Source organism: Geodermatophilus sp. SYSU D01176 (assembly GCF_054050015.1).
The window spans coordinates 1-57,090 of sequence record NZ_JBJGYN010000027.1; the positions used below are offsets into that span (position 1 = coordinate 1).

The 57,090-nt window shown below is 76.3% G+C and carries 53 protein-coding genes (1 of these 53 only partly in view); 33 read left to right on the forward strand and 20 right to left on the reverse strand.

Features of this window, described 5'->3' with window-relative positions; all coding sequences use genetic code 11:
* Positions 1–136 precede the first annotated feature (136 nt).
* The 11 genes from ACI78Z_RS15130 (at position 137) to ACI78Z_RS15180 (ending at position 11,748) form a co-directional block, all read left to right on the forward strand.
* Complete coding sequence (locus ACI78Z_RS15130; RefSeq protein WP_457037358.1) at positions 137–1,477, forward strand: dihydroorotate oxidase; 1,341 nt, start codon at positions 137–139, stop codon at positions 1,475–1,477.
* Positions 1,474–2,310, forward strand: a complete 837-nt coding sequence (pyrF, locus tag ACI78Z_RS15135) for an orotidine-5'-phosphate decarboxylase (RefSeq protein ID WP_457037359.1) — start codon at positions 1,474–1,476, stop codon at positions 2,308–2,310. Before ACI78Z_RS15130 ends, pyrF begins: the two co-directional genes overlap by 4 nt.
* 332 nt (positions 2,311–2,642) lie before the next feature.
* A complete protein-coding gene (mihF, locus tag ACI78Z_RS15140; RefSeq protein ID WP_091217915.1) occupies positions 2,643–2,993 on the forward strand; it encodes an integration host factor, actinobacterial type in 351 nt (116 codons plus the stop codon).
* A gap of 38 nt (positions 2,994–3,031) precedes the next feature.
* Positions 3,032–3,643 carry a guanylate kinase gene (gene gmk / locus ACI78Z_RS15145; protein ID WP_457037360.1) on the forward strand — a complete coding sequence of 204 codons (612 nt, stop codon included), beginning with the start codon at positions 3,032–3,034 and terminating at the stop codon, positions 3,641–3,643.
* A 68-nt stretch (positions 3,644–3,711) separates the two neighbouring features.
* Positions 3,712–3,975 (forward strand): DNA-directed RNA polymerase subunit omega, encoded by a 264-nt coding sequence (rpoZ, locus tag ACI78Z_RS15150; RefSeq protein WP_012949163.1) that lies wholly within the window; start codon positions 3,712–3,714, stop codon positions 3,973–3,975.
* 204 nt (positions 3,976–4,179) lie between these two features.
* Positions 4,180–5,391 (forward strand): bifunctional phosphopantothenoylcysteine decarboxylase/phosphopantothenate--cysteine ligase CoaBC, encoded by a 1,212-nt coding sequence (gene coaBC / locus ACI78Z_RS15155; protein WP_457037361.1) that lies wholly within the window; start codon positions 4,180–4,182, stop codon positions 5,389–5,391.
* A 97-nt stretch (positions 5,392–5,488) separates the two neighbouring features.
* The gene (gene metK, locus ACI78Z_RS15160) at positions 5,489–6,685 is read left to right on the forward strand and encodes a methionine adenosyltransferase (RefSeq protein WP_457037362.1); all 1,197 of its coding nucleotides are present in this window, start codon (positions 5,489–5,491) and stop codon (positions 6,683–6,685) included.
* A 151-nt stretch (positions 6,686–6,836) separates the two neighbouring features.
* Complete coding sequence (locus ACI78Z_RS15165; protein WP_457037363.1) at positions 6,837–8,792, forward strand: primosomal protein N'; 1,956 nt, start codon at positions 6,837–6,839, stop codon at positions 8,790–8,792.
* A gap of 111 nt (positions 8,793–8,903) precedes the next feature.
* Entirely contained in the window at positions 8,904–9,437 is a 534-nt protein-coding gene (def, locus tag ACI78Z_RS15170) for a peptide deformylase (RefSeq protein ID WP_457037364.1), read from the forward strand.
* Complete coding sequence (fmt, locus tag ACI78Z_RS15175; RefSeq protein WP_457037365.1) at positions 9,386–10,369, forward strand: methionyl-tRNA formyltransferase; 984 nt, start codon at positions 9,386–9,388, stop codon at positions 10,367–10,369. Before def ends, fmt begins: the two co-directional genes overlap by 52 nt.
* Positions 10,366–11,748 (forward strand): RsmB/NOP family class I SAM-dependent RNA methyltransferase, encoded by a 1,383-nt coding sequence (locus ACI78Z_RS15180; protein WP_457037366.1) that lies wholly within the window; start codon positions 10,366–10,368, stop codon positions 11,746–11,748. Before fmt ends, ACI78Z_RS15180 begins: the two co-directional genes overlap by 4 nt.
* Before the next feature lie 16 nt (positions 11,749–11,764).
* Here ACI78Z_RS15180 and ACI78Z_RS15185 read toward each other — a convergent pair whose 3' ends face one another.
* From ACI78Z_RS15185 to ACI78Z_RS15195, 3 genes are read right to left on the reverse strand one after another with little or no spacing between them, the layout of a single operon-like run.
* Complete coding sequence (locus ACI78Z_RS15185) at positions 11,765–12,598, reverse strand: hypothetical protein (RefSeq protein ID WP_457037367.1); 834 nt, start codon at positions 12,596–12,598, stop codon at positions 11,765–11,767.
* Entirely contained in the window at positions 12,595–13,242 is a 648-nt protein-coding gene (locus tag ACI78Z_RS15190; RefSeq protein ID WP_457037368.1) for a response regulator, read from the reverse strand. The genes ACI78Z_RS15185 and ACI78Z_RS15190 overlap by 4 nt, the downstream gene beginning before the upstream one ends.
* The gene (locus ACI78Z_RS15195; RefSeq protein WP_457037369.1) at positions 13,239–14,609 is read right to left on the reverse strand and encodes a sensor histidine kinase; all 1,371 of its coding nucleotides are present in this window, start codon (positions 14,607–14,609) and stop codon (positions 13,239–13,241) included. The genes ACI78Z_RS15190 and ACI78Z_RS15195 overlap by 4 nt, the downstream gene beginning before the upstream one ends.
* A 233-nt stretch (positions 14,610–14,842) precedes the next feature.
* On the opposite strand from ACI78Z_RS15195, the gene ACI78Z_RS15200 reads away from it, so the two are divergent.
* Genes ACI78Z_RS15200 through hisG form a run of 8 tightly spaced genes read left to right on the forward strand, consistent with a single transcriptional unit; the run spans position 14,843 to position 20,852 of the window.
* Positions 14,843–15,490, forward strand: a complete 648-nt coding sequence (locus ACI78Z_RS15200; RefSeq protein ID WP_457037370.1) for a DUF1775 domain-containing protein — start codon at positions 14,843–14,845, stop codon at positions 15,488–15,490.
* Positions 15,491–15,515: 25 nt separating this feature from the next.
* Positions 15,516–16,190, forward strand: a complete 675-nt coding sequence (rpe, locus tag ACI78Z_RS15205) for a ribulose-phosphate 3-epimerase (RefSeq protein ID WP_457037371.1) — start codon at positions 15,516–15,518, stop codon at positions 16,188–16,190.
* Positions 16,187–17,263, forward strand: a complete 1,077-nt coding sequence (ribD, locus tag ACI78Z_RS15210; RefSeq protein ID WP_457037372.1) for a bifunctional diaminohydroxyphosphoribosylaminopyrimidine deaminase/5-amino-6-(5-phosphoribosylamino)uracil reductase RibD — start codon at positions 16,187–16,189, stop codon at positions 17,261–17,263. The genes rpe and ribD overlap by 4 nt, the downstream gene beginning before the upstream one ends.
* A 2-nt stretch (positions 17,264–17,265) precedes the next feature.
* A complete protein-coding gene (locus ACI78Z_RS15215) occupies positions 17,266–17,874 on the forward strand; it encodes a riboflavin synthase (RefSeq protein ID WP_457037373.1) in 609 nt (202 codons plus the stop codon).
* Positions 17,871–19,178, forward strand: a complete 1,308-nt coding sequence (locus ACI78Z_RS15220; protein WP_457037374.1) for a bifunctional 3,4-dihydroxy-2-butanone-4-phosphate synthase/GTP cyclohydrolase II — start codon at positions 17,871–17,873, stop codon at positions 19,176–19,178. Before ACI78Z_RS15215 ends, ACI78Z_RS15220 begins: the two co-directional genes overlap by 4 nt.
* Positions 19,175–19,699, forward strand: a complete 525-nt coding sequence (gene ribH / locus ACI78Z_RS15225) for a 6,7-dimethyl-8-ribityllumazine synthase (RefSeq protein WP_457037375.1) — start codon at positions 19,175–19,177, stop codon at positions 19,697–19,699. The genes ACI78Z_RS15220 and ribH overlap by 4 nt, the downstream gene beginning before the upstream one ends.
* Entirely contained in the window at positions 19,696–19,959 is a 264-nt protein-coding gene (locus ACI78Z_RS15230) for a phosphoribosyl-ATP diphosphatase (protein WP_457037376.1), read from the forward strand. Before ribH ends, ACI78Z_RS15230 begins: the two co-directional genes overlap by 4 nt.
* 26 nt (positions 19,960–19,985) lie before the next feature.
* Complete coding sequence (gene hisG, locus ACI78Z_RS15235) at positions 19,986–20,852, forward strand: ATP phosphoribosyltransferase (RefSeq protein WP_457037377.1); 867 nt, start codon at positions 19,986–19,988, stop codon at positions 20,850–20,852.
* A 456-nt stretch (positions 20,853–21,308) separates the two neighbouring features.
* On the opposite strand, the gene ACI78Z_RS15240 is transcribed toward hisG, so the two are convergent.
* Complete coding sequence (locus ACI78Z_RS15240) at positions 21,309–22,346, reverse strand: DUF2877 domain-containing protein (protein WP_457037378.1); 1,038 nt, start codon at positions 22,344–22,346, stop codon at positions 21,309–21,311.
* A 340-nt stretch (positions 22,347–22,686) separates the two neighbouring features.
* Between ACI78Z_RS15240 and ACI78Z_RS15245 the strand changes: the two genes are divergently transcribed.
* From ACI78Z_RS15245 to ACI78Z_RS15255, 3 genes are all read left to right on the forward strand, one after another.
* Positions 22,687–24,543, forward strand: coding sequence for a PucR family transcriptional regulator (locus ACI78Z_RS15245; protein ID WP_457037379.1), 1,857 nt, complete (start codon positions 22,687–22,689; stop codon positions 24,541–24,543).
* Between the two features lie 7 nt (positions 24,544–24,550).
* Positions 24,551–25,288 carry a DUF5995 family protein gene (locus tag ACI78Z_RS15250; protein WP_457037380.1) on the forward strand — a complete coding sequence of 246 codons (738 nt, stop codon included), beginning with the start codon at positions 24,551–24,553 and terminating at the stop codon, positions 25,286–25,288.
* 94 nt (positions 25,289–25,382) lie between these two features.
* Positions 25,383–26,141, forward strand: a complete 759-nt coding sequence (locus ACI78Z_RS15255) for an SDR family NAD(P)-dependent oxidoreductase (protein WP_457037381.1) — start codon at positions 25,383–25,385, stop codon at positions 26,139–26,141.
* 110 nt (positions 26,142–26,251) lie between these two features.
* Here the strand turns inward: ACI78Z_RS15255 and ACI78Z_RS15260 are convergent, their stop codons facing one another.
* Both ACI78Z_RS15260 and ACI78Z_RS15265 read right to left on the reverse strand, forming a co-directional pair.
* The gene (locus ACI78Z_RS15260) at positions 26,252–26,980 is read right to left on the reverse strand and encodes a GNAT family N-acetyltransferase (protein ID WP_457037382.1); all 729 of its coding nucleotides are present in this window, start codon (positions 26,978–26,980) and stop codon (positions 26,252–26,254) included.
* 9 nt (positions 26,981–26,989) lie between these two features.
* The gene (locus ACI78Z_RS15265; RefSeq protein ID WP_457037383.1) at positions 26,990–28,615 is read right to left on the reverse strand and encodes a helix-turn-helix domain-containing protein; all 1,626 of its coding nucleotides are present in this window, start codon (positions 28,613–28,615) and stop codon (positions 26,990–26,992) included.
* A 79-nt stretch (positions 28,616–28,694) separates the two neighbouring features.
* On the opposite strand from ACI78Z_RS15265, the gene ACI78Z_RS15270 reads away from it, so the two are divergent.
* Both ACI78Z_RS15270 and ACI78Z_RS15275 read left to right on the forward strand, forming a co-directional pair.
* Positions 28,695–29,441 (forward strand): SDR family oxidoreductase, encoded by a 747-nt coding sequence (locus ACI78Z_RS15270; RefSeq protein ID WP_457037384.1) that lies wholly within the window; start codon positions 28,695–28,697, stop codon positions 29,439–29,441.
* Between the two features lie 113 nt (positions 29,442–29,554).
* Positions 29,555–30,469 (forward strand): DMT family transporter, encoded by a 915-nt coding sequence (locus tag ACI78Z_RS15275; RefSeq protein ID WP_457037385.1) that lies wholly within the window; start codon positions 29,555–29,557, stop codon positions 30,467–30,469.
* Positions 30,470–30,532: 63 nt separating this feature from the next.
* Here ACI78Z_RS15275 and ACI78Z_RS15280 read toward each other — a convergent pair whose 3' ends face one another.
* Complete coding sequence (locus ACI78Z_RS15280; RefSeq protein WP_457037386.1) at positions 30,533–31,411, reverse strand: universal stress protein; 879 nt, start codon at positions 31,409–31,411, stop codon at positions 30,533–30,535.
* Positions 31,412–31,531: 120 nt separating this feature from the next.
* On the opposite strand from ACI78Z_RS15280, the gene ACI78Z_RS15285 reads away from it, so the two are divergent.
* Entirely contained in the window at positions 31,532–32,539 is a 1,008-nt protein-coding gene (locus ACI78Z_RS15285; protein WP_457037387.1) for an Acg family FMN-binding oxidoreductase, read from the forward strand.
* Between the two features lie 75 nt (positions 32,540–32,614).
* On the opposite strand, the gene ACI78Z_RS15290 is transcribed toward ACI78Z_RS15285, so the two are convergent.
* The 4 genes from ACI78Z_RS15290 to ACI78Z_RS15305 form a co-directional block, all read right to left on the reverse strand.
* Positions 32,615–33,412 carry a DUF998 domain-containing protein gene (locus ACI78Z_RS15290; RefSeq protein WP_457037388.1) on the reverse strand — a complete coding sequence of 266 codons (798 nt, stop codon included), beginning with the start codon at positions 33,410–33,412 and terminating at the stop codon, positions 32,615–32,617.
* On the reverse strand, positions 33,400–33,849 hold the full coding sequence (locus tag ACI78Z_RS15295) for a hypothetical protein (RefSeq protein ID WP_457037389.1): 450 nt from the start codon (positions 33,847–33,849) through the stop codon (positions 33,400–33,402). The genes ACI78Z_RS15290 and ACI78Z_RS15295 overlap by 13 nt, the downstream gene beginning before the upstream one ends.
* Before the next feature lie 212 nt (positions 33,850–34,061).
* Positions 34,062–34,262 carry a hypothetical protein gene (locus ACI78Z_RS15300; protein ID WP_457037390.1) on the reverse strand — a complete coding sequence of 67 codons (201 nt, stop codon included), beginning with the start codon at positions 34,260–34,262 and terminating at the stop codon, positions 34,062–34,064.
* 73 nt (positions 34,263–34,335) lie between these two features.
* Entirely contained in the window at positions 34,336–34,647 is a 312-nt protein-coding gene (locus ACI78Z_RS15305) for a hypothetical protein (RefSeq protein ID WP_457037391.1), read from the reverse strand.
* Positions 34,648–34,871: 224 nt separating this feature from the next.
* On the opposite strand from ACI78Z_RS15305, the gene ACI78Z_RS15310 reads away from it, so the two are divergent.
* Positions 34,872–37,481, forward strand: a complete 2,610-nt coding sequence (locus ACI78Z_RS15310; protein WP_457037392.1) for an ExeM/NucH family extracellular endonuclease — start codon at positions 34,872–34,874, stop codon at positions 37,479–37,481.
* 87 nt (positions 37,482–37,568) lie between these two features.
* Here ACI78Z_RS15310 and malQ read toward each other — a convergent pair whose 3' ends face one another.
* Entirely contained in the window at positions 37,569–39,398 is a 1,830-nt protein-coding gene (malQ, locus tag ACI78Z_RS15315) for a 4-alpha-glucanotransferase (protein WP_457037393.1), read from the reverse strand.
* A 129-nt stretch (positions 39,399–39,527) separates the two neighbouring features.
* Here malQ and ACI78Z_RS15320 point away from each other — a divergent pair, with 129 nt between their 5' ends.
* The 3 genes from ACI78Z_RS15320 (at position 39,528) to ACI78Z_RS15330 (ending at position 43,846) form a co-directional block, all read left to right on the forward strand.
* The gene (locus ACI78Z_RS15320) at positions 39,528–41,183 is read left to right on the forward strand and encodes a thiamine pyrophosphate-binding protein (RefSeq protein WP_457037394.1); all 1,656 of its coding nucleotides are present in this window, start codon (positions 39,528–39,530) and stop codon (positions 41,181–41,183) included.
* Positions 41,184–41,383: 200 nt separating this feature from the next.
* Positions 41,384–42,934 carry a putative bifunctional diguanylate cyclase/phosphodiesterase gene (locus ACI78Z_RS15325; RefSeq protein ID WP_457037395.1) on the forward strand — a complete coding sequence of 517 codons (1,551 nt, stop codon included), beginning with the start codon at positions 41,384–41,386 and terminating at the stop codon, positions 42,932–42,934.
* Positions 42,935–43,114: 180 nt separating this feature from the next.
* Positions 43,115–43,846, forward strand: coding sequence for an HNH endonuclease signature motif containing protein (locus ACI78Z_RS15330; RefSeq protein WP_457037396.1), 732 nt, complete (start codon positions 43,115–43,117; stop codon positions 43,844–43,846).
* A gap of 214 nt (positions 43,847–44,060) precedes the next feature.
* Here ACI78Z_RS15330 and ACI78Z_RS15335 read toward each other — a convergent pair whose 3' ends face one another.
* Entirely contained in the window at positions 44,061–44,801 is a 741-nt protein-coding gene (locus ACI78Z_RS15335; protein ID WP_457037397.1) for an ANTAR domain-containing protein, read from the reverse strand.
* Between the two features lie 446 nt (positions 44,802–45,247).
* Here ACI78Z_RS15335 and ACI78Z_RS15340 point away from each other — a divergent pair, with 446 nt between their 5' ends.
* Positions 45,248–46,297: a TIGR03885 family FMN-dependent LLM class oxidoreductase gene (locus ACI78Z_RS15340; protein ID WP_457037398.1), complete on the forward strand. Its 1,050-nt coding sequence runs from the start codon at positions 45,248–45,250 to the stop codon at positions 46,295–46,297.
* Positions 46,294–47,964: an alpha-amylase family protein gene (locus tag ACI78Z_RS15345; protein ID WP_457037399.1), complete on the forward strand. Its 1,671-nt coding sequence runs from the start codon at positions 46,294–46,296 to the stop codon at positions 47,962–47,964. Before ACI78Z_RS15340 ends, ACI78Z_RS15345 begins: the two co-directional genes overlap by 4 nt.
* Here the strand turns inward: ACI78Z_RS15345 and ACI78Z_RS15350 are convergent.
* Positions 47,910–48,593, reverse strand: coding sequence for a 4'-phosphopantetheinyl transferase family protein (locus ACI78Z_RS15350; protein WP_457037400.1), 684 nt, complete (start codon positions 48,591–48,593; stop codon positions 47,910–47,912). The two genes, ACI78Z_RS15345 and ACI78Z_RS15350, sit on opposite strands and share 55 nt — an antisense overlap.
* 78 nt (positions 48,594–48,671) lie before the next feature.
* A complete protein-coding gene (locus ACI78Z_RS15355) occupies positions 48,672–49,397 on the reverse strand; it encodes a hypothetical protein (protein ID WP_457037401.1) in 726 nt (241 codons plus the stop codon).
* 310 nt (positions 49,398–49,707) lie between these two features.
* On the opposite strand from ACI78Z_RS15355, the gene ACI78Z_RS15360 reads away from it, so the two are divergent.
* Complete coding sequence (locus ACI78Z_RS15360) at positions 49,708–50,355, forward strand: hypothetical protein (protein ID WP_457037402.1); 648 nt, start codon at positions 49,708–49,710, stop codon at positions 50,353–50,355.
* A gap of 43 nt (positions 50,356–50,398) precedes the next feature.
* Here ACI78Z_RS15360 and ACI78Z_RS15365 read toward each other — a convergent pair whose 3' ends face one another.
* The 4 genes from ACI78Z_RS15365 to ACI78Z_RS15380 form a co-directional block, all read right to left on the reverse strand.
* Positions 50,399–51,166: a sulfite exporter TauE/SafE family protein gene (locus ACI78Z_RS15365; protein ID WP_457037403.1), complete on the reverse strand. Its 768-nt coding sequence runs from the start codon at positions 51,164–51,166 to the stop codon at positions 50,399–50,401.
* Positions 51,163–51,903: a hypothetical protein gene (locus ACI78Z_RS15370; RefSeq protein ID WP_457037404.1), complete on the reverse strand. Its 741-nt coding sequence runs from the start codon at positions 51,901–51,903 to the stop codon at positions 51,163–51,165. The genes ACI78Z_RS15365 and ACI78Z_RS15370 overlap by 4 nt, the downstream gene beginning before the upstream one ends.
* A gap of 55 nt (positions 51,904–51,958) precedes the next feature.
* A complete protein-coding gene (locus ACI78Z_RS15375) occupies positions 51,959–52,738 on the reverse strand; it encodes a sulfite exporter TauE/SafE family protein (protein WP_457037405.1) in 780 nt (259 codons plus the stop codon).
* Between the two features lie 174 nt (positions 52,739–52,912).
* Positions 52,913–55,477 (reverse strand): DEAD/DEAH box helicase, encoded by a 2,565-nt coding sequence (locus ACI78Z_RS15380; protein ID WP_457037406.1) that lies wholly within the window; start codon positions 55,475–55,477, stop codon positions 52,913–52,915.
* A gap of 115 nt (positions 55,478–55,592) precedes the next feature.
* Here ACI78Z_RS15380 and ACI78Z_RS15385 point away from each other — a divergent pair, with 115 nt between their 5' ends.
* Positions 55,593–56,450, forward strand: coding sequence for a glucose 1-dehydrogenase (locus ACI78Z_RS15385; protein WP_457037407.1), 858 nt, complete (start codon positions 55,593–55,595; stop codon positions 56,448–56,450).
* Between the two features lie 81 nt (positions 56,451–56,531).
* On the opposite strand, the gene mmuM is transcribed toward ACI78Z_RS15385, so the two are convergent.
* Positions 56,532–57,090, reverse strand: the 3' portion of a protein-coding gene (mmuM, locus tag ACI78Z_RS15390) for a homocysteine S-methyltransferase (RefSeq protein ID WP_457037408.1). It continues 362 nt past the right edge of the window; 559 of the gene's 921 nt are visible here — the last part of the coding sequence; its start codon lies beyond the right edge, outside the window; the stop codon is at positions 56,532–56,534.

The window sequence follows — 57,090 nt, forward strand, 5'->3', positions numbered from 1 at the left end:
CCCCCCCCCCCGCCCGCCCCCCCCCCCCCCCCCCCCCCCCCCCCCCCCCCCCCCCCCCCCCCCCCCCCCCCCCCCCCCCCCCCCCCCCCCCCCCCCCCCCCCCCCCCCCCCCCCCGCCGGTGGCGCCGTCGCCCGGGTGGGGGACGACCTGGTCGCCCGCGGGCTGGTCGACGGCCTGCCCGAGGCGTTCCTCGCCGGGGTGACCCGCTTCGCGCGGCCGCCGCAGCCGGAGCTCGACGCGCTGGCCGCGGCGGCCCGGGGGCTGGCGGACCGGATCGCGGCCGGGGACGCCGGCGAGGACGACCTGCCACTGGTCACCCGTGTGCTGTTCTTCGCCGGGCACGGCGGGGTGCTGGCCGCCCACGGGGTCCGGACGCCGGCGTACGACGTCCTGGGCTCCTACCGCGACAACCTCACCACCCCGGTCGGGCCGCGGCTGCCCGGGCGCCCGCGCGTGCGGGACCGCCGCTGGCGGGTGCTGGGCCGGGAGGTGGGCTTCCCGATCGGTGTGCCGGCCTGCGTGCTGAACGGCGGCGAGGACTGGGTCCGGCACTTCGCGGCCAACGGCTACAGCGTGCTGACCTACAAGACCGTCCGCAGTCGCGCCCACGAGCCGAACCCCCAGCCCAACTGGGTGTTCGCGGCGCGGCAGGCGCGCAGCCTGCCCCCGGGCGCGGCCGCCGAGGTCACCGCCGACCCGTGGGACTGGGTGGCACCCGGTTCGCCGGACGTCAGCACGGTCAACTCCTTCGGCGTCCCGTCGTTGACGCCGCAGGAGTGGATGGCCGACCTCGAGCGGTCGCTGGCCGCCGTCGACGACGACCAGCTGCTGCTGGTCAGCGTGATGGGGGAGGGCGAGGGGACCGGGCTGGCCGACGACTTCGCCCGCACCGCCGTGCTGGCCCAGGAGGCCGGGGCTCCCGTCGTCGAGCTGAACCTGTCCTGCCCGAACACGCTCAGCCCGTCCGCCGCCGGCGTGAAGCCGCCGCTGTGCCTGGACGCCGACGCGACCGTCGCCGTCGTCGAGGGCGTGCGCCGCGTGCTGGACGACCGCACCGGCCTGGTCGCCAAGCTCTCCTGGCTCGACGGGCCGCGGCTGTCGGCGCTGGTGCCCCGGCTGGCGCCGCTGGTCGACGGCGTCGCGGGCATCAACACGCTGCAGAGCCGGGTGCGCCGCAGCGACGGGGCGCCGACCTTCCCCGGCCGCGAGCTCGCCGGGCTGTCGGGGGCCGCGGTGCGCGACTCCGCGCTGGACTTCACCCGCCGCCTGGTCGCCCTGCGCGAGGCCGGCGGCCGGCACTTCGACGTGCTGGCCATGGGCGGGGTCACCGACCCGGCCTCCTTCGAGGCGCTGTTCGCCCTCGGCGCCGACGCGGTGCAGTCGGCCTCCGGGGCGTTCGCGGACCCGTACCTGGCCCGCGACTGCGTCGCCGCGCTGGGGGAGACGCTGCCCCGCGCGCTGGAGCCCGCTCGGTGACGGCGCCCTTCGGGCAGCGGCTCGCCGACGCCGTGGCCGCCCGCGGCCCGCTGTGCGTCGGCATCGACCCGCACGTGCCGCTGCTGGAGCGCTGGGGGCTGCCGGACAGCCCGGAGGGGCTGGCCCGCTTCACCGACGCCGTCGTCGACGCCCTCGCCGGCACCGTGGCCGTCCTCAAGCCGCAGCTGGCGTTCTACGAGCGGCACGGCTCCCGGGGCCTGGCCGTGCTGGAGGACGGCGTCGCCCGCGCCCGCGCGGCCGGCGCCCTGGTGCTGCTGGACGCCAAGCGGGGCGACATCGGGTCGACGATGGACGGCTACGCCGGCTACCTCCGCCCGGACCACCCGATGGCCGCCGACGCCCTGACCGTGAGCCCCTACCTCGGTCCGGGCTCGTTGCAGCCGGCCGTCGACACCGCCCGGCAGCACGGCGGCGGGCTGTTCGTGCTGGCCCGCACCTCCAACCCGGACGCCGGGACGCTGCAGCACGCGGTCGTGGACGGGCGGTCGGTCGCGCAGGTCGTCGTCGACACCGTGCGCGGCTGGAACGCCGCCGACGGGTCCGGCTCCTTCGGCGTCGTCGTCGGGGCCACGCTCCGCGAGCTGGACGTCGACCTCACCGGCCTCGGCGGCCCGGTGCTCGCCCCCGGGCTCGGCGCACAGGGCGGGTCGCCGGCCGACCTGCGCCGGCTGTTCGGTGCCGGCACCGTCGTCGTCCCGACCGTGTCCCGGGACGTGCTGGCCGCCGGGCCGGACCCGGTCGGCCTGCGCGCGGCGGCCGAGCGCTGGGCCGCGGAGCTCGCGGGCCGGCGGGGCAGCGCAGCCCCCTCCTGACCCGGCCGGCCCGCCTCCCACCAGCGCGTTCACCGGATCCACCGGCGTGTCGGTCGCGGCGTGTCGGCACGCGCCGGGCCACGGCGCTGCGGTACCGGCGAGGGCCGCAACTGGCATTGACCTGGGGCGATGACGGTCGGTGACCGCATCCGGCGACGTAGTGTCACTACCGGTTCACGGATTGCTGGGAACCCAGGGTTCAGACCCTCGTGACCTGCGCATATAGGTGGAGCTAGGTTGGCCGACAGGCTCAGCAGTGAGTCCTGTCCCCGACACAGCACGAGCCCCCGCCGGCCGAACCGATGGCCGGCGACGACAGATTGGGTCGCACCATGCCCCTCCCTGACCTGTCCCCCGAACAGCGTGCCGCGGCCCTCGAGAAGGCGGCGGCCGCCCGCAAGGCCCGAGCCGAGCTGCGTGAGCGGCTCAAGAGCAAGGGCGCCACGGTCGGTGACGTCCTCCGCCAGGGCGAGACCGACGAGGTGATCGGCAAGATGCGCGTCTCCGCGGTCCTCGAGTCCCTGCCCGGCGTGGGCAAGGCCCGGGCTGCGAAGATCATGGAGCGGCTCGAGATCTCCCCGACCCGCCGGGTGCGCGGTCTGGGTGCCAACCAGCGCCGGGCCCTCGAGACGGAGTTCGGTGGCGAGAAGGTCGCCGCCGAGCAAGTCCCCGTCGAGGGCTGACCCGCTCGGACCAGGCACCCGGAGGTCGAGGACGACGCGTGGCACCTGCTGCCGTGGAGCATCCCCCGGCACGGCTGACCGTGCTCTCCGGCCCCTCGGGGGTCGGCAAGGGCACGGTCGTGGCGGAGGTCCGGCGCCGGCACCCCGAGGTGTGGGTGTCGGTGTCGGCCACCACCCGCCGGCCCCGTCCCGGTGAGGTCGACGGGGTGCACTACCACTTCGTCACCGACGCCGAGTTCGACCGGTTGATCGCCGAGGACGGCCTGCTCGAGTGGGCCGAGTACGCCGGCAACCGCTACGGCACGCCGGCCACCCCGGTGCGCGAGCGTCTCGCCACCGGGGCGCCGGCCCTGCTGGAGATCGAGCTGCAGGGGGCCCGCCAGGTCCGCGCGCGGGACGCCGACGCCCAGCTGGTGTTCCTCGCCCCGCCGTCCTGGGCCGAGCTGGTCAGCCGGCTGGCCGGCCGGGGCTCCGAGCCGCCCGCCGTGCAGGAGCGCCGGCTGGCGATCGCGCAGGCCGAGCTGGACGCGGCGGGGGAGTTCGACGTGGTGGTGGTCAACGACGACGTGGCCCGCGCTGCCGACGAGTTGGTAGGATTGCTGACTGCGCCGTCGCCCGGGCCCCTCCGGAGCAGTGGCGCCCACGAGTAGCGGGTGGCTCGTCCCTGGGTCAGGGCCACGCCGCCCCCGCTGAACCGATCTGAGGAGCACGCCCGCCCGTGTCCGGAGTCGCACCCGCCCCCGAGGGCATCACCAACCCGCCGATCGACGAGCTGCTCGAGCGCACCAGCAGCAAGTACGGCCTGGTGATCTTCGCCGCCAAGCGCGCGCGCCAGATCAACGCCTACTACAGCCAGCTCTCCGAGGGCCTGCTGGAGTACGTCGGCCCGCTGGTCGACACCGCGCCCCAGGAGAAGCCGCTCTCCATCGCGCTGCGCGAGATCAACGAGGGCCTGCTGACCCACACCGCCGGCGAGAACTGAGGCCCCGTCCCGGGTCCCGCCCTGAGCGTGCGAAGGGTGGGGAGGACGGGGTCCTTCTGCTCGCCCCCCACCGCTCGCGAGCTCGCGGTGGGGCCCTGCGAGGGGGCCGTTCCAGCCGCCTGCGGTGGCCGTCCCGCCCGTGGTGGTGACGACGCCCCCGGCCGGTGCCGGGGGCGTCGTCGTGTCTGGGGGAGGATCGAGCGCATGAGCCGCATCGTGCTGGGCGTCGCCGGGGGCGTGGCCGCGTACAAGGCAGCCCTGCTGGTGCGCGCGTTCACCGAGTCCGGGCACGACGTCCGCGTGGTCCCCACGCCGGCCGCGCTGCAGTTCGTCGGCGCGGCCACGTTCGAGGCGCTGTCGGGCCACCCAGTGACCACCGACGTCTGGTCCGACGTCGACGAGGTCGCGCACGTCCGCATCGGCCAGACCGCCGACCTCGTCGTCGTCGCGCCGGCCACGGCCGACCTGCTGGCCCGCGCCGCCGCCGGCCGGGCCGACGACCTGCTCACCGCGAGCCTGCTGACCGCCCACTGTCCGGTGGTCTTCGCCCCGGCCATGCACACCGAGATGTGGCTGCACCCGGCCACCCAGGACAACGTCGCCACGCTGCGCCGCCGCGGCGCGATCGTGCTGCCGCCCGCCGTCGGGCGGCTCACCGGCCCGGACTCCGGCCCCGGCCGGCTGCCCGAGCCCGCCGACATCGCCGCGCTCGCCTCGGTCGTGCTCGCCGCCGGCCCGGCCGCGCTCGCCCCCGACCTGACCGGCCGACGCGTCGTCGTCAGCGCCGGGGGGACCCGCGAGCCGCTGGACCCGGTCCGCTACCTCGGCAACCGCTCCTCCGGGAAGCAGGGCTGGGCGCTGGCCCGGGTCGCCGCCGCCCGCGGCGCCGAGGTGGTGCTCGTCGCGGCCAACGTGGAGCTGCCGGCGCCCTTCGGCGTCCGCGTCGTCCCGGTGGGCACGGCCGAGGAGCTGCGCACGGCCGTCCTGGCGGAGGCCGTGGACGCCGACGTCGTGGTCATGGCCGCCGCGGTCGCCGACTTCCGCCCGGCGGCCGTCGCGGCCACCAAGCTGAAGAAGGGCACCGCCGCCGAGCCCGGCGCCGTCCCGCTGGTGCGCAACCCCGACGTCCTCGCCGAGCTGGTGACCAAGCGGGCGCCCGGGCAGCTGGTCGTCGGCTTCGCCGCCGAGACCGGGGACGACGACGCCGACGTCCTCACCCATGCCCGCGCCAAACTCACCCGCAAGGGCTGCGACCTGCTCGTGGTCAACGACGTCTCCGGCGGCCGGGTGTTCGGCCGGGCCGACAACGCCGCGGTCGTCCTGGCCGCCGACGGCGCCGTCACCGAGCTGCCCGAGGGCAGCAAGGACGCCGTGGCCGCCGGGATCTGGGGCGTCGTCGGCCCCCGCCTGGCCTGAGCCGACACCGGCGCCGACGCACGCCGGTAACGTGCACTCGACGAGACGCCCTCCCCGGGGCGCCCACCCCACCGTTCCCGACCCCAGGGAGTACCGCGTGTCACGCCGCCTCTTCACGTCCGAGTCGGTGACCGAGGGCCACCCGGACAAGATCGCCGACCAGATCAGCGACTCGATCCTCGACGCGATGCTCGAGCAGGACCCGCGCAGCCGGGTCGCGGTCGAGACGATGATCACCACGGGCCAGGTCCACATCGCCGGTGAGGTCACCACCGCGGGCTACGTCGACATCGCCGACATCGTCCGGAAGACCGTCCTCGCCATCGGCTACGACTCCTCCCGCAAGGGCTTCGACGGCGCCTCCTGCGGGGTCAGCGTCTCCATCGGCGCGCAGTCGCCGGACATCGCCCAGGGCGTCGACACCGGCTACGAGGCGCGCACCGCCGGCACCGCCGAGGACGAGATCGAACGCCAGGGCGCCGGCGACCAGGGCCTGATGTTCGGGTACGCCACCGACGAGACCCCCGAGCTCATGCCGCTGCCGATCGCGCTGGCCCACCGCCTGTCCCGCCGGCTCTCGGCGGTGCGCAAGGACGGCTCGGTGCCCTACCTGCGACCCGACGGCAAGACCCAGGTCACCGTCGTCTACGAGGACGACCGCCCGGTCGGGGTCGACACCGTCGTGGTCTCCTCGCAGCACGCCGAGGACATCTCCATCGAGCAGCTGCTCACCCCGGACGTGCAGGAGCTGGTGGTCGAGCCGGAGCTCGCCGCCCTGGGCCTGCCGACCGAGGGCTACCGGCTGCTGGTCAACCCGACCGGCAAGTTCGTCATCGGCGGTCCGATGGGCGACGCCGGGCTGACCGGCCGCAAGATCATCGTCGACACGTACGGCGGCATGGCCCGCCATGGCGGCGGCGCGTTCTCGGGCAAGGACCCGTCGAAGGTCGACCGCTCCGGCGCGTACGCCATGCGCTGGGTGGCCAAGAACGTCGTCGCCGCGGGCCTCGCCCGCCGGTGCGAGGTGCAGGTGGCCTACGCCATCGGCGCCGCGCACCCGGTCGGCCTGTTCGTCGAGACCTTCGGCACCGGCTCGGTCGCCGACGAGGTGCTGGAGAAGGCGATCAGCTCGGTCTTCGACCTGCGCCCCGGCGCGATCGTGCGCGACCTGGACCTGCTGCGCCCGATCTACGCACCGACCGCCGCCTACGGCCACTTCGGCCGCACGGACGTCGACCTGCCCTGGGAGCGGCTCGACCGGGTCGAGGCGCTGCGCTCGGCGACCGGAGTCTGAACGAGGACGGGGTCCTCCTGCTGTCGGACCCGGCGGCGACACTGGCGGCTGCCCCCGCCACCCCTGCCGAACGGAGACCCCGCTGTCGAAGGACCCCGCCCCCCTCACCCCTCGGGAGCTCGGGGCGAGCCTCCGGGCGGGGCCGAAGCGGGTGGCCCGGGTCATCGTCGACGTGCCCTTGGCGCACCTGGACCGGCCCTTCGACTACGCCGTTCCGGACGCCATGGCCGACGAGGTGCGCGCCGGCTGCCGGGTGCGGGTCCGCTTCGCCGGGCAGCTGGTCGACGGCTTCGTCCTCGAGCTGGCCGAGACCACCGAGCACGGCGGGAAGCTCGCCCCGCTGGCCAAGCTGGTCTCCCCGGAGCCGGTGCTCACCCCGCAGGTCGCCACCCTGGCCCGCGCGGTCGCCGAGCGCTGGGCGGGCACGGTCACCGACGTCCTGCGGCTGGCCGTGCCCCCTCGGCGGGCCGCGGCGGAGAAGCGCCCGCGCGCCGAGCCGCCCCCGCCGCCCGAGCCCCCGGACCCGGCCGGCTTCGCCCGGTACCCGACGGGGGCGGCGCTGCTGACCGCCGTCGCCGAGGGCCGGCCGGCCCGCGCGGTGTGGACCGCCCTGCCCGGTGAGGACTGGCCGGCCCGGCTGGTCGAGCTGTGCCAGGCCGCGTTCTCCGGCGGTCGCGGCGCCCTGGTCGTGACCCCCGACGGCCGCGACCTGGACCGGCTGGCCGCCGCCGCCGAGGCCCGGCTGCCGCAGGGGTCGGTCGTCGTGCTGCGCGCCGACGCCGCCCCCGACGCTCGGTACCGCCGCTTCCTCGACGCCGTCCGCGGCACTGCCACGGTGGTCCTCGGCACCCGCGCCGCGGTCTACGCGCCGGTCGCCGACCTCGGGCTGGTCGCCATCTGGGACGACGGCGACGACCTGCACGCCGAGCCCCGCGCGCCCTACGCGCACGCCCGCGACGTGCTGGTGCACCGCGCCCACCTCGCCTCGTGCGCGGCCGTCCTCGCCGCGACCGCGCGCACCGCGGAGGCGCAGCTGCTCGTGGAGAGCGGCTGGGTGCACGAGCTGGCCGCCGACCGCGCCACCCTGCGCGCCGCCGCCCCGCGGGTGCAGGCCCTGGGCGCCGACGCCGAGCTGGCCCGTGACCCCGCGGCCCGCACCGCCCGGCTGCCCAGCCTGGCCCACCGCGTCGCCCGGCAGGCCCTCGCCGACGGCGCCCCGGTGCTCGTGCAGGTCCCGCGAGCCGGCTACGCCCCCGGGCTGGCGTGCGACCGCTGCCGGGCGCCGGCGCGCTGCGTGGCCTGCTCCGGTCCGCTGGGCATCGCCCCGACCCCGGGCCCGGGCGGGTCGCGGGTGCCGGCCTGCCGCTGGTGCGCCCGCCCGGCGGCCACCTTCAACTGCCCGTACTGCCACGGCACGAAGCTGCGCGCCTCGGTCGTGGGGGCCGCCCGCACCGCCGAGGAGCTGGGGCGCGCCTTCCCCGGCGCAGCGGTGCGGGTCTCCGGCCGCGGGTCCGGCGTGCTGGCCTCGGTGCCGGGCGGGCCGGCGCTGGTGGTCGCCACACCGGGGGCCGAGCCGGTCGCCGAGGGCGGGTACGGCGCCGCGCTGCTGCTGGACTCCTGGGCGCTGCTCGGCCGGGCCGACCTGCGGGCGGGGGAGGAGACGCTGCGCCGGTGGGCCAACGCCGCGGCCCTGGTCCGCCCGGCGTCGGCCGGTGGTCAGGTGGTCGTGGCCGCCGACGCCGCTCACCCCGTCGTCCAGGCGCTGGTGCGCTGGGACCCGGGCTGGCTCGCCGCCCGGGAGCTGGCCGACCGCCGCGAGCTGGGCTTCCCCCCGGCGACCCGGATGGCGGCGCTGTCCGGGACGGCGGAGGCGCTCGCGGAGTTCCTCGCCGCGGCCCGGCTGCCCGCCGACGCCGACCTGCTCGGCCCGGTGCCGGAGCCGCCCCGGCCGGGCCAGGAGGGGGAGCGGGAGCGCTTCCTGGTGCGGGTGCCGCGCACGGAGGGCGTGGCGCTGGCGCACGCGCTGGCCCAGGTGCAGGGCGTGCGCAGCGCGAAGAAGGCGCTCGAGCACGTCCGCGTGCAGATGGACCCCCTCGACCTGGTCTGAGCTGAGGTCCACCCGGGCCGCGGGGACGCCGCGGGCCGTCATGGTGGCTCCAGGCGAGGCCGGCATCCGAGCGACGGGGGGCCCGAGGTGTCCTTCTCCTACGATCGACCGGTGAGCGTGACCCCCATCCGGCTGCTGGGCGACCCGGTGCTGCGCACCCCCGCCGCCCCGGTCGTGGACTTCGACCAGGACCTGCGCCGGCTGGTCGCCGACCTCACCGACACCATGTTCGCCGCCGGCGGCGCCGGGCTCGCCGCCCCGCAGATCGGCGTCGGGCTGCGGGTGTTCACCTGGTACGTCGACGGCGAGGTCGGCCACCTGGTGAACCCGCAGGTGACCCCGGTGGGGGAGGAGACCGAGGAGGGCCCGGAGGGCTGCCTGTCCATCCCCGGCTTCACCTTCGACTGCCGCCGCCACCTCTACGTCGCCGCCACCGGCTTCGACCTGCACGGCGAGCCGGTGCGCGTGGAGGGCTCGCACCTGCTCGCCCGCGCCGTGCAGCACGAGGTCGACCACCTCGACGGCGTGCTGTTCGTCGACCGGCTGGACGCCGAGGCCCGCGCCGCGGCGCTCGCCGCCATCGGCGAGGCCGAGTGGGCCGGTGCCGGCGCCTGGGTGCCGCGGGTCGAGGTGAGTCCCCACTGAGACTCCTCTTCGCCGGGACGCCGGACGTCGCCGTCCCCTCGCTGGAGCTGCTGCTCGCCTCCGACCACGAGGTCGTCGCCGTCCTCACCCGGCCCGACGCCCGCTCCGGGCGCGGCCGGAGGGTCAGCCGCTCCCCGGTTGCCGAGCGGGCCGACGCCGCCGGCGTGCCGGTGCTCACACCCCGTTCCCCGCGCGAGCCGGAGTTCCTCGACCGGCTCACCGCGCTCGCCGTCGACAGCGCGCCGGTCGTGGCCTACGGCGCGCTGGTGCCGCAGGCGGCGCTGGACCTGCCGCGGCACGGCTGGGTCAACCTGCACTTCTCGTTGCTGCCGGCCTGGCGGGGCGCCGCCCCGGTGCAGCACGCGGTCATGGCCGGCGACGAGGTCACCGGCGCCTCGACCTTCCGGCTGGAGGCGGGCCTGGACACCGGGCCGGTCTACGGCGTGGTCACCGAGCCGATCGCGCCGCGGGACACCGCCGGGGACCTGCTGGGCCGGCTCGCCATCAGCGGCGCCCGGCTGCTGCTGGCCACCCTCGACGGCATCGCGGCCGGCACGCTCGTGCCCGAGCCCCAGCCGGCCGAGGGGGTCAGCCTCGCGCCGCGGATCGAGCCGGCCGACGCCCGCGTCGACTGGGCGCTGCCGGCGCACGTCGTCGACCGGCGGGTCCGCGGGGTCACCCCGGCGCCCGGCGCGTGGACGACGTGGCGGGGCGACCGGCTGCGGTTGGGCCCGGTCGAGCCGCTGCCGACGTCCCTGGGCCTGGCGCCCGGCGAGCTGTCGGTGGGCGCCACCGGCGTGCTGGTCGGCACCGGCCGCGGTGCGGTCCGGCTGGGTGAGGTGCAGCCGGCGGGCAAGCGGATGCTGCCGGCGCCCGACTGGGCCCGGGGCGCGCGGCCGGCGCCGGGCGAGCGGCTGGGCGACGACTCGTGAGTGCTCCCCGGCGCGGTGACAGGCGTCCCCCTGCCCGCCGCTCCCGGCCGGTCCTCGACGGTGCGCGCCTCACCGCCTTCGACGTCCTCGACGGGGTCACCGGCCGCGACGCCTACGCCAACCTGCTGCTGCCCCAGCTGCTCCGCGAGCGCGCCGCCGACCTGGGCGAGCGCGACGCCGCGTTCGCCACCCAGCTGGCCTACGGCACCCTGCGCGCCACCGGCACCCTCGACGCGGTCCTGGCCACCCTGGTGTCCCGGCCGCTGGCCGAGCTGGACCCGCGGGTGCTCGACCTGCTGCGGCTGGGCGCGTACCAGGTGCTCGACCTGCGGGTGCCTGCCCACGCCGCCGTCGACACGACCGTGGCGCTGACCCGGGCGATCGTGGGCACCGGCGCCTCCGGCCTGGTCAACGCGGTGCTGCGCAAGGTCGCCGCGGGCGGCGACCGCGCGGCCTGGGTCGACCGGCTCGGCGGGGACGGCGACCAGCGGCTGACGCTGACCACCGACCACCCTCGCTGGATCGTCGCGGCCTGGCGTGACGCGCTGGGCGACGAGGCCGAGGTGGAGCCTGCCCTGCTGGCCGACGACGCCGCGCCCGAGGTGCACCTGGTCGCCCGGCGGGTGCCCCGCGAGCAGCTCGCGGAGGAGTCCGGCGGGCAGCCCGGCCCGTGGTCGCCGTACGCCGTCCGGCTCGGCGGCGGGGACCCCGCGCGCGTCCCGTCGGTGCGGGAGGGCCGGGCCGCCGTGCAGGACGAGGGCAGCCAGCTGGCCGCCCTGCTGCTGGCCCGGGCGCAGCTGGAGGGCCCGGACGCCGCGTGGCTCGACGTGTGCGCCGGTCCGGGCGGCAAGGCGGGGCTGCTGGCCGCCGTCCGGCCCGAGGGGGTCCGGCTCACCGCCGCCGACCGCGCGCCGCACCGCGCCGAGCTGGTCCGGCAGGCGCTGCGCGACGAGGCCGACGTCGCGGTGGTGGTCGCCGACGGGCGCACCCCGCCGTGGGCGCCGGGCTCCTTCGACCGCGTGCTGCTCGACGCCCCGTGCACCGGCCTGGGCGCGCTGCGCCGCCGTCCCGAGGTGCGCTGGCGGCGCACCCCGGACGACGTGCCGCCCCTGGTCGACCTGCAGACGGCCCTGCTGGACGGCGCGCTGGCCTCGGTGCGCCCCGGCGGCGTGGTGGCCTACGTGACCTGCTCGCCGCACACCGCCGAGACGGTCGCCGTGGCCGACGCCGCGGCCGGCCGGGACGACGTCGAGGTGCTGCCCGTCGCGCCGCTGTTCCCCGAGGTGCCGGGGCTGGCACGGGGGCCGTACGGGCAACTGTGGCCGCACCGGCACGGCACCGACGCGATGTTCATGGCGCTGCTCCGCCGCACCCGCTGAGCGGACCTGCGCGGGCTCAGTCGTCGGAGCCGGTCGGCCTCGGGGTGGGGGTGGTGGTGCGGTCGGGGTCGTCGTCCTCGTCCTCGTGGTCCCCGCGCTCGCGGTCCTCCCCGTCCTCGTCCTCGTGGGGGTCCCGCGCAGCCGCGTCGTCGGGGTCCCGCTCGCCGGGGTCGTCGCGTGGCGGGCTCGAGGAGGGGGCCGTCGGCGTCGGCGTCGCCGGGTCCGGCTCGGGCGCCGGCGGCGACGCGGTCGTCGGGTCCGCGGTGGACGGTGCGGAGCTGCTCGGCAGCGCCTCGGTCTCGGCCGTCCCGGTGGCACCGGCTGCTGCCGTGGGGACCACCGGCGCCGGCAGGGGCTGTGGCGGCGCGGTGGTCTGCTGCTGGCTCGTGGCCGACCCGGCGTCCTGCGGGCCGGCCGCGGGGAGGGCGGTGGGCGACGGCTCGGCCAGGGACTGGACGGCGAGGAGCCCGTCGGCCGACGGCGGCGCCTCGCGGGTCGGCCGGTCGGCCGAGCTGCGCCCGGGCCCGGCCGCGGCCGGCCGGTGGTCGGGGGGTGCCGACGGGGACGGGGTCGCAGGGGGCGGCGCCGGTCGGGCCGCGATCTCCTCGGCCGCGGGCCGGGCGGGCGCGACCGGCCCGCCCAGGAGGGAGAAGCCGGCCCACGCGCCGGTGAGCGTGGCCCCGCCGATCGATGCCAGGACGGCGACCGCGCCCGCCAGCAGCGCCAGCCGCTCCGACCACCGGCGCGGGGCCGGCCGGCCCGTCGCCGCGTAGTGCAGCAGGACCGGGCGCTGCTCCGGGTCGGGGGCAGGCCCGCGTGCGCGCCGGGTCCGGCGGTGCGCGCCGGTCATCCCGTCGTCCGGTGGGGAGGGGCGGCGGGGTGGAGGCGGCGCTCGGCCCACAGCGCCGCCTGGGTGCGGTCGGTGGCGCCGATCCGCTGCAGGATCCGGGTGACGTGGGTCTTCACCGTGGCCTCGCTGATCCGCAGCCGCCGGGCGATCACCTTGTTGGGCAGGCCCTGGCGGACCAGCTCCAGCACCTCCTTCTCGCGCTCGGTGAGCAGGTCACTCTGGCCGCGGTCGCGCAGGTCGGCGAGCACGGCGGAGGTCACCATCGGGTCGACCGGCGCCCCGCCCGCGGCGATGCAGCGCACCGCGTCGAGGATCGACTCGCCGTCCTGGTACTTGAGCAGGTAGCCGTCGGCGCCGGCGAGCAGCGCGGGCAGCACCAGGTCGGGCTCCCCGAAGGAGGTGAGCACCAGCACCGGGGTGGTGTGGCCGCGCGCCCGCAGGTCCCGGATCACCGTGACGCCGTCCCGGCCGGGCATCGACAGGTCCAGCAGCAGCACGTCGGGGTCCAGCTGCTCGACCAGCTCGAGGGCGGAGTCGCCGTCGCCGACCGCGCCGACGCACTCGAGGTCGTCGGCGGCGGTGAGCAGGCTGGAGATGCCCCGGCGGACGACGGCGTGGTCGTCGACGACCAGCACGCGGATCACCGGACCGCTCCCGACGTCAGGGGCGCGCCGGCCGCCAACGGCACGGTCGCGACCAGGCGGGTGCCCTCGCCCGGGGCGCTGGCCAGGGTCAGGGAGCCGCCGGCGTCCACCAGCAGCTCGCCCAGCGTCCGGAGCCCGACGTGTCCGGCCACGGCGCGTTCGCTCAGACGGGCCTCGTCGAAGCCCCGGCCGTCGTCCTCGATCCGCATCGTGGCAACTCCCTGGTCTCGGGTGACGGTGACCTCGACCGAGGTCGCCCGGCTGTGCGTGACGACGTTGCGCAGCGCCTCCTGGGCGCAGCGGTAGAGCAGCGCGGCCGTCGGTCCGGGCAGGTCCCGGGCCGCGTCGGCGTGCACGGTGACCCGGATGCCGGTGCGGGCGGTCTCCTGCGCCAGCACCTCCAGCGCCGGGCCCAGGCCGCCGCGGAAGCCGCCGTTCCGCGCGGGGATGAGGGCGACCAGGAGGGACCGGAGGTCCTCGACCGTCCGCCGCAGGCCCTGTGCCGTGCGCTCCAGCAGCGCGGCGTCCTCGGGGTCGCGGGGCCGGCCGCGCATCTGCGCGGCGTCGATCTCGAAGGCCAGCCCGGTGAGGTCCTGGACGACGTGGTCGTGGACCTCGCCGGCGATCCGGCGCCGCTCGGCGTCCGAGGCGTCCACGGCCGCCCGGAGCAGCGCGTCCTCGGCCTGCCGGGACCGGCGCAGCCTGGACGCCAGCCGCCAGGCCAGCGGCACCTGGAGCACCTGCAGCACCGCCAGGGCGCCCAGCGCGGCCGGTGCGAAGCGCAGCCAGGTGCGCTGGGCCAGGTCGGCCACCTCGGAGTAGCTCTCGTGGAACTCGACCAGCAGGGGGTCGCCGTGGACGTCGTCCACCCCCACCCAGGCCACCAGCACCCGGCCGCTGCTGCGCCCCGCGAGCACGGTCGGGTCGCCGGGCTCGGCGACGCGCGAGGCGACCGAGCCGGTCCGCAGGGCGCGCAGTGCGACGTCCGGCAGCGGCGCGACCCGGCCGACGACGCTGCGGTCGTCGGCCCAGAGGACCGCACCGTTCGCCGCGCGCACCCGGACCGCGACCACCGGGCCGGCCGCCACCAGCGCCGTGACGTGGGTGCGCAGGTCGCCGGGCGGGTCGGGCAGCACGCCGCGGGAGCCGTCCAGGACGGGGGTCAGGGTGGCGGCGGTGACGCGCGCGAGGTTCTCGAAGGCCCGGGTGCCCTGTTCGAGGCCGGCCCGCCGGGCGAGCACCCCGGTGAGCAGCGCCAGGGCGAGGGTCACCGCCAGACCGGCGCAGGTGAACCAGGCGACCGGAACGGCGACCGAGGTGCGCCGTCTCGCCCTGTGCCCCGCCGTCCGCCGTCTGGCCCGGACCACTCCGAGCACGGTAGGGGCATGCGGTTCCGTATCGGGGGTCCCCGAGCGCGGCGCGGCAGGGGAGGGGACGCCGACCGTCGGCGCGCCCGGGGAGTCGTACGGACGGCGACGTCCTCGCCACGGTCCGCGGCGGCGTTCCGGCGATCCGCGGGAACCCGGGGCGTCCCGCCGGCGACTCCTGTTCCGTGACCCCTCGCTCGCCGGCCGCGCGCCGGACCGCTGCCACCGTCCTGATGAGCGCCCTCCTGCTCGCCGCCGGCACCGGGACGGCGGCCGCCCACGTCTCCGTCGACGCCCCTGGGGCGGTGGCCGGCACCGGCCCGGTGACCCTGCAGTTCTCCGCCGCGTCGGAGGCCGCCGCGGGCATCACCGCGATGCGCACCCGGCTGCCCGAGGGCATCGACCCGGCCGGTGTCTCGCTGGCCTCCGGGCCGGCCGGCTGGACGCTGGCCTCCACCGGCCAGGGCTTCGAGGTCGGCGGGCCCGCGCTGCCCCCCGGGGCCGACGCGGAGTACGCGGTGACCGTGGCGACCCTGCTGGCCGGGGTGACCGAGCTGGCCTTCCCGACGGTGCAGGTCTACGCCGACGGCACCGAGGACGCCTGGATCGAGCAGCAGGTGCCCGGCGGGCCGGAGCCGGAGCTGCCGGCACCCGTCCTCACGGTCGCCCCGGGGACCCCCGCCCCCTCGACGTCGGCGCCCGCTCCCACGGTGTCGGCGACGCCGACGGAGTCCGAGCCGGCGCCCACCGCGACGACGCCCGACCCGGCCGCGGCCGACGAGGGGACCGGCAGCGGCTGGCTGGTCCCGGTCGCGGCGGTCGCCGGGCTCGCCGCCGTGGCCGGTGGCCTCTGGTACCGCCGCTCCCGCGCCGGGCGGTGATCACCGCCGCCTAGACTCGGCGGACGTGTCCCGCACCCCCATGATCGCGCCCAGCCTCCTGTCGGCGGACTTCGCCCGGCTGGCCGAGGAGTCCCGGCGGGTCGCCGACGCCGACTGGCTGCACTTCGACGTCATGGACGCGCACTTCGTGCCGAACCTGACCTTCGGGCTGCCGGTGATGCAGGCGCTGCAGGCGGTCAGCCCGGTGCCGCTGGACTGCCACCTGATGATCGAGGCCCCGGAGCGGTGGGCGCCGGGGTACGCCGAGGCCGGCGCGCGCAACGTCACCGTGCACGCCGAGGCCTGCAGCGGCGACCCGCGCGCCGTCGCCCGGGACCTGCGCGCCGCCGGGTCGCTGGCCGGGCTGGCGCTCAAGCCGGGCACCCCGCTGGAGGAGTACCTCGACGTGCTCTCGGAGTTCGACACCCTGCTGGTCATGACCGTGGAGCCCGGGTTCGGCGGCCAGTCGTTCATCGCCGAGACGTTGCCCAAGGTCCGCCGCGCCCGTGAGCTGATCGACACCGGCCACCTCACGCTGCTGGTGGAGGTCGACGGCGGGATCAACGCCGACACCATCGAGCAGGCCGCCGCCGCCGGCGCCGACGTCTTCGTCGCGGGCTCGGCCGTCTACGGCGCCGACGACCCGGCGCGCGCCATCGCCGGGCTGCGCGCGCAGGCCGCCGCGGCGCGGCCGGTGTGAGCGCCTCCGCGGCCGAGCTCTCCGCCATGGCCCGGGCCCGCGAGCTGGGGATGGGCGTCCTCGGCACCACGAGCCCGAACCCGCCGGTGGGGGCGGTGGTGCTGGCCGCCGGCGGGACGCCGGTGGGGGAGGGCGCGACCGCGCCGCCCGGCGGCCCGCACGCCGAGGTCCGGGCGCTCGAGCAGGCCGGGGAGCGGGCCCGCGGCGGCACCGTCGTCGTCACCCTCGAGCCGTGCGCGCACACCGGCCGCACCGGGCCGTGCGCCGACGCCCTGCTCGCCGCCGGGGTCGCCCGCGTGGTGGTCGCCGTCCCCGAGCCGACGCAGCTGGCCGGTGGCGGGGTCGACCGGCTGCGCGCCGCCGGCGTCGACGTCGAGCTGGGCGTGGACCAGCAGGCCGCCGAGGAGGGCGCGCTGGCCGCGTGGCTGACCGGCGTGCGCCAGCATCGCCCGTTCGTGGTCTGGAAGGTCGCCGGCACCCTCGACGGGCGGGTCGCCGCGGCCGACGGCAGCAGCCGCTGGGTCACCGGCCCGGAGGCCCGTGCCGCCGTCCACCGGCTGCGGGCCACCTGTGACGCGGTCGTCGTCGGCTCGGGCACGGCGTTGGCCGACGACCCGCAGCTGACCGTCCGCGACGCCGACGGCCGGGACGCCGCGCGGCAGCCGCTGCGCGTCGTCCTCGACCGCCGCGGCCGGCTCCCGGACACCGCCCGGGTGCTCGACGCTGCCGCGCCCACCCTGGTCAGCGCTGCGGCCGGCCCGCGGGAGCTGCTCGCCGAGCTGTTCGCCCGCGACGTGCGGCGGGTGCTGCTGGAGGGCGGGCCGACGCTGACCGCGGCCTTCCTGCGCGACGGGCTGGTCGACGAGGCGGTCGTGCACCTGGCGCCCAAGCTGCTCGGCGCCGGCGCCCCCCTGGTCGGCGACCTGGGAATCACCGGGATCGGCGACGCGCTGACCCTCACGGTCACCGGCCTCACCCGCCTGGGCGGGGACGTGGAGATCCGGCTGCGGCCGACCCGGCACACTGGGGTCCGGCGCGTCGCGGACTCCCGCGGCGCGACCGGAGGGAGTTGATCGTGTTCACCGGCATCGTCGAGGAGGTCGGCACCCTGCTGGCCCGGGTGGACCAGCAGGACGCCGCGCAGCTGCGCATCCGGGCGCGCAAGGCGCTGGAGGGCGTGGCGCTGGGCGACTCGGTCGCCGTGAACGGCGTCTGCCTCACCGTCACGGGGACCGACGGGGAAGAGTGGACCACCGACGTGATGGCCGAGACCCTCCGCCGCAGCAGCCTGGGCGCGCTCGGCGCCGGCGACCCGGTCAACCTGGAGCGCGCCGTCACGCCGCACACCCGGCTCGGCGGGCACCTGGTGCAGGGCCACGTCGACGGCGTCGGCACCGTGCTCACCCGCACCCCCGGCGAGCACTGGGAGGTCGTGCGGGTCGGGCTGCCGCCCGAGCTGGCACGCTACGTCGTCGAGAAGGGCTCGATCACCGTGGACGGCGTCTCGCTCACCGTCAGCGCGGTCAGCGCCGCCGACGACCCCGAGCCGTGGCTCGAGGTCAGCCTCATCCCCACCACCCTGCGCGAGACCACGCTGGGTGCCGTCCCTCCCGGGAGCCCGGTCAACCTGGAGGTCGACGTGATCGCCAAGTACGTGGAACGCCTGTTGGGAGCCCGTCGGTGACTGCCACCATCCGCCTCGACACGGTCGAGGACGCGATCGCCGCCATCAAGAGCGGCCGCCCGGTCGTCGTGATCGACGACGAGGACCGGGAGAACGAGGGCGACCTGATCTTCGCCTCCGAGCTGGCCACCCCGGAACTCGTCGCGTTCATGGTCCGCTACACCTCGGGCTACATCTGCGTGGCCGTCACCGAGGGCGACGCCGACCGGCTGGACCTGCCGCCGATGTTCCGGGTCAACCAGGACCGGCGCGGCACCGCCTACACCGTCACCGTCGACGCCCGCGAGGGCGTGACCACCGGCATCTCCGCCTCCGACCGGGCGCAGACCATCCGGCTGCTCGCCTCGCCGGACACCGACTCCACCGACCTGGCCCGGCCCGGGCACATCGTGCCGCTGCGCGCCCGGGACGGCGGCGTGCTGCGCCGGCCCGGGCACACCGAGGCCGCCGTGGACCTCGCGGTGCTGGCCGGGCTGCGCCCCTCGGGCACCCTGTGCGAGGTGGTCAGCGAGGAGGACCCGGTCGGCATGGCGCGCGGCGAGGAGCTGCGGGCCTTCGCCGACGAGCACGACCTGTGCCTGATCTCGATCGCCGACCTCATCGCCTACCGCAAGCGCTTCGACAAGCTGGTCGAGCGGGTGGCCGAGGCCACCGTGCCGCTGGCGCCGGGCACCTTCACCGCCGTCGGCTACCGCAGCTCCTACGACGACCGGGAGCACGTCGCGTTCGTCTACGGCGACATCGGCGACGGCGAGGACGTGCTGGTCCGCGTGCACTCCGAGTGCCTCACCGGTGACGTCTTCGGCTCGCTGCGCTGCGACTGCGGCCCCCAGTTGCAGGCGGCGCTGGCCGCGGTGGCGCAGGAGGGCCGCGGCATCGTGCTCTACGTCCGCGGGCACGAGGGCCGGGGCATCGGTCTGCTGCACAAGCTGCAGGCCTACCAGCTGCAGGACAGCGGCATCGACACCGTCGACGCCAACCTCGACCTCGGCCTGCCCGCGGACGCCCGCGACTACGGCACCGGCGCGCAGATCCTCGTCGACCTCGGCGTGCACACCATGCGGCTGCTCACCAACAACCCGGCCAAGCGCGCCGGCCTGGAGGGCTACGGGCTCAAGGTGACCGGCCGGGTGCCGCTGCCCAGCCACGTGACCGCGGAGAACCTCGCCTACCTGCGCACCAAGCGCGACCGGATGGGCCACCTGCTGGACATCATCGAGCCGGAGACCGAGTCCGGTCCGGCCGACGCCGCGACCGTGCCGGGCACCGACGTCCCGCTGCGCCAGAGGGAGCAGCGGCTGTGAGCGGCAGGGGTGCGCCGGAGGCGGCGGCGGTCGACGCGGCCGGGTTGACCCTGGGCATCGTCGCCACCACCTGGCACGCCGAGATCACCGGCGCGCTGCTGGAGCGGGCGGTCGCCGCCGCGGTCGCCAGCGGCGTCCCCGAGCCGACCGTCGTCCGGGTCCCGGGCGCGGTGGAGCTGCCGGTGGTGGCCCAGGCGCTCACCGAGCGGCACGACGCGGTCGCGGCGCTCGGCGTGGTCATCCGCGGCGGGACGCCGCACTTCGAGTACGTCTGCGACGCGGTCACCGCCGGGCTCACGCGGGTGGCCCTCGACGCGGGCACGCCCGTGGGCAACGGCGTCCTGACCTGCGACACCGAGGAGCAGGCGCGCGACCGGGCCGGCCTGCCCGGCTCGGCCGAGGACAAGGGCTGGGAGGCGGCCGTGGCCGCCCTGGCCACGGCGCTGACCCTCCGCAGCCTGCGCGGGCCCGCCCGGCCCACCGGCTTCTCGATCCGACCAGCCGACGGGAGCCGCGCGTGAAGACCTTCGACCAGCTGTTCGCCGAGCTCTCGGCGAAGGTCGCCGCCGGCGACCCCGCGTCCGGGACGGTCGGCGCGGTCCGCGACGGCGTGCACGCCGCGGGCAAGAAGGTCGTCGAAGAGGCCGCCGAGTCCTGGATGGCCGCCGAGCACGAGGGGCCCGAGCGGACCGCCGAGGAGGTCAGCCAGCTCCTCTACCGGGTGCAGGTCCTCATGCTCGCCCGCGGGCTGACCCTGGACGACGTCTACGCTCGCCTGTAGATCCCACGGTTTAAGGAGCTCCACCTGTGCTGCGCATCGCCGTGCCCAACAAGGGGGTCCTGAGCGAGCCCGCGGCCGAGATGCTCGCGGAGAGCGGCTACCGGCAGCGCCGCAGCACCAAGGACCTCGCCGTCTACGACCCGGACAGCGACACCGAGTTCTTCTACCTGCGGCCGCGCGACATCGCCGTCTACGTCGCCGCCGGCACGCTCGACGTCGGCATCACCGGCCGGGACATGCTGCTCGAGACCGCCCCGGCCGACGGCGAGGGCGTCGCCGCGGTGGAGGTCATGCCGCTGGGCTTCGGCCGCTCGTCGTTCCGCTTCGCCACCCCGGTGGAGTCCGCCATCGAGACCGTCGACCAGCTGGCCGGCAAGCGGATCGCCACGGCCTACCCGGTGCTGCTGCAGCGCTACCTCGACGAGCAGCGCATCCCGGCCTCGGTGGTGAAGCTCGACGGCGCGGTGGAGACCGCCTGCCGGCTCGGTGTCGCCGACGCCGTCTGCGACGTGGTCGAGACCGGGACGACGCTGCGCGCTGCCGGGCTGCACATCATCGGTGAGCCGGTGCTCACCAGCGAGGCCATCCTGGTCCGGCGGGCCGGCGCGGAGGAGATCCCGGCCGTCGCGCAGCTGCGCCGCCGGCTCCGCGGGGTCCTGGTCGCCCGGCAGTACGTGATGCTCGACTACGACTGCCCCAACGAGCTGCTGGAGAAGGCGACCGCGCTGACCCCGGGCCTCGAGGGGCCGACGGTCAGCCCGCTGCAGACCGAGGGCTGGTCCGCGGTGCGCGCGATGGTCGCCCAGTCCGACACCAACCGGGTGATGGACGAGCTGTGGGAGCTCGGCGCCCGGGCGATCCTGGTCACCAGCATCCACGCCTGCCGGCTCTGAGGCTGTGACATTGCGGTCCTACCGGACCGCACCGCGGCCACGTGCCGTACCCGGCTGCCGCTGAGCCCAGGCCTCCCGTCCCCGCTCGGGGGAGCCTCCGGCCCCCCGCTCCCAGGGACCGCACCGCGGCCACGTGCCGTACCCGGCTGCCGCTGAGCCCAGGCCTCCCGTCCCCGCTCGGGGGAGCCTCCGGCCCCCCGCTCCCAGGGACCGCACCGCGGCCACGTGCCGTACCCGGCTGCCGCTGAGCCCAGGCCTCCCGTCCCCGCTCGGGGGAGCCTCCGGCCCCCGCGACCGGTCCACCCCGACCAGGGGCCGTCCCCGGCCCGGTCCTGCGGTGACCATCGGCGAGTGGTTGCCGCCGTCGGCGGGTCGGGCAGCCACCTGCTGAGGATCACGGCCCCTGACGCGCGAGAGCCCCCGTCCGGACAGGACGGGGGCTCCCGGCGGCCTCTGTCAGCGGGTGCGCATGGTCCGGTCGACGAGGTCGATCGCGGTGCACAGCCCCAGCGCCATGGCGCGGCCGCTCGTGGCACCCGTGGCGAGCAGCCCGTCGATCGCCGGGGCCAGCGGTCGCTCGCCGACCAGCCCGTGCAGCACCGCGGCGTACTCCGCGCTGACCCGCCCGGCGGCGGCGTGCCGCAGCAGTGCCCGCGACAGCTCCGTCGTCCGGCCTGCGGCGAGTGCCGAGACCGCCGAGGAGAAGCGCTCCGCGGCCGGGTGACCCAGCAGCACCAGCCCGGCCATCGTCCCGGCCATGACGTCGTCCCCGGCCGGGGTCAGCCCCGGGCCCAGACCGATCAGCCGGGTGGCCGTGCGCAGCGCGGCGTCGAGGTCGGCCCGGCGGACGGCGCCGCGCAGGGCGGCCAGCGGGCCACCGGGACCGGCCGGCAGGCCGGGGAGGGTGAACGCGCTGTGCGGCACACCCTCGCCGTAGAGGGCGTTGCGCAGCTGGCGCACGCCCTCCGGCAGCAGGGCCGGGCGCGGGCGGGGCAGCCGGGGGCGCGGGTCCCACCAGGCGGCGGCGCTGACGGCGAGGTCCCCGACGACGATGCGCCCGCCCCCGACCTCGGCCGGGGCGTCCGGCGGGAGGGCCACCAGCGGACGGCCGTTGCTGGGGCGGAAGAGCACGCAGGCCAGCGGGAGGCGGGCGGCGTCGCTGGTGATCACCCCGACGACGTCGCCGCCGCGTTCGGTGGGCACCTGTAGGTAGACGGCGGCGGGGACGCTGAGCAGCACGCGCGCCGGGCGGACCGGACCGCGCAGGAGGTCGGCGACACCGGTGCTCGCCGAGGCGGGCACGGCGGTGGCGGCGCGGGCGGGGGGAGCGGTGCGCGCGGTGGCCTGGGCGGACTCGCGCGGCAGGGGGATGGTCGGCAGTCCGGCCCGCGCGGCCTGGCCACGCGGGGAGGTTCGAGCCCCGGGGCGGCTCCCGCCCGGGCCTGCGGTCTCGTCGATGGTGCGCATGGCGACCCTCTTCACGCTGGTGACCACGGGGGGCACCGTCGGCTCGAGACCCCCCGCCCGAGTCCAGCCCACCCGCTGGAGGGGGGCTGGGCGGCACCCTGGGAGGGGAACCGGCCTACCATCCACCGGGCGGGGCGGAACCGGGTCTCGAACCTATGCGGCGCGTCGCATGCCCTTGTATGGCGGAAGTCGCCAAGAATGGGGGAGTGGGTCCAGGCACTCCTGACAGGGTGCTGGGATGTGGCCATGTGCATCGGTAACTGGGAAAGTGGGTGTCGTGACCCAGGGTGAAGCCTCGCTCGTCGTCCCCACGTTGGGTGAGCGCATGGTCTCGTCCCGGCGTCACCTGTCGGCAGCGGAGGCGTCCGTGACCGAGAGCCGCGGCGAGCGGCCCAGCTGGCAGGAGCGCATGGGCCTGACCCTGGCCGAGGCGCTGCGGCTGCCCGGACTGGCCGGGACCGAGGTGGTCGCCGGCCGTGGCGGACTGGACCGCGTCGTCCGCTACATGGTGGTCGACGACCCGGCCGACCCGTTGGCCGTCGCGGGCCCCGACGTCCTGGTCGTCCTGGGGGCGCGGCTGCCCCCGGCGGACGCCGCCAACTGCCGCGCCCTGGTGGAGCGGTTGGACTCGATGGGCACCGCGGCGCTGGCCTACCGCCGGGCCGAGGGTCCGGCGCCGGTGCCGGCCGACGTGCTCGCCGAGGCCGACCGCCGGGCCCTGCCGGTGCTGGCGCTGCCGGCCGAGGTGCGCATGGGCGAGGTCGTCTCCGAGGTGCTCGGCGCCGTCGTCGGCAAGCAGAGCGAGGCGCTGGCGCTGTCCACCCGCATGCACGACCAGTTCATCGACGTCGCGCTCAGCGGCGGCGGGCTGGCCGAGGTCACCGACCAGCTGGCGGTCTCCCTGGAGGGCGCCGCCGTCCTGGGGCTCGGGCCGGACCGGGAGATCGTCACCACCGCCGGCCCGGCCGAGGACGTCGAGGAGATCAGCGACTGGCTGTGGCTGCTGGACGCCGAGGCCGAGGACGAGATGGCGACGATGGCGCCGTCCCGCCGGGTCTCCGGCCTGCGCGCGGACCAGACCGTCGTCACCCCGGCCGACGTGCTCGCCGACGCCGACCTCTCGCCGGCCGACGGCATCCTGCTCGTCCCCGGGCACCACGAGCTGCCCGGCGGGGTGGGGGAGTACGCGGTCGCGCCGATCATGGCCGGCGACCAGCGGCACGGCTGGCTGGTCGCCGTCCACCGTCGGGGGCCGATGCTCGTGGGCGCCGGTGCGGTGCTGGAGCGGGCGGCGGTCGTCTCGGCGCTGTCGGTGATCCGCCAGCAGGCCGTGCACTCGGTGGAGCTGCGCTTCCAGGGCGACCTGGTGCGCCGGCTGGTCGCCGGGTCGCTGCGGCACACCGAGCGGGCGCTGGCGCAGACCCGGTCGTTCGGCTGGCGGCTGGACGGGCCGGTCGTCGTCCTGGTGACCGCCACCGAGACCGCCGCGGACCCGCAGGCCGACCCGACCCGCGCCCTCGACGTCCTCGACCGGCTGGCCGACGGCTGGCGCGCCGCCCTGGAGACGGAGGTCTCCGGCGCCGCGGTGGCCGGGCTGTCGACCGAGATCGTCACGGTGCTGCCGCTCGACGGGCGGACGCCGGAGGAGATCACCTCGCTGGTGACCGCGGTGACCGGCCGGGTCAACGCGCGGGTGCGCCGTGTGGGACGGGTGCTCGGCACCGGCATCGGCCGCCCGGCGGGCTCGCTGTCGGCGCTCGGCGAGGCGCACCAGCAGGCCTCCCGCGCGCTCGGCGTGGGCCAGGAGATCCACGGGCCGCAGGCGGTGACCCACTTCGACCAGCTCGGCGTCTTCCGGCTGCTGTCGCTGATCCCCGACAGCACCGAGCTGCGCAACTACGTCGACGAGGTGCTCCGGTCGCTGGCGGACGCCGCGGACCCCGACTCCGCGGACCTCCGCGAGACGCTGCGGGTGCTGCTGGAGACCAACCTCAACGTCGCGGAGTCCGCGCGCCGGCTGCACTTCCACTACAACACGATGCGCTACCGGATCGGCAAGCTCGAGCGGCTGCTCGGGCCGTTCACCACCGACCCGACGCTGCGGCTGAACCTGCTGCTCGCGCTGCACGCCGCGCGCATGCGGGGCCTGGACCAGCCGCACCGCCCCCCGGTGGACGCCGCGATGACGCTGCCCCCGGACGACGGCCTCGACGCACTGGTCTGACCACGCCGTGGGTAGGAGCGTCGGTGCGCTGGTGGCGCGGATGGAGGCGCTGCTGGCACCGCTGGAGGCCGACCGCGACCCCGCCCGCTTCTTCCTCGGCGTGTACCTGCGCACGACCGTCGCCGTCGGCGCGGCGATCGACGCCGGCGACTTCGAGGACCCCGCCTGGGTCGAGGAGTGGGACGTCGACTTCGCCGACCTCTACCTCGACGCCCTGACCGCGCACCGCCGCGACCCGGCGTCGCCACCCCGGCCCTGGCGGCTGGCCTTCGGCGCGCGGCCGGACCTCCCGCCGGAGGCCCACGTGCTGCTGGGCATGAACGCGCACATCAACCTCGACCTGCCGCAGTCGCTGGTGCGGGTGATCCCGCCGGCCGGGTTCGACGACCCGGGAACGCTGGACCGGCGCCGGCGCGATCACGAGCGGATCGACCGGGTGCTCGCCTCCCGGGTCGCCGCCGAGGACGGCGAGCTGCACCGGGCCGGGGGACGGCGCACCCCGCTGGACCGGCTGCTGGCCCCGGTGAACCGGACCGCGAGCCAGGTGTTCCTGCGGGAGTCCCGGCGGAAGGTGTGGGCCAACGCCCGCCGACTCGACGCCGCCCGGCGCCGCGGCCCGGACGCCGCCGCGGCCCGGCTGGCCGACCTGGAGGCCGCCGCCGCGACGCGGGTCGACGACCTGCTGCGCCCCGGGCCGGTGCTGGTGCGGCTGGCGGTCCGCGGCTTCGGCGTCACGCTCGCCTGACCGCCCCGGACCCCCGTGCTGCCGGGGCGGGCGGCATCGGCGAGGCTGGGACGACGGCCGCAACCCGGCGGCCGTGCGAGGAGGAGGAGGTCGCATGACTGAGGTCGCCCGTCCGCTGTCCGGCAGGGTCGCGCTGGTCACCGGCGCGTCGTCGGGGATCGGGGAGGCCACGGCCGTCGCCCTGGCCGAGGCCGGGGCCGCGGTCGCGATCGGGGCCCGCCGACGGGACCGGCTCGACGGCCTGGCCGCGCGGCTCGGCGAGGCCGACGCGAAGGTGGCCACCCTGGACCTCGACGTCACCGACGAGGCGTCCTGCCGCGACGCCGTCGCCCGCACCCGCAGCGAGCTCGGCGGCCTCGACGTCCTGGTGAACAACGCCGGGGTGATGCTGCTCGGCACGATCGTCGGCGCCGATCCCGAGGACTGGCGGCGCATGGTCGACACCAACGTGATGGGTCTGATGTACATGACCCACGCGGCGATCGACGGGATGCTCGAGCAGGGCTCGGGCGACGTCGTGAACATCTCCAGCACCGCCGGCCGCACCGCGCGCGCCGGCGTCGGGGTCTACAACGCGAGCAAGTGGGCGGTGAACGCCTTCAGCGAGTCGCTGCGCCAGGAGGTGACCGCCCGGGGTGTGCGGATCTCCCTCGTCGAGCCCGGCGCGGTGGAGACCGAGCTGCGCTCGCACATCACCCAGCCCGAGGCGAAGGCGGCCGCCCTGGCGCACACCGAGGGCATGCGCTCGCTGCAGCCCGAGGACGTCGCCCGCGCGATCGTCTACGTGGTGACCCAGCCGGCGCACGTGGCGGTCAACGAGGTGCTCGTGCGCCCCACCGACCAGGAGCGCTAGCGGCGGGACCTGTCCCGGGCCGGCCCCGAGCCGGGTGACGTGCTGGACGGCCCTCCTGCAGGGGCCCGCCCCGAGCGTCAGCGAGCGGTGGGGGGCAGGAGGACCCTTCTTCAGTCGACCGGCGGGATGGGCGTGCGGACGGCGTGGAGGACGTCGTCGCGCTCGTGCACGAAGCCGAGGCGGGCCGCGACCGCCCGGCTGGCCCGGTTGTCGCGGCTCGTCGTCCAGGTCGGCGTGCGACCCCGGGAACGGATGTCGGCCACGACCGCGGTGGCGCACGCGGTCGACAGGCCGCGGCCTCGGGACCCGGGCTCGGTGACGACGCCGAGGTCCTCGAACCGCCGGCCGACGAAGAACGGGCACGCGACGGAGACCGGCCGCTCGCCGTCGAACGCGGCCCAGGCCCGTCCGGACGCCGCGAGCCCGGCCGCACCGCCCCACGTCGCGCCGATCCAGGCGATCGTGGGGGAGAGCGTGGCCAACGCGGGCGCGTCGCCCGCCGCCAGCCGCCGGACCGCGGCGACCGGTCGGGGCGTGCGCACCGTGGCCGGCAGGACGGCGATCACACGCGGCCAGATCGCGGTGCCCGGGTCGACGGCGCGGAGGGTCGGCAGCCACTCGGGTGGCGCCTCGACGAACCCGGCCAGGCCGTCGACGACGCGCGGGACCCCGCGCAGCGCGACGTTGCCGCCGGACTCGGCCACCACGGTCCGCGGCGCGGGCCACCGGTCGACGCGGCAGACCCCCACGCCGGTGTGTGCGATGTGCTGCTGGACCAGCGGGCCGGGCCGCTCGGGTGCGAAGAAGCCCGACACGTCGGCCGCGGCGACCTCGAGCACGTCGACGGCCTAGTCGTGGAAGACCTCGATGCGGGCGCCCATCTCCACCAGGCGCTCGTAGAGCTGCTCGTAGCCGCGGGCGATGATGTCGACGTTGCGCAGCACCGACGTCCCCTTCGCCGCAAGCATCGCCAGCAGGATGCACACCGCCGGGCGCAGCGCCGGCGGGCAGACCACCTCGGCGCTGGACCAGTGGGTCGGGCCGGTCACCAGCACGCGGTGCGGGTCGAGCAGCCGGACGTCGGCGCCGAGCCGGGTCAGGTCGGAGAGGTGGATGGCCCGGTTGTCGTAGACCCAGTCGTGGATCAAGGTGGAGCCGGTGGCCGCGGCCGCGATGACGGCGAAGAACGGCAGGTTGTCGATGTTGAGGCCCGGGAACGGCATCGGGTGGATCTTGTCGATCGGCGCCTTGAGCTGCGACGGCGAGATGGTGACGTCGACCAGCCGGGTGTGCCCGTTGTCGGCCCGGTACTCCGGCGAGAGGCTGTAGCGCAGCCCCATCTCGGCGAGGGTGGCCAGCTCCACCTCGAGGAACTCGATCGGCGCCCGGCACACGGTGAGCTGGGAGTCGGTGACGATGCCGGCGGTCAGCAGGCTCATCGCCTCGACCGGGTCCTCGCTGATCGTGTAGTCCACGTCGGCGTCGAGCACCGGCTTCCCGCGGACGACGAGCGTGGTGGTGCCCAGGCCCTCGATGCCGACGCCGAGCAGCTGCAGGTACAGGCACAGGTCCTGGACCATGTAGTTGGAGCTGGCGTTGCGGATGGTCGTCGTCCCGTCGGTGCGGGCCGCGGCCAGCAGCGCGTTCTCGGTGACGGTGTCGCCCCGTTCGGTGAGCACGATGGTGCGGTCGGCCGTGCCGGGCGTGGTGACCTCACCGTGGTACTGCCCGCCGCGGGCCTCGACCTCCAGACCGAAGGGGCGCAGCGCGATCATGTGCGGCTCGACGGTGCGGGTGCCCAGGTCGCACCCGCCGGCGTAGGGCAGGTCGAAGACCGGCGCCCGGTGCAGCAGGGGGCCGAGGAACATGATGATGCTGCGGGTCCGGCGGGCGGCGTCGGCGTCGATGCCGGCGAGGTCGAGCTCCTCGGGGACGACGAGGCTGAGGTCCCGGCCGGCCGCGTCCCAGGTCGCCGAGACACCGATCGAGCGGAGCACGTCGAGGATCCGCTCGACCTCGACGATGCGGGCCACGTTGCGCAGCGTCGTCCGGCCGCGGTTGAGCAGGGCCGCGCACAGCAGGGCGACGGCGGCGTTCTTCGAGGACTTGACGGTGACGCTGCCGCGCAGCGGCACGCCGCCGGTGACCCGCAGGTGGGTGGGCCCGGAGGGTCCGACGCTGAACAGCTCCCGCTCCAGCGCCTCGGACAGCCGGCCGAGGAGCTCGAGGGTGAGGTTCTGCCCGCCCTGCTCGATGCGGGCGATGGCGCTCTGGCTGGTACCCAGCCGCTCGGCGAGCTGCTGCTGGGTCAGGCCCCGGTGCCGACGGGCGTCGCGGACGAGCATGCCGATGCGCTGCATGGCGCTGGACTCGTGCGCCCGGGTGTCAGCGCTGGACTCGTGCGCCCGGGCGTCAGCGCTGGATTCGTGGGCCCGGGTGTCAGCGGTATCGGTGGTGGGTTCGGTGACCGTCACGAGCAGTCACGGTATCTCGCATGTGAGATCACGAGGCTCCGGCACGCCGGGACGGACCGGTCCCGCCAGACTGCGGTGCATGGACGTTGTGGTGACGGGCGGGACGGGGCGGCTCGGGCGGCGGGTGGCCGATCGGTTGCAGGACGGCGGCCACCGGGTGCGGCAGATGTCGCGGCGGGGGACCGGCCCGGGCGGGGTGCGCGGCGATCTGGCCACCGGCCGCGACCTGCCGCAGGCGCTGGCCGGCGCGGAAGTGGTCGTGCACGCGGCCAGCGACGCGCGCGGCGACTACTGGGAGGCCGACGTCGCCGGCACGCGGCGGCTGGTGCAGGCGGTCGACCGCGAGCGGCTGCGCCACCTGGTCTTCGTCTCCATCGTCGGGGTCGACCGGATCCCCTACGGCTACTACCACGCCAAGTACGCCGCCGAGCAGGTGCTGCTTGCCTCCGGGCTGCCGGTGACCCTGCTGCGCATCACCCAGTTCCACGACTTCGTCGACGAGCTGCTGGCCACCGCCCGCCGCGGGCCGGTGCTGCCGGTGCCGATGGGCTGGCGGCTGCAGCCGGTCGACGTGGCCGAGGCCGCCGCCCACACCGCCGAGGTGGCGGCCGGGCCTCCGGCGGGGGACGTCGTCGAGTACGGCGGGCCCGAGGAGCTGACGGCGGCCGAGGCCGCGCGGGCCTGGGCGGCCGCCCGCGAGCCGGGCGCCCGCGTCGTGGCGACCCCGGTCCCCGGACGGCTGTCGGCGGCGGTCCGGGACGGCGGCGCGCTGCCCACCCGCGGAGCGCGCGGGCGGCGCACCTACGAGGAACACCTGCGCGGCTGAAGAAGCACCCCGTCCTCCCCGCGACGGGGCCACTCCTGCCAGAGACCGCAACGGGGAGGACGACGTCCGGAACGCGCCGGTGGAGCGTCGGTGGGCCGACCTAGGGTCGCGGCGTGCCCCGCAGTCCCGCCGTCCGTGTCCTGGCCGCCGTCGTCGTCACCGTGCTGGCCTGGGCGTCGGCGTTCGTCGCCATCCGCGCCGTGGGGGCCGACCTCTCGCCGGGACCGCTCGCGCTGGGCCGGCTGCTGGTCGGCACCGCGGTGCTCGGCGCGCTGCTGGTGGTGGCTCGTCAGCCGTGGGTGCCGCCCACCGGGCGCGAGTGGCGGTTGCTCGCGGTGTGCGGGGTCGGCTGGTTCGGCGTCTACAACGTGGCGCTCAACGCGGCCGAGCGGCACCTGGACGCCGGGACGACGGCGATGCTGGTCAACGTCGGGCCGATCCTCATCGCCGTCCTCGCCGGGCTGTGGCTGGGGGAGGGCTTCCCGCGGTGGCTGGTCGCCGGCCTGGCGGTCGCCTTCGCGGGCGTGCTGCTGATCGGCCTGGCCACCCGCGGCGCCGACGCCGACGTCCTGGGCGTGCTGCTGTGCCTGGTGGCGGCCGTCACCTACGCGGTGGGCGTCGTGGCGCAGAAGCCGGTGCTGCGCCGACTGCCCCCGCTGCAGGTCACGTCCATCGCATGCGCGGTCGGGGCGGTCTGCTGCCTGCCGTGGGCCGGGTCGCTGGCCGCGGAGCTGGGGCAGGCGCCGCCCGGATCGGTGGCCGGTCTCGTCTACCTGGGCGCGGTGCCGACCGCGCTGGCGTTCAGCACCTGGGCGTACGCCCTGGCGCGGACCGACGCCGGGCGGCTCGGCGTCACGACCTACCTGGTGCCGCCGCTCGTGGTGCTCATGGGCTGGCTGCTGCTCGGCGAGGTGCCACCGGTCCTCGCCGTCGTCGGCGGCGCGGTCTGCCTGGCCGGCGTGGCGCTGTCCCGGCGGCGTGCGCCGCTGCGGCGGCCGCAGGTGCAGCCGGCCCGCGCGGGCGCCTGACGGAGGACCCCCTGCGCCCCACCACTCGCCGGCTCGCGGCGGGACCCTGCAGGCGGGGCCGGGTCAGCCGGCGGCGCGAGCCGGGACGACGAGCACCGGCCGGTGGGCGCTGTGCAGCAGGGCACGGGTCACGTGCCCGACCAGGGCGTCCCTGGCGCCACCGCGGCCGCGGCTGCCCACGACGAGCAGCGCCGCGCGGCGGCGGGCGGCCTCGTCGGCGAGGGTCGCCGCGGTCGCCCGCGGCCGGCCGGCCCGCCCCGAGCACCTGACGGTGACCAGTTCGGTGCCCTCCACGCCCGCGGGGGTGGGTGAGCTCTCCTGCTCCTGGACGGCGACCAGCAGCCGCCGCCGGTGCGGCATCAGGGTCGTGGCCGCCTCGAGCGCGCGCTGGGCGTGGGACGAGCCGTCGGTGCCGACGAGGACCGGCCCGGACTCGGCCGCCGCCCACTCGGCGGTGGTCAGGGGGTGGGGGACGACGAGCACCGGCACCGGGCTGGCCTGCACGACCAGGTCCGAGAGGCTGCCCATGGTGGCCCGCATGCCGCTCATGCCGCGCGAGCCCACCACCACCAGGTCGGCGTCGAGCTCCTCGGCGGTCCGGGCGAACTGGTAGCCGTCGCCGCCGAAGGTGCGCTTGACCAGCGGCTCGGCGTCCCATCCGGCGGCCTGCGCGAGCTTCACGCCGTTGCGGGCGAGCCGCTCGGCCTCGGCGTGGCCCTCGGTCTCCATCAGCCGGCCGAGCGCCTCGGCGTTGGTGGCGCGCTCGAGGACGCGGTGCCGCAGCTCCGGGGAGGTGAACGGCGGCTCCCACAGGTGCACGATCCAGGCGGTGGCCCACGGCAGGAGCATGGCGGCCGCCTCGATCGCGTTCACCGCGCTGGGCGACCCGTCGTAGCCGACGAGCACCCGCAGGCTGCGGACACCGGTGTCAGGTGCGCTCATGGCGGGCATCGTCCCCCCGCCCGGCCGATCGCGGAAAGGCCCTGCGACCGTCGACCCGCGGCCGTCCGTGCAGTAGGCAGGGGCAGTCGGGGCCGTCGTCCCGGGCGGGGAGGAGCGGGGATGGACGAGCAGCAGTGGACGGCGGTGGTGGCCGCCGCGACCCGGGCGCCGTCGGTGCACAACACCCAGCCGTGGCGCTTCACCGCCTCCGGCGACCGGCTGGAGCTGCACCGCGACCGGGAGCGGGCGCTGCCGGTCCTCGACCCGACCGGCCGGCAACAGGTCATCAGCTGCGGCGTCGCTGCGGAGTTCGCCGTCGTCGCACTGGAGGCCGCCGGCACCGGGGCCGAGGTGGACCTGCTCCCCGCGCCGGAGGACCCCGACCACCTGGCCACCGTGCGCGCCGGATCACCCCGCGAGGTCAAGCCCGCGGACGTCGCCATGGCCGAGGCGATCGGCCGCCGGCACACCGAGCGGGCGCCGTTCCTGCCGCGCGCCGTCCCCGACGGGGTGGTGGAGCGGTTCCGTGCCGACGCCGGCCGGTTCGGGGTCTGGGTGAAGGCGGTCTCCGGGTCCGACGAGGAGGTCGCCACCGCCTTCCTCGTCTCGCGCGCCGAGGAGATGGAGCGCAGCGAGCCCGAGTACCTCGCCGAACTCGAGCGGTGGCTGCGCACCGACCCGGCGGCGGTGGACGGCATCCCGGTCGGCGCCGTCCCCGAGGAGGACCCCGCGACGCGGCCGTCGAACTGGCTGGTCCGCGACTTCGTCGCCGGCAGCCGCGTGCACCACGCCTTCCTGCCGGCGGGCGACCCGGCCGCGCCTCCGCCGGAGGTGGAGCGGCCGACCGTCGTCCTGCTCGGGACCGAGGGCGACGACCGGATGGCGTGGCTGCTCGCCGGCCGGGCACTGGCCCGGCTGCTCCTGACCGCGACGACGGAGGGCCTCGCGTCCTCGCCGTTGACGCAGGCGCTGGACTGGCCGGCCACCCGCACCCGGATGCGCGCCCGGCTGTCGCTGGTCGGCTATCCGCAGATGCTGCTGCGGATGGGCTATCCGGCGACGGAGGGCGGCACCGTCTCGCAGCGGCGTCCGGTCAGCGAGGTGCTGCGGTTCGAGCCCGCGAGGTGAAGAAGGACCCCGTCCTCCCCGCCCCTCGCAGGCTCGGGGCGGGACCCGGGACGGGGCCAGGTGCCCGGGAGTACCTCATCGGCGGCGGCGGGGCGCGGCCCAGGGGTCCTCGGGGTCGAAGTCGTCGTCCGGCTCGGCGTCGGTGCCGGGGCGGGCGACCTGCGGCTGGCCGGTCGCGGGCTCCAGTGCGGCGTCCCGCTCCCGGGCGCGCTCGGTGCGTTCGGCCCGCTCCTGGGCGCGCAGGTCACGGCGGGACGGTCGCCGCTCGGCCTGCGGGCGGCGGCTGAGCACCCAGAGCCCGGCACCGGCCAGCGCCAGCCCGATCGGGATCGGGTAGGCCGAGGCCCGCTGCGTGCCGCCCTCGCCGAGCAGCGAGGTGATGCCGACGGCGAAGAACACGGTCATCGCGGTGCTCAGCAGGCCCAGCAGCGCCAGCGCCGTCCCGAGGACCTCCGAGCGGGGCCGCACGGCGTAGGCCAGGGCCAGCAGGGCGAGGCCGCCGCCGACCAGGTGCAGCCCGGCGCCGGCCTGGTGCAGGTCCTCCTGCCCGTCGAGCGGGAAGACCCCGACGAGGCCGATGCCGACGGCGGCCGCGGTGAGGAAGGCCGACGCCATCCGGCCGCCGAGCCCGGCCAGCGCCGGGCGCAGCAGCACGGCCCCAGTGCCGATGAGCAGGCCCTGCGCGACGAACGAGGCGTTCATCAGCAGCGGTGCTGCGGAGGTCGACGCGCCGAGCTCGCTGATCACGTCGTCGGCGCGGCGGTAGGAGCCGCCGGTCTGCAGCTGGACGACGGTCTCGACCACGAAGAACTGCAGGGTCAGCAGCCAGGCGATCGCGCCCCAGCGGTACCGGGTGGGAGTCACACGGGCCATGGTCCCAGCGCGCCCTGCGGATGCGGGGGCAGGTGGGCCAGGACGGCGGCGTACTGCTCCGGCGACAGCCAGGACGGGTTGCTGCCGGCGGCCATCCGGAGCACCTCGGCGTCGCGGGTGGTCGGATCGGCCAGCAGGGCGGCGCGGGGGACGGGTGCGGGCAGCCGGGCGAGGCGGACGGCGACGACGGGGCCACCGTCGTGCTCCTCGGCCTCGCCGGTGACCTCGCCGAGGGCGTGCACCCCGGGCGCGGTGCGGCCGCTGACCCACAGCAGGACCGGCTGGCCGGGGTGCAGCAGGTCGAGCCGGTAGGAGCGCCGGACGCAGCGGGTCAGCTCGATCGCCGTGCCCACCCGCCAGCCGGGCTCGATCCGCTCCGGCGGGCGGGTGGACTTCAGCACCCAGCACGCGACGTCCCCCGGCCGGAGGCGGCTCACGAGACCTCCTGGGACGGGGACGTCGACGGCGGACGGGCTCAGCGCCCGCCGGGTACGGCACCTGGCCGCGGCCACCCGGGTGAGCCGCCGGCGAGGGTCGTGCCGCGACGCGGAGGGGGGAGCCCTCCCGGCGCGGTACGGCGGACGGGCTCAGCGCCCGCCGGGTACGGCACCTGGCCGCGGTGCGGTCCGGAGGACCGCGATGTCATCGCTCAGTCGGTCGCGGAGTGGGTGTCGGCGCCCGCGGGGTCGGCGTCGTCGGCGTCCACCATCTGCCGCTCCTGCTCGGTGCGGTGCTGGAGCGCGTCGTCGTTGGGGCGGGCGTAGCCGCCGGCGTGCTCCTGGCGGTCACGCGGGGCGGACTCCGTCGTCTCCATGACGTCGTCGAGGTCGGGGCGGTCGGGCTCGCTCACGGGTCTCTCCACTTCGTCGGGGATCGTGCGTCGGGGGAGCCCATAGCCACCCGGAGGCGGCGGTAACCCGTGATCAGCGCTGCTCGAGGAGCGCCGCGGGGACCCAGGCCTCGACCAGGACCGTCCCCTGCGGCCCGGCGACGGCGTAGGTGACCCGGCCGTGCCAGCCGCCCTCGGCCTGCCGCCACTCCACCAGCAGCCCCGGCCAGACGCCGGGAGCACCGGGCGGGTCGTGCACCCAGCAGTGCCGGCCCCGCGTCCGACCGTCCCCGGCGACGCCGGCCTGCCGCGCGGGTTCGGGCGGATCGGGCGGGCCGACGCCCGAGCGCGCCGCCCGCTCCCCGAGGGAGCGACCCGACCGCCCGGGGTGCATGCCACCAGCCACGCCGCAGAGTGTCGCACGAGGTCGAACGCCTGTTCGGCCGGAATGCCTCGGGATGCGCGCGGTGATTACGGCCGACGACCCCCGCCCCGTGGGCCCCGCGGGTGACCCGACGTGATGCCTGATCGTCGTTGGCGCGTCATCGATCGCTCACCTACGGTCACGACAGTGTCCACGGGGCACAGTCAGCGTCCGGTTGTCACGCCGTCCACCGGAGGTCCTCCACCGTGCACCCACCAGCCGGCCGCGGAGCCGCTCGCGCAGCCGTCGGCGTCGCCGCCGTCTCCCTCGCCGTCGCCGGGCTGCCGATCGTCGCGTCGGCCGCCGCACCCACCGCGCCCCACGTCTCGGAGATCCACTACGACAACGTGGGGACCGACACCGGCGAGTTCGTCGAGGTGCACGTCCCCGCGGGCGCCGACTCCTCGGGGCTCTCGATCGTCCTCTACAACGGCAACGGCGGGGCGACCTACGCGGAGATCCCCGTGCCCGCGCCGGCGGCCGGTGCGTCCGTCGTCGCCGTCGACACGCCCGGCCTGCAGAACGGCAGTCCCGACGGGCTCGCCCTCCTGCGGGACGGCGCCGTCCTGGAGTTCCTCTCCTACGAGGGCGTCCTCACGGCGACCGACGGGCCGGCCGCCGGCCGGACGAGCACGGACATCGGCGTCTCCGAGCCCGACAGCACACCCGTCGGCCAGTCGCTGTCCCGGACCTACGACGCCACGGCCGACGGGCTGGTCTGGGCGGGACCCGCGGCGTCGTCCCGGGGGTCGGTCGACGGGGCCGGCAGCGAGCCCGAGCCGGCCGACGTCTGCGCGGCCCCGGTCGCGCACGCGATCGGCGCGGTCCAGGGCGCCGGCGCGGCGACGCCGCTGGCCGGGCAGCAGGTCACCGTCCGCGGCACCGTCGTGGGCGACCTCCAGGGGACGGGTGGCTTCCATGGCTTCCACCTGCAGGACGCCGGGGACGGCGACTCCGCGACCTCCGACGGCGTCTTCGTGTCCAGCACCGTCCCGGTCGCGCTGGGCGACGAGGTCGCGGTCACCGGGACGGCGGGCGAGTTCTCCGGCCAGACGCAGATCACCTCGAGCACCGGCGTCGCGGTCTGCGCGGACGACCGCGTGGCCGAGCCGGTGGCCGCGCCGCTCGACCTGCCCGCCGACGACGCCGCCCGCGAGCGCGTCGAGGGGATGCTCGTCGAGCCCGCCGACGAGCTGACGGTCAGCGAGGTCTTCGCGCTGACCCGGTACGGCGAGCTGACCCTCGCGCAGGGCGGCGTCCTCGTGCAGCCCACCGAGCTGGCCCGGCCGGGCACCGAGGCGGCGGCGCAGGTGGCCCGCGACAACGCCGCGCGCCGGATCGTGCTCGACGACGGCCGGGACGCCTCGACCAGCACCACGCGGCGGCCCCACCTCTCGCCGACCACGCCGGTGCGGGTCGGCGACGTCGCGCGGTTCCGGGAGTCCCTCGTCATGGGCTTCGGTTTCGGCTCGTGGCGGCTGCAGCCGGCCGACGGCACCGCGGACGGCGTCCTCGCCGGGCAGGACACCCGTCCGGAGGCACCGGAGGAGGTCGGCGGCGACGTGCGGCTGGGCACCTTCAACGTGCTGAACTACTTCCTCACCTGGACCGGCCCGGACGCCCGCGGCGCCCGCGACGGCGCGCAGTTCGAGCGGCAGGCCGACAAGATCGTCGAGGCGATCACCGCGCTGGACGCCGACGTCGTCAGCCTGCTCGAGGTCGAGGACACCGACTCCACCGGCCTCACGCCGGGCGACGCCGACACCGCCCTGGCCGACCTGGTGCGCCGGCTGAACGAGGAAGCCGGCGCCGAGGTGTGGGCGTTCGTGCCGATGTCGCAGGAGCTCTACGCCGTCGACCGCGACGTCATCCGCAACGCGATCGCCTACCGCAGCGACGTCGTCCGGCCGGTCGGCGACCCCGTCGGCCTGGTCGACGAGAGCGTGTGGGCCAACGCCCGTGAGCCGCAGGCGCAGACGTTCACCGAGGACGGCGACGCCTTCACCGTCGTGGCCAACCACTTCAAGTCCAAGAACGACAGCGATCCGGCGCAGTCGGGCAACGACAACGCCGACGCCGGCGACGGTCAGGGGGCCTTCACCGGCGACCGGGTCCGGCAGGCGCAGTCGGTGGCCGCCTTCGCCGGGCGCCTGGCGCAGGCCACCGGCGACCCCGACGTCGTGCTCCTGGGGGACCTCAACGCCTACACGCGGGAGGACCCGATCGAGGCCCTCCGGGAGGCCGGGTACACCGACCTCGGCGAGGAGTTCGACCCCGGCCGGTACGGCTACGTCTTCAGCGCGCTGTCGGGCTCGCTCGACCACGCCCTGGCCACCCCGTCCCTGACCGCCAAGGTCACCGGCGTGGCGCACTGGAGCATCAACTCGGTGGAGTCGTCCGCCTACCAGTACGCCGGTGACCGGGCGCTGTACGCGCCGGGCCCGTACCGGTCCAGCGACCACGACCCGCTGGTCGTCGGGATCGACCTGGAGGAGCGCTGCCAGGGTCTCGCCCCGACGATCCGCGGCACCGAGGGCGACGACGAGCTGCACGGCACCGACGGCCGCGACGTGGTCATGGGCCTCGGTGGGGACGACGTGCTGATCGGCGGCACCGAGGACGACGTCCTCTGCGGCGGCGCCGGTGCGGACGCGGTCACCGGTGACAACGGGGACGACGTCCTGCTGGGCGGTCTGGGCGACGACGCCCTCGACGGCGGCAACGGCGACGACACCCTGGTGGGCGGGCCCGGCACGGACACCCTGGAGGAGGGGCGGGGCAGCGGCACGCGGGACCAGGAGGGGGCGGCGTCCTGAAGGAGGACCCCCCTGCTGACGGGATCGGCGGTCTCGCACGGTTCCGGGCCTCGGAGCGTGCGAGACCGCCGATCTCGCCGGGAGCGGTCAGGAGCCCATGACCCCCTCGGCGAGGGTCCGGGCGACCGTCTGCAGCAGCGGGTGCGCCGGCAGGTCCTCGACCAGCACCGGCAGCGGCAGCGACCAGTTGGGCCGGTCGGTGGTCCCGGGCATGTTCGGGCGGCGCCGCTCGCCGACGGCGTCGTCCAGGGTGGCCGAGAGCAGCAGCGACGGCGCCTGCGCCAGCAGCTCGTGGGCCCGCTTCACCGCCGTCTCGGGCCGGGCGTTCTTCCGCAGGCCCGGCAGCTTCTCCAGCAGGGACATCCGGCCGCGCTCGAGCTCCTCGTCGGTCCCGGTGCCGCGCTCCCGCTGCTCTTCCACGTCCGCGCCGGTCCACAGCCCGGCCACGGTGGGCAGGTCGTGGGTCGTGATCGCCGCCATCGCCGTCTCGGGCCACCGGGCCGGCGGCTCCTCCTCGAACCACAGCAGCCGGTAGCTGAGGATGCCGTGCTCGGCCAGCGCCTCGCGGACGCCCTCCTCGACGGTGCCGAGGTCCTCGCCGACGACGACGGCCTGCGCGCGGGAGCTCTCCAGCGCGACGATGTCGAGCAGGTCCTCGGCGGGGTAGCGCACGTAGGCGCCGTCCGCGGCGCTGCCGCCGGTGGGCACCCACCACAGCCGGAACAGGCCCATGACGTGGTCGATGCGCAGGCCGCCGGCGCCGGCCATCGTGGCCCGGATCGACTCGACGAACGGCTCGTAGTCCGCGGCGCGCAGCTGCCAGGGCACCAGCGGCGGCGAGCCCCAGTCCTGGCCGTTCGCGTTGAAGGCGTCCGGCGGGGCGCCGACGGACGCGCCCTGGGCCAGCACGTCCTGCCAGGTCCAGGCGTCGGCGCCGCCGCCGGCGACGCCGATCGGCAGGTCCTGGATGACGGTCATGCCCTCGGTGGCCCGCTCCAGCTGCAGGTGCAGGCACCACTGCAGCCACGCGTGGAAGGCGACGGCGCGCTCGTGCTCGGCCACGAAGGCGCCGACGGCGTCGCTGCGCGGGTCGCGCAGCTCCTCGGGCCAGGTGTGCCAGTCGGGGCCGTGGACGTCGGCCAGCGCGCACCAGCTGGCCCAGTCCTGCAGCTTCTGGCCCTGGTGCCACCACCAGTCGGGAAAGGCCGGGGCGTCGCTGCCGGCGGCGTCGAAGACCCGGCGCAGCACCTCCCGCTTGCGCGCCCAGATCGCGTCGCGGTCGATGAGCTCGCCGTCGTTCAGCGCGGGCCCGGCGGCGTCGAGGTCGACGGCGTCCGCGCCGGGCACCTCCTCGACCCGCAGGTAGACCGGGTTGCGGAACCGGCGGGTGGCCGGCAGGTAGGGGCTGGCCTCCTGCTGCGGCGTCGGCGCGACGGCGTGCAGCGGGTTGATGAGCACGAACCCGGCGCCCTGGTCCGCGGCCATCTCGCGGACGGCGCGCAGGTCGGCGAGGTCGCCGATGCCCCAGCTGCCGCGGCTGCGGGTCGCGTACAGCTGCACCGCCCAGCCCCAGGCCCGCCCGTCGGGGAGCCAGCACCGGCCGGGGGAGACGATGAGCCGGCGGCGCGGGCCCCCGGGCGCCTGCAGCCAGTGGTAGCCGAGCGGGAAGTCGTCGGGCAGCTCGCCGTCGACGTGCCGGGTGGAGCCGTCCTCGAGGGTCACCTCGGCCTCGTCGACCTCCAGCGCGTCGCCGGGGCGGGCCACGATGGGGGCCCGGTCCTCGAGGTCGGCCGGCGGGGTGCCGATCACCTCGCGCAGGCGCTCGATCGTGGCCTCGGAGACCTGGTGTTCCTCGTCGAGGGCGTCGAGCCAGCTGGCGTCGATGCCCCACTCGTCGGTGCTGGGAGTGCGCGTCACCCCCCGATACTCCCCAGCGCGCCCGCCGCCCACACGGCAGGACGCGAGTGGTGCCGCTCTCGTCGGGTCGCGCGGCCGGGTCGCGTCCGACAGCATCGGCCCCGGTGTCCGCACTGCCCCGGGAGACCGATGAGAGCCCAGCGCGCCGAGGCCGCGACGGGTGCGGACCACCTCGTCGCGGCCCTGCAGGACCTCGGCGTGGAGACGCTCTTCGGACTCCCCGGGGTGCACAACCTCGCCGTCTGGGAGGCGGCCGCCGCGGCCGGGCTCCGGGTGCTCGGCGTCCGGCACGAGCAGGCCGCCGTCTACGCGGCCGACGGGTACGCCCGCGCGACCGGCCGGTTGGGCGTGGCCGTGGTGACGACGGGCCCCGGCGCGGCGAACACCCTGGGGGCCACGGGGGAGGCCATGGCGTCGGGGGCGCCGGTGCTCGTGGTGGCCACCGACATCCCGTCGACCCTGCGGCGTCCGGGCGTGTACCGGGGCGTGCTGCACGAGACCCGGGACCAGGCGGCTCTGTTCGCGCCGGTCACGAAGGCCACCGTGGTGACCTCGGCGGTGCAGGACCTGTACGCCGACACCGTCCGCGCGGGCTCGGCCGCGCTGCGGCCGTCGACCGGGCCGGTCCACCTGGGCGTGCCCACCGACCTGCTCGCCGCACCGGCGGGCGACGTGGCCCGCGCGCCGGTGCCGCCCGTCCCCGCGAACCCGGTGGACGAGGACGAGCTGGCCCGCGCCCGCGAGCTGCTCGCCCGGGCCCGCCGCCCGCTGGTGTGGGCCGGCGGTGGGGCGCTCCGGTCGGGGGCCGGCGACCTCGTCGGTGAGCTCGCCGTGCGGCTGGCCGCCCCGGTCGTCACCACCTTCGGCGGGCGCGGCCTGCTGCCGCCGGACCACCCCTGCCTGGTGCCCGGCCCGCCGCACGTCCCCGCGGTCGGCCGGCTGTGGGACGAGGCGGACCTCGTGGTGTCCCTGGGCAGCGACCTCGACGGCACGAACACCCAGAACTGGGCCATGCCGCGCCCGCCGGCGCTGCTGGCGGTCAACGTCGACCCCGCCGACGCCGCGAAGAACTACCCGGCCGACGTCGTGGTGACCGGCGACGTCGGGGCCGTGCTCGGCCGGCTGCTCGACGGACTGCCGCAGCGGGACGGCCTGCCGGCCCTCTCCACGGCCCGCGACGCCCTGGCCGGCGAGGTGCGAGCCCTGGTCCGCGCCGAGGAGCCGCAGGCGGAGGCGCTGCTCGACGCGCTCGACCGGGTGTCCGACCGGACGGGCGTGCTGCTCGCGGACATGTGCATCGCCGGCTACTGGGCGGCCGCCTTCGCCCGCGTCCCGGGACCGCGCCGGCTGGCGTACGCGCTGGGCTGGGGGACCCTCGGCTACGCCTTCCCGGCCGCCATCGGGGCGGCGGTCGCCGGCCGGGGCCGGGCCCTGGTCCTCGTGGGGGACGGCGGCTTCCTGTTCGCCTGCGGGGAGCTGGCCACCCTCGCCCAGGAGCAGCTGCCGGTCACGACCGTCCTCGTCGACGACGGCGGGTACGGGATGCTGCGGTTCGACCAGGTGCACGCCGGCGTCCCGACACGGGGCGTCGACCTGGTGACCCCGGACTTCGTCGCCCTCGCGCGGTCCTTCGGGGTGCCCGCCCGGGCGGTGGACGGCTTCGGCGCGGAGTTCGCCGCCGCGCTGGCCGAGAGCATGGTCACCGACGGCCCGGACGTCCTCGTGGTGCGGGCAGCGCTCACGCCGCCGCCGTCCACGTCGCCCCGCTGGTACCGGCGCCCGTGACCCCCGGCCGCTGGAGGGTGCACGGTCCCCGCCGCGACGGCACCGGGGCGCACGTGGACGTGCCCAACGACCCGGGCCGGGTCGCGCACCTGCCGGGCTGATCCGGCTCACCCCTCGGGGTGACGGCCGGCCCGGATCGCTCGAGCCGCCTGCCCCAGCGGCCGACGACCGACGGGTACGCCCCCGACGGAAGGCCAGCAGTGGACGACGCCCCGGCACGGCCCCCCGCCCGCGGCCTGCAGATCGCGGTCCTCTCCGGGGTGCTGGCGGCCACGCTGACCGTCGCGCACGTCGCCGCCGCGCGGCTGGCGACCGGCTCCGAGCAGGTGCTGCTGCACCTGCTGCTCAGCGGCGTGGCCGGCGCAGGTGCGGCCGCGCTCGCCGCCCGTCGGGTGCGGCGCACCGAGGCCGACCTGGCCCGGCTGGCCTTCTCCGACGTCCTGACCGGGCTGGCCAACCGCGCGCTGTTCACCGACCGGCTGGAGCTGGCGCTGCGCCGCACCGCGCGCAGCGGCGGCGAGGTGGCCGTCGTCTTCCTCGACCTCGACGGCTTCAAGGCCGTCAACGACAGCCTGGGCCACGCCGCCGGCGACCGGCTGATCCGCGAGGTGGGGCGGATGCTGCAGTCCGCCGTCCGGACCGAGGACACCCTCGCCCGCCTCGGCGGCGACGAGTTCGCGATCCTCGTCGAGCGCTCGCCGGGCGTCCAGGAGGCCACCCGGATCGCCGAGCGGGTCCACGCCGCGCTGGCCGACCAGGTCGACCTGGGTGGGCAGCGGGTCAGCGTCTCGGCGAGCATCGGCATCGCCACCGGGGACGTCGCGGCGACGGCGTCCTCCCTGCTGCGGGACGCCGACAACGCCATGTACTGGGCCAAGGGCGCCGGCCGGGGCCGCTCCGTCGTGTTCAACCCGCAGATGCGCTCGGCCGCCGCCGAACGCCGGCAGCTGGAGGCCGACCTGTGGGCCGCCATCGCCGGGGACCAGTTCCGGCTGGTCTACCAGCCCGTCGTCGATCTGGGCAGCGAGCGGGTCACCGGCTTCGAGGCCCTGTTGCGCTGGGACCACCCTGTGCTCGGCGTCGTGCTGCCCGAGCGGTTCCTACCGGTCGCCGAGGAGATCGGGCTGGTGCCCGCCATCGGCCGGTGGGTCATCGCGCAGGCGTGCACGGCCGCGGCCGCCTGGCGGCGCGACCACCCGGCCGCGGCCGAGCTGTCGATGGCGGTCAACGTCTCGCCGTCCCAGCTGGGGTCACCCGGGCTGCTCGAGGACGTCCGGACGGCGCTGGCGGTCAGCGGGCTGCCGCCGTCCGCGCTGGTGCTGGAGCTGACCGAGTCGGTGCTGGTGCGCGACCCGGTGCTGGCCGCCGAGCGGCTGCACGAGCTGCGCGGCCTCGGCGTGAAGGTCGCCCTCGACGACTTCGGCACCGGCTACTCGTCGCTGTCCCACCTGCGGCAGTTCGCCGTCGACATCCTCAAGATCGACCGGTCCTTCGTCAGCACCATCGACGACACCGGCGCGATGCCGGCGATCCTGCGCGGGCTGATCACCCTCGGGCACACCCTCGACCTGGAGATCGTCGCCGAGGGCATCGAGCAGGAGCGCCAGCGCACCCACCTCCGCGACGGGCAGGTCGCGCTCGCGCAGGGCTACCTGTTCGCCGCACCGCTGGAGCACACGGACGCCGAGCTGCTGCTGCTCGGCGGGGCCAGCACGCCCACCGAGGGGTCCGGTACCGCGACTCCTGCCTGACCGCCCGGCCGCTCGGCCTGCTGCGCTCGGGCATCCTGGTCGATCTGGTGCTGCGCCCGTGGCGGGTGCCCGACCCGGTGGCCGCGCACCTCGAGGTGCAGGTGCCGCCGGGGCGCTGACCCCGACCGGTTCCTGGCGTCGGGCGCGCCGGTGCCGGCCGCGTTCACCCCGCCGGGAGCGGTGCCCGGGCCGACCGGGGCGGTGGCCGGCACCCCGATCACCGCCGCCCACGTGCGCGACCTGCTCGCCCAGCTCGACGCGATCGGCCTCCAGACGCCGCCGGGCGGCAGCCTCAGCGCCGCCTGCACCGACGACACCGGCGCCCCGCAGGCCGTCGCCACGCTGCGGGAGCTGCGGCAGGCGGCCCGCCGCGGCTGCCCCACCCCTCCGGCCGGGGCCTGCGGCTGCCCGCTCATCGGCCGCCCGGAGCCGACCGACGCGTACCAGCCCACCGCCGCGCAGCGCCGGTTCCTGCACACCCGGGACCGCACCTGCCGGCATCCCGGCTGCGACAACCGGACCGGCTGGGCCGACGCCGACCACGTCCTCCCGCACGCGAACGGCGGGGCGACCGACTGCGCCACCCTGTGCTGCCGGTGCCGCCGGCACCACCGGCCCAAGACCCTCGCCCCCCGGCTGGGTCTACGCCACGACCCCCGACGGGATCCTCACGGTGCGGGCACCCAGCGGGGTGACCCGCACCAGCCGGCCACCGGACCCGCAGCTGACCGGGCCCCGCGTCCGCACCCGACCACCCGACCGGCCACCACCGGCACCCGGCCCCGCCGACGACCCGCCGCCCTTCTAGGACCGCGGCTGCCGATGCCGCGGTTGTGCGCGGAGCGGGGGCTGGAACTCGACATCGAGGACGCGGAGTGGGTGTCGTCGTACTGGGGTCACGGTCAGCCCTGACGCGTGACGGATCAGTTGCCGAGACCCGGCCGGCGGATGTCGTCGTCGACGATCGTGGTCCGCGTGAGCCTGCGCGACCGCTCAGGCGGTGCGGGTGTCCGGGAGCCGCGCTGGCCCTTGCCGCCCGACCGCCCTTCGCGAGCCGACGGCCACCGCGACTGACCGAGCTGTCCCTAGGCGGCCCACCGAGGGACACGTAGGCAACGCATGGCCACTAGTTCTCGTTGCTGGGGCTGCCGCTCACACCGTCGACAATGGACTGGGCGATGTCGCGGAGCTTCCGGTTGCACCGCTGGGACGCTTGTGCGAGGAGGCCGAAGGCCTCGGTCGCGCCGCAGCGTCTCTGACTCATCAGGATGCCCTTGGCCTGTTCGATGACGGCTCGTGTCTGCATGGCCCGGTCCAGGTTCTCGGCCAGGTCACGGGTGCTCTCGTAGAGGTGCATGTTGTGCACGGCCACGGCGACGTAGGAGGCGAAGGCTCGGGCGACGTCTCTGGCGTCGTCGTCGAAGGCGTCGGTCTCGACCGCGTAGAGGTTGAGGGCGCCGTGGATGGCCTCCCGTACCGGTACGGGGACGGACATGGAGCTCAGAGCGCCGCGCTCGACGCACTGCTGGGCGTAGTCCGGCCAGCGCGTCTCCTCGCGGGCGTCGGTGATCTCCCGGATCTCCTCACCGACCGCGGCTTCCAGGCATGGGCCGTAGCCGCGACCGTACTGCGACTCGTCGAGGTCGAGCGCCAGGGTTCCGGTGTAGGCCGCGGTGGTGGCCTTGTCGTTGGACACCAGGCTGACCGAGGCCTCGGCGACGCCGGGGATGACCCGTTTGGCCAGGTCCGCGACCTTCTGCAGCATCTCGTCCAGGGAGTTGTCGTCGAAGGACAGCCGGCCGAGTTCGGCGAAGGCGGCGTTGACATCGACAGGCTCGGGGGACGGCTGATCGTGGTCGGTGCTCATGAGCGGTTCCGGTGTGTCGGGTCCGGCTGGTCGACGAACCCTCTCGACGACCCCGGAGTGAGTCGCCTGGAGCGGGTGACCCGTGATCCGCCAGGCCAACGGGACGGCCTGTCAGGAGCCGCTGCTGCGGCGCGGCCGCCAAGGTACTCGCGCCGGGACGGAACACCCACCGATGGTCGCCCCGGTTGCCGACACCCGGGACGCACCAGCCGGCAGCCCCTGGAGTGGCCTCGACGGCGGAGGTCGGCTGACACCGCACCAGCCCGCACCGCCCCCGGCGGCGGCGACCCCCGCCCACCGCGGGATCCGGGCGGTCACGGTCCGGAGGCACCGGCCGCGCTGCACCGCGACACCGGCGCCACCCCGCCACTGCCGGGCCGGGTCCGCCGCCGCCGCCGGGCCGAGTCCGCAGGTAGCGGGCGCGGCGGCGGGGTAGAGGGCCCCGCATGACGGTGATCGGGTTCCACAACTCGCACGAGCAGGTCCACCCCGCGGAGTTGCTGCGCGCGGTCCAGCACGCCGAGGAGGTCGGCTTCACCGCGGCCATGTGCTCTGACCACCTCGAGCCGTGGAACGAGCGCCAGGGCCACTCGGGCTTCGCCTGGTCCTGGCTCGGCGCGGCCCTCGCCACCACCGGCCTGCCCTTCGGCGCGGTCAACGCCCCCGGCCAGCGCTACCACCCGGTGATCGTCGCCCAGGCGATCGCCACCCTGGGCGCGATGTTCCCCGGCCGCTTCTGGGTCGCCCTCGGCTCGGGCGAGGCGATGAACGAGCACGTCACCGGCCACGTCTGGCCGCGCAAGGAGATCCGCGACGCCCGGCTGCGCGAGTGCGTCGACGTCATCCGCGCGCTGCTGGCCGGCGAGGAGGTCAGCCACGAGGGCCTGGTCACCGTCGACCGCGCCCGCATCTGGACCCTCCCCGAGCAGCAGCCGGCCCTCATCGCGCCCGCCGTCACCGCCGCGACCGCCCGCCGGCACGCCGCCTGGGCCGACGGCCTGGTCACCATCAACCAGCCGCACGACACCCTCCGCGAGCTCATCGACGGCTACCGCGACGCCGGCGGCCAGGGCACCCTCACCATCCAGGTGCACGTCTCCTGGGACCCCGACCCCGACCGCGCGATGGCCATCGCCCACGACCAGTGGCGCAGCAACGTCTTCCCGCCGCCGCTGTGCTGGGACCTCGACACCACCCGCGCGTTCGACCAGGCCAGCGCGCACGTGACACCCGAGGCCGTCGCCGCGGCGGTGCGCGTCTCCGCCGACCTCGGCCAGCACGCCGAGTGGATCGCCGAGTACGTCGAGCTCGGCTTCGACCAGGTGTACCTGCACCACGTCGGCAAGGAGCAGCTGCCCTTCCTCGACGCCTTCGGCGCGCACGTCCTCCCGCAGTTCGCCCCGACCCACCCCGCTCCGGCGGTGGCCATCGACCCGGTCGGCCCGTCGCAGCCGCGCCGTCCGCACCAGGAACCGCAGCCGGCGGTGCTGCCGTGAGGATCACCGACACCGCGGACCTGTGGTGGAAGAACGCCGTCGTCTACTGCCTGGACGTCGAGACCTACATGGACTGGGACGGCGACGGCTGCGGCGACCTCGCCGGCCTCGCCCAGCGCATCGACCACCTCGCCGACCTCGGCGTGACCTGCCTGTGGCTGATGCCCTTCTACCCGACCGCCGAGCGCGACGACGGCTACGACATCACCGACTTCTACGGTGTCGACCCGCGACTGGGTACCCACGGCGACCTGGTCGAGGTCATCCGCACCGCCCGCGACCGCGGCATGCGGGTGATCGCCGACCTGGTCGTCAACCACACCTCGGCCCGGCACCCGTGGTTCCAGCGGGCCCGGCAGAGCCGCGAGGACCCCTTCCACGACTTCTACGTCTGGCGGGACGACGAGCCGCCGGACACCTCCGACCAGGTCGTCTTCCCCGACCAGGAGCACAGCCTCTGGACGTTCAACGAGCCGACCGGCGAGTGGTACCAGCACCGCTTCTACAAGGAGCAGCCGGACCTGAACGTCGCCAACCCGCGCGTGCGGGACGAGGTCGCCAAGGTCATGGACTTCTGGCTGCAGCTCGGCCTGTCCGGCTTCCGCGTCGACGCCGTCCCCTTCTTCCTGGAGGTGGAGCCGGACGACGCCGAGGCGCTCCCCGACCCGCACGAGTACCTGCGCGCGCTGCGCCGGCTGCTCGGCCGCCGCACCGGCGACGGCATCCTGCTGGGCGAGGTGAACCTGCCGCACGAGCAGCAGGTCGAGTTCTTCGGCGGTGCCGACGGCGACGAGCTGACGATGCTCTTCGACTTCGTCGGCATGCAGGCCCTCTACCTGTCGCTGGCCCGCGCCGACGCCGGCCCGGTCACCCGCGCCCTGCAGGAGCGGCCCGCCGTGAACCCGGACAGCCAGTGGGCCACCTTCGTGCGCAACCACGACGAGCTGACCCTGGACAAGCTCTCCGAGGACGAGCGGAAGGAGGTGTTCGCCGCCTTCGGCCCGGAGGAGCGGATGCAGGTCTACGGCCGCGGCCTGCGCCGCCGGCTGCCGCCGATGCTGGACGGCGACCCGCGGCGCATCCGGATGGTCTACAGCCTGCTGTTCAGCCTGCCCGGCACCCCGGTGCTGTTCTACGGCGAGGAGATCGGCATGGGGGAGGACCTCGACGCCGAGGGGCGACTGGCCGTCCGGACGCCGATGCAGTGGACGTCGGGCCTCAACGGCGGCTTCTCCACCGCCGACCCCGACCGGCTGCCCGGTCCGGTGGTCGACGGCGGGTTCGCGCCCGAGTTCGTCAACGTGGCCGACCAGCGCCGCGACGAGGGCTCCCTGCTGTCGTTCACGAAGCTGCTCATCCGCCGGTACCGGGAGTCACCGGAGCTCGGCTGGGGGGAGTTCCGGCTGCTCGACCAGCCGCACCCCGAGGTGCTGGCCCACCTGTGCAGCTGGGACGACGGCGCGCTGGTCGCCGTCCACAACCTGTGCCCGGAGCCGCGCACCGTGCCGCTGGCGCTCGACGGCTGCGGCGCCGACCACCGGCTGGAGGACCTGCTGGTCACCCGGACGACGCCGGTCGCGGAGGACGGTGCGGTCGAGCTGACCCTCGACGGCTACGGGTACCGCTGGCTGCGGGTGGTCGGGCCGGACAGCCGCCGGCTGCTCTGACGCAGCAGCGGCCCGGCGTCCCGCCGGACGACGTCGTCCGGGGCGGTGCCCACGCCCGCCAGCGCGGCGACGAAGCCGGCCGGCGCGGGCAGGTCGCGCAGCCACACCGCCTCCGGCCCGTCCCGCCCCAGCAGCCGGAGCGGGGTGGACGGCGGGGTGCCGACGAGCCCGTCCGCGGGGATCCCGACCCCCTCGCCGGTGGCCCTGAGCACCGCCTCGCGCCGCGCCCGGGCGGCGGTGGACGCCCGCGGCTGCCCGGGCGCGGACCGGCCGTCCGCCTCGACGTCCACGCCGACCGGGCCGCCGGGCAGGACGGCGACGGCGACGCAGTGGCCCGCGTGGGAGATCGAGAAGTGCAGCCCCTCGGTGTCGGCCAGCCGGGGCCGGCCGTGCGGCCCGCCGCACGCGGGACACGTCCGGTCGATCCGCAGCGCGGCCGGGGGCGTCCCGAGCGCGGCGCCCAGCACCAGCCGGGCGACCGCCGCGCCCGCCGTCAGCCGCTGCCGGTCGGCCGGGGAGGCCAGGCGCGCCCGCCGGACCAGGTCCGCCTCGCCGAGCAGCGCGTCGTGCTCCGGGCGGACGTCGACCGGCCGGGCCCACCACACCTGGCACACCCCGGGCAGCGGCACCGGGTCCGGTCCCCACCGTGGCCAGGGTGGCCGCCCGTACGCCGGCACCACGGGGTCATCCCGGCCCGGAGGAGGACGTCACGGGCCGTCGTCCCCCGGGACCCTGGGGGCGGGGACCGCGGGGGGAGCCAGCGCGCAGGTCGGCCGGGCCCAGGGCACCGGGTCGGCCTCCGGGTTCCCGGCCAGCACGTCCAGCGCGGTGCGGAGGGACCCGCCGATCCGGGCCGCCGCCTCGGCGTCCAGGACGTCGCAGCGGTACCGCAGCCGCAGCGCCAGGCGTCCGCGGTGGTGCACGGACGCGACCTCCAGCACGGCGCCGTCGACCAGGTCGCCGCCCGCCCCGGTGGGATCGAACACGACCTCCGACGACGGCCCGCGGGTCCCCAGCTCACGGCGCAGCGCGTCGACGTCCGCGTGCCGGTGTGCCAGCAGCCCGGCCTCGGTCGTCGCGACGTGCCGCACCAGCTCGCGCCACGTCGCGGCGTCCACCGAGAGCCGGCAGGGCAGTGGCGAACGGCCGTCGCCGGCGACGTAGCCCGTGACGACGTCCGGCCCCCCCGTGAGGTCGGCCAGCACCCGGGCGTGCGCGGCCAGCAGCACCGACCCCAGGGGGACGGTGAGCCGGTCGGCGATCCGTCGCAGAGCGACCAGCGTCGCGTCGGACAGGGGCACCTCGACCTCGGCCGTGCCGGGCACCGGCCTGACTGCCCAGCGCGGGAGGCCGGTCCACCCGCCGGCGAGGAGCGCCGCCCGCCAGAAAGTGCGGCCGGCGTCCGTGGCCGGCGGCGTGCCGACGGCGGTCACCGGGCGCCTGCCCCGTGCCGTCCTCGGACCCGGTGCCGGGGCGTGCGGTGCACGACCGGGTCGGCGAGGGCCAGCGCGTCCTCCCACGACACGTCCACGAGATCCTCCACTGGACGGGTGCTGTCGGCCTGGTGGTGCGGAGGAGTCTGGGCCACACGGGGGTTGCGTCACCATCGGACATCTGGACTAGTCCGGATGTCCCGGGACCAGGGTCCCTGTGTCGTCGTGTCGTCGTGTCGTCGTGTCGAGGTGTCGACACCCGGACCGGCCTCCCCGCCGGTGTCGGCGCCGCCGCCTAGCGTGGGCGGCGATGTCCGAGGCACCCCGCACCCCGTCGTCCCCCGTGACCACCGAGCTGCCGGCGGCCGCGCCCGCCGGCGCGACACCCTCCGGCGCCGCGCCCGCCGGCGCCGCGCCCGCCGGCGCCGCGCCCTCCGGCCCCGTGCCCTCGGGTCCCGTGCCGTCCGGGCCGGTCCCGCCCACCCCGACGGCGACCGGCCCCATCCCGGTGGGCACGCCGCCGGCGCCGCCGCAGCCGGCCGAGCCCGGTCCGGCGCCGGAGGGTGTCCAGCCCACGGCCCCCGTCTCCCGCCGCCCGCGGATCGGTCCCCGGAGTGCGTTCCCGCTGACCCGGATGGGTCCGTGGGCGCCGGTCGCTGGGGCGGTCGCCGGCCTGCTCGCCGGCCTGGTCGTCGTGCTGCTGCTCAGCGACGTCGCCGAGGCCTTCCGCGAGCGGTTGGCCCTGGTCTTCCTGACCGTCGGGCTGGGCATGCTCGGTGCCGCGGGCGCGCTGCTCGCCGACGAGGTGCGGCTGGTGCGCCGCGGCGCGCGCGAGGCGGGCATCCGGCCCGCCTGGGTGGAGGCGACGGCCAACCTCATCAACGGCCTGACCCCAGCCCGGCTGCTGCTGCTGGCCAGCGCGTTCGTCCTCTTCCTGGCCGCCTACGTCAGCACCTGAGCGCTCGCCCGGACGCCGGGACACCCGGCGTCCGGGCCGCCGCTCAGGTGTAGGCCTGGATCGCCAGGTGCACCGCCAGGCCGAGGCCGGCGAGGGCGATGAGCCGGCGCAGCAGGGGCTGCGGGGCACGGCGCACGATCCGCGGGCCGAGGCGCCCGCCGACGAACAGCCCGACCGCCAGCGGCACGGCCGCGGACCAGGCCACCGGCGCGAACACCGCGAAGCCGACGGCCGCCGTCAGGTTGGCCGCACCGAGCACCACGTTGCGCAGCGCGTTGCCGACCGCCAGCCCCTCGCCGGTCGAGAGCAGGAACAGCGCGAGCAGCATGACGCCGGCCGCCGCGCCGAAGTAGCCGCCGTAGACCGCGACGGCGGCGACGGCCCCGGGCAGCCACCACGGGTCCCGGTGCGTCGGGTGCGCGGCGGCTCCCCGCTCGGCCAGCTCGCGCGGCGGCCGCTGCAGGAGCATCGCGATCGCGGCGCCGGCGATCAGCCACGGCACGATCCGCTCGAAGGCGTCCGACGGCGTCAGCAGCAGCAGGGCCGCCCCGGCCGCGCCGCCGAGCACCGCCCCGACCGTCAGCCGCAGCAGCCGCCGTCCCTGGCCGCGCAGCTCGGGTCCCGAGGCGCTCACCGCGCCCACGCCGTTGAGCACCAGGGCCACGGTGTTGGTGACGTTGGCCGCCACCGGCGGCAGCCCGGCCGCGAGCAGCGCCGGGTAGCTCACCAGCGACGCCAGGCCCGCGATGCTGCCCGTGAGCCCTCCGCCGATGCCGGCCAGCACGAGGAGGGCGAACCCCGCAGCGGTCACCCGGCGTCGCGGTCGGGGCCGCCCTGCAGGTCCGCGGGCACGAGGCGGCCGGCGACGATGTCCTCGGCGATGTCGTCGACCACCCGGCCCGCGGCGATCGCCGAGGCGCGCATCGTGGCGATGGCGTCCGGGGCGTCCAGCCCGAAGGTGAGGCCGACCAGCCCCATGGCCTGCCAGACGTTGGCCCGCCGTTGGGCGTCGGGCCCGTCCAGCCAGCCGCTGCCGTCGTCGGGGAACTCCGGCCCGGTCACCGTGAGCGCCAGCTCCTGGGTGGTCGCCAGGGCGACGGCCTGGACGTCGGCGCGGTCCAGCCCGGTGAGCGTCGCGGGGTCGCGCACGTACAGGTCCAGGACGACGAGCGGTCCCATGGGCGGCGGCAGCGGCACCGAGAGCACGGCGCGGAAGCCGGTCTCGTTGAGCAGCGCGGCCCACAGCTGCGGCCAGTTGCGCGCGATGTCCTCGAGGGAGAAGGCGATCGCCGTGCCGTTGTCCTGCGCGCGCAGGCAGGGGCCGTCGCCGACGGTGAACTGCAGGCGTTCGGCGTGGGTGGTCTCGCCGTCGCTGGCGCCGATGGGCGTCCGCAGCATGCCGACGTGCAGGCTCAGCCCGGCGCCGTCGACGGCCAGGGCGGTGGCGCAGGCCCGCGCCAGTCGGGACGGCAACAGGTCGGGGCCGTCGAGGTCGGGTGCTGAGGTGGCGAGGGCTCCGTCGAAGCGTTCGGCTGCACTCCCGGTCATGGGTCAAGCTTGCCGTCCCGGCGCGGTCGCTCCGACACCGGCCGGTCCGGGTGGGTCAGCGGGTCAGCAGGACCGCGATCGCGGCGCACCCCAGCGCGACGATCGCGGCGCGCAGCACGGCCGGTGGGAGCCGGCGGCCGAACCGGGCGCCGACGTACCCGCCCAGCAGGGACCCGGCGGCCACCAGCCCGGCGGCGCGCCAGTCGACGCGGTCGGTGGCCACGACCACGTAGGCCCCGGCGGCGACGGCGTTGACCGCCAGGGTGAGCACGTTCTTGATCGCGTTGAGCCGCTGCAGCGACTCGCGCAGCAGCAGCCCGAAGACGCCGATCTGCAGCACGCCCTGGCTGGCCGAGAAGTAGCCGCCGTAGCTGCCGGTGAGGTACGCCCCGGCGAAGAGCGCGGCCATCCGGCCGGGGCCGATCCCGGACGGCGGCTCGTCTCCCGACCGCCGGCGCGCCAGCGCCCGCTGCACCCGCGGCTGGACGGCGACGAGGACGACGGCCAGCCCGACGAGGACCGGGACGATCGCCTCGAAGCTGCTCGCCGGCAGGTGCAGCAGCAGGAAGGCGCCGGTCAGCGCGCCGAGCACCGAGGCGGGCAGCAGCCGCACCAGCAGCCGGCGCTGGCCGGCCAGCTCCCGGCGGTACCCCAGCGACCCGGCGAGGTTGCCCGGCACCAGGCCGAGGGAGTTGGTGATGGTCGCGGTCACCGGCGGCAGGCCGACGGCCAGCAGCACCGGGAAGGTCACCAGGGTGCCCGAGCCGACGACGGCGTTGATGGCGCCCGCGGCCAGCCCCGCCGCGGCGACGGCCAGCACCTCGACCACGGTCATGCGGACATCGGCCCGAGCTTGTCACAGGCGCCGGCCCCGTCCGCTCGCCGGACCGCGTCGGACCAGGTCCAACCCACCGTCCGAGGTCGCCCGCCCCCTCCGGCGTCGATCACGGGTTCGCCCCGGCGCCCCCGGCGCGGTGAGGGGTGGAGGGACCGCCTGGAGAGGGGCTCCTCAGTCCTTGCGGCCGGCGTCCACCACGCGCAGGACGACGGTGCCCTCCTCGTCGGACGCCTCGAGGTCGACCTCGACGTCGACGCCCCAGTCGTGGTGGCCCTCGGGGTCGTCGAGGATCTGCCGGACCCGCCAGACACCGGGCTCGCCCTTGTCCCAGATGAGCAGCGCCGGGCCGCGGGCGTCGGCGCCCGTGTTCAGCTCGCCGTGCTCGGCGAAGTAGGCCTGCACCACCTCGCCCCACCGGTCGGCGTCCCAGCCGGAGCCGCGGTCGAGCTCGCCGAGGTCGTACCAGCGGCGGCGGGCGAACAGCTCCACCCGGCGGAACAGCTGGTTGCGGACCATCGCGGTGAACGCCCGCTCGTTGCCGGTCAGCGGCCGCGGGCGGACCGGGACGGCGACAGGCGCGTCCAGCGGCTGGTCCGGGTTGGTGAGCTGCTCCCACTCGTCGAGCAGCGAGGAGTCCACCTGGCGCACCAGCTCGCCGAGCCACTCGACGAGGTCGGTCACCTCGTCGGTGCGGGCGGCGGCGGGGACGCCGGAGCGCAGCGCCTTGTAGGCGTCGGACAGGTAGCGCAGCACCGCGCCCTCGGCCCGCGTCAACCCGTAGGCGTTGACCAGCTCGCGGAAGGTGTAGGCGTTCTCCCACACGTCGCGGACGACGGACTTCGGCGACAGGTGCGCATCGGCCGCCCACGGGTTCGACCGGGTGTAGACCTCCAGCGCGTGCTCGAGCAGCCCGGCCAGCGGCTGCGGGTAGGTGATCTCCTCGAGCAGCTCCATGCGCTCCTCGTACTCGATCCCCTCGGCCTTCATCTGCGCGACGGCCTCGCCCTTGGCCTTGTTCAGCTGGGCGGCCAGGATCTGCCGCGGGTCGTCGAGGGTGGCCTCGATGACGCTGACCACGTCGAGGGCGTAGGTCTCCGAGTCGGGGTCGAGCAGGTCGATGGCGGCCAGCGCGAAGGTCGACAGCGGCTGGTTGAGCGCGAAGTCCGGCGGCAGGTCCACCGTCAGCCGGTACCGCCGCCCGTCCGGCTCGGGCTGGTCGAGCCGGACCAGGACGCCGGCCTGCAGCAGCGAGCGGGCGATGCCGATCGCCTCGCGGATGTGCCGCAGCTGGCGCTTGCGCGGCTCGTGGTTCTCGGTGAGCAGCCGGCGCATCGCGGCGTACGGGTCGCCGGGGCGGTCGACGACGTCGAGCACCATCGCCGTCGACACCCGCATGTTGCTGGTGAGCGGCTCGGGGTCGGCCTCGACCAGCCGCCGCATGGTGCCCTCGGACCACGGCACCATGCCCTCGGGCGCCTTCTTGCGGACGAGCTTGCGGCGCTTCTTCGGGTCGTCGGCGACCTTGGCGAACTGGCGGAGGTTCTCCACCTCGTGCTCGGGCGCCTGGACGACGACGGTGCCGGCGGTGTCGTACCCGGCCCGCCCGGCCCGGCCGGCGATCTGGTGGAACTCGCGGGCGTTGAGCAGCCGGGTGCGGGTGCCGTCGTACTTGGACAGCGCGGAGAACACCACGGTGCGGATCGGCACGTTGATGCCCACGCCGAGGGTGTCGGTGCCGCAGATGACCTTGAGCAGCCCGGCCTGGGCCAGCTGCTCCACCAGCCGCCGGTACTTGGGCAGCATCCCGGCGTGGTGGACGCCGATGCCGTGGCGGACAAGCCGGGACAGCGTCGTCCCGAAGGAGGTGGTGAACCGGAACCCGCCGATCATGTCGGCGATCGCGGCCTTCTCCTCCCTGGTGCACACGTTGACGCTCATCAGCGCCTGCGCGCGCTCCAGCGCCGAGGCCTGGGTGAAGTGGACGACGTAGACCGGCGCCTGCTTCGTGTCGAGCAGCTCCTGGATCGTCTCGTGCATCGGCGTCGTCGCGTAGTAGTGGTGCAGCGGCACCGGCCGTTCGGCGTTGGCCACCAGTGCGGTGGGCCGGCCGGTGCGGCGGGTGAGGTCCTCGCGCAGCCAGCCGGTGTCGCCGAGGGTGGCGCTCATCAGCAGGAACTGCGCCTTCGGCAGCTCCAGCAGCGGCACCTGCCAGGCCCAGCCGCGATCGGGGTCGCCGTAGAAGTGGAACTCGTCCATGACCACCAGGCCGACGTCGGCGTCGGCGCCCTCGCGCAGGGCGATGTTGGCGAGCACCTCGGCGGTGCAGGCGATGATCGGGGCGTCCCGGTTGACCGCGGCGTCGCCGGTGAGCATGCCGACGTTCTCGGCGCCGAAGACGCCGCACAGGGCGAAGAACTTCTCGCTGACCAGCGCCTTGATCGGTGCGGTGTACCAGCTGCGGCGGCCGGCGGCCAGCGCGGCGTACTGCGCGCCGGTGGCCACCAGCGACTTGCCCGACCCGGTGGGCGTGGCCAGGACGACGTTGGCGCCGCTGACCAGCTCGATCAGCGCCTCCTCCTGCGCCGGGTACAGCACGGTGCCGCCGGCCTCCGCCCACGCGGCGAAGCTGGTGTACAGCTCGTCGGGGTCGCCGCCGCGCGCCCGCAGCGCCGACAGGTCGGACGGGTCGTCGAGCAGGGGAGGAGCGGCGGTCCCGGGGGCGGTGGACAGAGTCATCGTGGGGACAGCGTGCCCGACGGCTCCCCTCTTCCCGTCGGGACGCTCCGGTTCCGGCCGCCGGGGCCCGGGTAGGCGAGCGCCCGTACCGACGCCGCACCGATGGAGGACGACCGTGTCCGAACCCCGCCCCGAGTCCCAGCCCGCCCAGCAGCAGGACGTCCCCGGCACCCTCGGGCAGATGACCCCCAAGCCCGACCACGGCGAGGAGAGCTACCGCGGCTCCGGCCGGCTGACCGGCAAGGCGGCGGTCATCACCGGCGGCGACAGCGGCATCGGCCGCGCCGTCGCGATCGCCTTTGCCCGCGAGGGCGCCGACGTCCTGATCTCGTACCTCAACGAGCACGAGGACGCCAAGGACACCGCCAAGTACGTCGAGGAGGCCGGCCGCAAGTGCGTGCTCGTCGCCGGTGACCTCGCCGACCGGGCCCACCAGAAGACGATCATCCCGAAGGCGGTGGAGGAGTTCGGCAAGGTCGACGTCCTGGTCAACAACGCCGCGTTCCAGATGAGCCACGACTCGCTCGAGGAGATCCCCGACGAGGAGTGGGACCACACCCTGGCGGTGAACCTGACCGCGATGTTCACGCTGACCAAGGACGCGATCCCGCACATGCCGTCCGGCGGGTCGATCATCAACTCGTCGTCGGTGAACTCCGACAACCCCAGCCCCAACCTGATCGCCTACGCGATGACCAAGGCCGGGATCGCCAACTTCACCGCCAGCCTGGCGCAGATGTACGCGGAGAAGGGCATCCGGGCCAACAGCGTGGCCCCGGGTCCGATCTGGACGCCGCTGATCCCGGCGACGATGCCGGAGGAGAAGGTGGAGAGCTTCGGCCAGCAGGTGCCGCTCGGTCGCGCCGGGCAGCCGGCCGAGCTGGCGCCGGTCTACGTGCTGCTGGCCAGCGACGAGGCGTCCTACGTCTCCGGCGCCCGCGTGGCGGTTACCGGCGGCAAGCCGATCCTGTGAGCGGTGCCTGTCTGATGACCAGCTGAGCTCACCGCCGCGCGTCCTGGCTCACCGTCGACGCTGAGCCAGGACGCCGGACGATCAGCTCAGCTGGTCATCGGTGGTCAGCGCGGCGGCGAGTGCTGCGACGGCCGCCGGGCCGACGCGGCAGCAGCCGCCGACCAGCCGGGCCCCGGCGTCCACCCAGGTCAGCGCGTCGGCGGGGGAGAGGCCGGCGGACCCGGTCCAGCGGCGGCCGGCGGCGTCCCACCGTTCCCCGCTGTTCGGGTAGACGACGACGGGCTTGCCCGAGACGGTGGCGGCGGTCACGGCTGCGAGGACGCCGTCCGGGTCGGTGCAGTTGACGCCGACCGCCACCACGGCGTCGACCTCGCGGGCCATCGCGAAGACCTCCGCCGCCGGCTCGCCGCGGCGGGTGCGCACGACGCCGTCGCCGTCCACCACCGTGGTGAGCGACAGCCACACCGGCAGACCGAGCATGTCGGCCTCCTCCAGCAGCGCCTCCGCCTCGGCGGCCGCCGGGACCGTCTCGCAGGCCAGGACGTCGGCACCGGCCTCGGCCAGCCACTCCATGCGCGGCCGGTGCCACTGCCGGAGCCGGTCGACGCCGATCTCGTCGGCGTAGCCGCCGGTGTACTCC

Bases quoted from the DNA above. Each gene is read 5' to 3' on its own strand.
- ACI78Z_RS15290 (WP_457037388.1), bottom strand. From the start codon at position 33,412: ATGGCCCGTGTGACTCCCACCCGGTACCGCTGGGGCGCGATCGCCTGG.
- ACI78Z_RS15185 (WP_457037367.1), bottom strand. From the start codon at position 12,598: ATGACCGGCGCGCACCGCCGGACCCGGCGCGCACGCGGGCCTGCCCCC.
- ACI78Z_RS15320 (WP_457037394.1), top strand. From the start codon at position 39,528: ATGAGAGCCCAGCGCGCCGAGGCCGCGACGGGTGCGGACCACCTCGTC.
- ACI78Z_RS15380 (WP_457037406.1), bottom strand. From the start codon at position 55,477: ATGACTCTGTCCACCGCCCCCGGGACCGCCGCTCCTCCCCTGCTCGAC.
- ACI78Z_RS15340 (WP_457037398.1), top strand. From the start codon at position 45,248: ATGACGGTGATCGGGTTCCACAACTCGCACGAGCAGGTCCACCCCGCG.
- ACI78Z_RS15335 (WP_457037397.1), bottom strand. From the start codon at position 44,801: ATGAGCACCGACCACGATCAGCCGTCCCCCGAGCCTGTCGATGTCAAC.
- ACI78Z_RS15370 (WP_457037404.1), bottom strand. From the start codon at position 51,903: ATGACCGGGAGTGCAGCCGAACGCTTCGACGGAGCCCTCGCCACCTCA.
- ACI78Z_RS15200 (WP_457037370.1), top strand. From the start codon at position 14,843: ATGAGCGCCCTCCTGCTCGCCGCCGGCACCGGGACGGCGGCCGCCCAC.
- ACI78Z_RS15375 (WP_457037405.1), bottom strand. From the start codon at position 52,738: ATGACCGTGGTCGAGGTGCTGGCCGTCGCCGCGGCGGGGCTGGCCGCG.
- ACI78Z_RS15285 (WP_457037387.1), top strand. From the start codon at position 31,532: ATGGACGAGCAGCAGTGGACGGCGGTGGTGGCCGCCGCGACCCGGGCG.
- ACI78Z_RS15270 (WP_457037384.1), top strand. From the start codon at position 28,695: ATGGACGTTGTGGTGACGGGCGGGACGGGGCGGCTCGGGCGGCGGGTG.
- ACI78Z_RS15280 (WP_457037386.1), bottom strand. From the start codon at position 31,411: ATGAGCGCACCTGACACCGGTGTCCGCAGCCTGCGGGTGCTCGTCGGC.
- mihF (WP_091217915.1), top strand. From the start codon at position 2,643: ATGCCCCTCCCTGACCTGTCCCCCGAACAGCGTGCCGCGGCCCTCGAG.
- coaBC (WP_457037361.1), top strand. From the start codon at position 4,180: ATGAGCCGCATCGTGCTGGGCGTCGCCGGGGGCGTGGCCGCGTACAAG.
- ACI78Z_RS15360 (WP_457037402.1), top strand. From the start codon at position 49,708: ATGTCCGAGGCACCCCGCACCCCGTCGTCCCCCGTGACCACCGAGCTG.
- ACI78Z_RS15255 (WP_457037381.1), top strand. From the start codon at position 25,383: ATGACTGAGGTCGCCCGTCCGCTGTCCGGCAGGGTCGCGCTGGTCACC.